General features: G+C 74.4%; 66 protein-coding genes and 1 tRNA gene (1 of these 67 running past the window's edge). 28 read left to right on the top strand and 39 right to left on the bottom strand.

Features of this window, described 5'->3' with window-relative positions; translation table 11 throughout:
* The 9 genes from K1Y72_RS15545 to K1Y72_RS15585 form a co-directional block, all read right to left on the bottom strand.
* A protein-coding gene (locus tag K1Y72_RS15545; RefSeq protein ID WP_220167040.1) for a DUF6286 domain-containing protein crosses the window boundary here: on the bottom strand, positions 1-136 show its beginning. It extends 500 nt beyond the left edge of the window; 136 of the gene's 636 nt are visible here — the first part of the coding sequence; the start codon lies at positions 134-136; the stop codon falls past the left edge of the window.
* The gene (locus tag K1Y72_RS15550) at positions 136-522 is read right to left on the bottom strand and encodes an Asp23/Gls24 family envelope stress response protein (RefSeq protein ID WP_220167041.1); all 387 of its coding nucleotides are present in this window, start codon (positions 520-522) and stop codon (positions 136-138) included. The genes K1Y72_RS15545 and K1Y72_RS15550 overlap by 1 nt, the downstream gene beginning before the upstream one ends.
* Positions 519-716: a hypothetical protein gene (locus K1Y72_RS15555; protein ID WP_220167042.1), complete on the bottom strand. Its 198-nt coding sequence runs from the start codon at positions 714-716 to the stop codon at positions 519-521. Before K1Y72_RS15555 ends, K1Y72_RS15550 begins: the two co-directional genes overlap by 4 nt.
* A gap of 54 nt (positions 717-770) precedes the next feature.
* The gene (locus tag K1Y72_RS15560; protein ID WP_220167043.1) at positions 771-1,019 is read right to left on the bottom strand and encodes a hypothetical protein; all 249 of its coding nucleotides are present in this window, start codon (positions 1,017-1,019) and stop codon (positions 771-773) included.
* Positions 1,000-1,380: a hypothetical protein gene (locus K1Y72_RS15565; RefSeq protein ID WP_258572500.1), complete on the bottom strand. Its 381-nt coding sequence runs from the start codon at positions 1,378-1,380 to the stop codon at positions 1,000-1,002. Before K1Y72_RS15565 ends, K1Y72_RS15560 begins: the two co-directional genes overlap by 20 nt.
* A 4-nt stretch (positions 1,381-1,384) precedes the next feature.
* Complete coding sequence (locus K1Y72_RS15570) at positions 1,385-1,909, bottom strand: Asp23/Gls24 family envelope stress response protein (protein ID WP_372452905.1); 525 nt, start codon at positions 1,907-1,909, stop codon at positions 1,385-1,387.
* A 238-nt stretch (positions 1,910-2,147) separates the two neighbouring features.
* Positions 2,148-2,372 carry a CsbD family protein gene (locus K1Y72_RS15575; protein WP_220167045.1) on the bottom strand — a complete coding sequence of 75 codons (225 nt, stop codon included), beginning with the start codon at positions 2,370-2,372 and terminating at the stop codon, positions 2,148-2,150.
* Positions 2,373-2,478: 106 nt separating this feature from the next.
* Positions 2,479-3,003: a hypothetical protein gene (locus K1Y72_RS15580; RefSeq protein WP_220167046.1), complete on the bottom strand. Its 525-nt coding sequence runs from the start codon at positions 3,001-3,003 to the stop codon at positions 2,479-2,481.
* 2 nt (positions 3,004-3,005) lie between these two features.
* Positions 3,006-3,617 carry a DUF6286 domain-containing protein gene (locus K1Y72_RS15585; protein ID WP_220167047.1) on the bottom strand — a complete coding sequence of 204 codons (612 nt, stop codon included), beginning with the start codon at positions 3,615-3,617 and terminating at the stop codon, positions 3,006-3,008.
* Positions 3,618-3,782: 165 nt separating this feature from the next.
* Between K1Y72_RS15585 and K1Y72_RS15590 the strand changes: the two genes are divergently transcribed.
* A complete protein-coding gene (locus K1Y72_RS15590; protein WP_220167048.1) occupies positions 3,783-4,070 on the top strand; it encodes a hypothetical protein in 288 nt (95 codons plus the stop codon).
* 244 nt (positions 4,071-4,314) lie between these two features.
* Here K1Y72_RS15590 and purU read toward each other — a convergent pair whose 3' ends face one another.
* Positions 4,315-5,163: a formyltetrahydrofolate deformylase gene (gene purU / locus K1Y72_RS15595; protein WP_308287098.1), complete on the bottom strand. Its 849-nt coding sequence runs from the start codon at positions 5,161-5,163 to the stop codon at positions 4,315-4,317.
* Positions 5,164-5,384: 221 nt separating this feature from the next.
* On the opposite strand from purU, the gene K1Y72_RS15600 reads away from it, so the two are divergent.
* Both K1Y72_RS15600 and K1Y72_RS15605 read left to right on the top strand, forming a co-directional pair.
* Positions 5,385-6,140 (top strand): ZIP family metal transporter, encoded by a 756-nt coding sequence (locus tag K1Y72_RS15600; RefSeq protein WP_220167050.1) that lies wholly within the window; start codon positions 5,385-5,387, stop codon positions 6,138-6,140.
* A gap of 172 nt (positions 6,141-6,312) precedes the next feature.
* Positions 6,313-7,179, top strand: a complete 867-nt coding sequence (locus K1Y72_RS15605) for a hypothetical protein (RefSeq protein WP_220167051.1) — start codon at positions 6,313-6,315, stop codon at positions 7,177-7,179.
* A 59-nt stretch (positions 7,180-7,238) separates the two neighbouring features.
* Here K1Y72_RS15605 and K1Y72_RS15610 read toward each other — a convergent pair whose 3' ends face one another.
* Positions 7,239-7,826: a TetR/AcrR family transcriptional regulator gene (locus K1Y72_RS15610; protein WP_220167052.1), complete on the bottom strand. Its 588-nt coding sequence runs from the start codon at positions 7,824-7,826 to the stop codon at positions 7,239-7,241.
* Positions 7,827-7,914: 88 nt separating this feature from the next.
* Between K1Y72_RS15610 and K1Y72_RS15615 the strand changes: the two genes are divergently transcribed.
* Positions 7,915-8,235 (top strand): DMT family transporter, encoded by a 321-nt coding sequence (locus K1Y72_RS15615; protein WP_220167053.1) that lies wholly within the window; start codon positions 7,915-7,917, stop codon positions 8,233-8,235.
* Here the strand turns inward: K1Y72_RS15615 and K1Y72_RS15620 are convergent.
* Complete coding sequence (locus tag K1Y72_RS15620) at positions 8,219-9,646, bottom strand: DHA2 family efflux MFS transporter permease subunit (RefSeq protein ID WP_220167054.1); 1,428 nt, start codon at positions 9,644-9,646, stop codon at positions 8,219-8,221. The two genes, K1Y72_RS15615 and K1Y72_RS15620, sit on opposite strands and share 17 nt — an antisense overlap.
* 134 nt (positions 9,647-9,780) lie before the next feature.
* Here K1Y72_RS15620 and K1Y72_RS15625 point away from each other — a divergent pair, with 134 nt between their 5' ends.
* The 7 genes from K1Y72_RS15625 to K1Y72_RS15655 all read left to right on the top strand — a co-directional run bounded on the left by K1Y72_RS15625 (position 9,781) and on the right by K1Y72_RS15655 (position 16,066).
* A complete protein-coding gene (locus K1Y72_RS15625; RefSeq protein ID WP_220167055.1) occupies positions 9,781-10,422 on the top strand; it encodes a TetR/AcrR family transcriptional regulator in 642 nt (213 codons plus the stop codon).
* Positions 10,423-10,471: 49 nt separating this feature from the next.
* A complete protein-coding gene (locus K1Y72_RS15630; protein ID WP_220167056.1) occupies positions 10,472-11,425 on the top strand; it encodes a CE1 family esterase in 954 nt (317 codons plus the stop codon).
* 60 nt (positions 11,426-11,485) lie between these two features.
* Positions 11,486-12,670, top strand: coding sequence for an amino acid deaminase/aldolase (locus K1Y72_RS15635; protein ID WP_220167057.1), 1,185 nt, complete (start codon positions 11,486-11,488; stop codon positions 12,668-12,670).
* Between the two features lie 66 nt (positions 12,671-12,736).
* Entirely contained in the window at positions 12,737-13,405 is a 669-nt protein-coding gene (locus K1Y72_RS15640) for an SIMPL domain-containing protein (RefSeq protein ID WP_220167058.1), read from the top strand.
* Positions 13,402-14,475, top strand: a complete 1,074-nt coding sequence (locus K1Y72_RS15645) for a carbohydrate kinase family protein (protein WP_308287099.1) — start codon at positions 13,402-13,404, stop codon at positions 14,473-14,475. Before K1Y72_RS15640 ends, K1Y72_RS15645 begins: the two co-directional genes overlap by 4 nt.
* Positions 14,476-14,509: 34 nt before the next feature.
* Positions 14,510-15,778 (top strand): family 4 glycosyl hydrolase, encoded by a 1,269-nt coding sequence (locus K1Y72_RS15650; RefSeq protein WP_220167059.1) that lies wholly within the window; start codon positions 14,510-14,512, stop codon positions 15,776-15,778.
* Positions 15,779-15,811: 33 nt separating this feature from the next.
* Positions 15,812-16,066, top strand: a complete 255-nt coding sequence (locus tag K1Y72_RS15655) for an anti-sigma factor family protein (RefSeq protein ID WP_308287100.1) — start codon at positions 15,812-15,814, stop codon at positions 16,064-16,066.
* Here K1Y72_RS15655 and K1Y72_RS15660 read toward each other — a convergent pair.
* Positions 16,020-16,322: a DUF3618 domain-containing protein gene (locus K1Y72_RS15660; protein ID WP_220167060.1), complete on the bottom strand. Its 303-nt coding sequence runs from the start codon at positions 16,320-16,322 to the stop codon at positions 16,020-16,022. The two genes, K1Y72_RS15655 and K1Y72_RS15660, sit on opposite strands and share 47 nt — an antisense overlap.
* Positions 16,323-16,443: 121 nt before the next feature.
* On the opposite strand from K1Y72_RS15660, the gene bcp reads away from it, so the two are divergent.
* Both bcp and K1Y72_RS15670 read left to right on the top strand, forming a co-directional pair.
* A complete protein-coding gene (bcp, locus tag K1Y72_RS15665) occupies positions 16,444-16,911 on the top strand; it encodes a thioredoxin-dependent thiol peroxidase (protein WP_220167061.1) in 468 nt (155 codons plus the stop codon).
* Positions 16,912-16,953: 42 nt separating this feature from the next.
* Positions 16,954-17,036: transfer RNA gene (locus K1Y72_RS15670), tRNA-Leu, on the top strand.
* Positions 17,037-17,055: 19 nt separating this feature from the next.
* Here the strand turns inward: K1Y72_RS15670 and K1Y72_RS15675 are convergent.
* Both K1Y72_RS15675 and K1Y72_RS15680 read right to left on the bottom strand, forming a co-directional pair.
* Positions 17,056-17,292, bottom strand: a complete 237-nt coding sequence (locus K1Y72_RS15675; RefSeq protein WP_220167062.1) for a helix-turn-helix domain-containing protein — start codon at positions 17,290-17,292, stop codon at positions 17,056-17,058.
* Positions 17,292-17,960: a DUF2975 domain-containing protein gene (locus tag K1Y72_RS15680; protein WP_220167063.1), complete on the bottom strand. Its 669-nt coding sequence runs from the start codon at positions 17,958-17,960 to the stop codon at positions 17,292-17,294. Before K1Y72_RS15680 ends, K1Y72_RS15675 begins: the two co-directional genes overlap by 1 nt.
* 202 nt (positions 17,961-18,162) lie before the next feature.
* On the opposite strand from K1Y72_RS15680, the gene K1Y72_RS15685 reads away from it, so the two are divergent.
* The 4 genes from K1Y72_RS15685 to K1Y72_RS15700 all read left to right on the top strand — a co-directional run bounded on the left by K1Y72_RS15685 (position 18,163) and on the right by K1Y72_RS15700 (position 22,051).
* Complete coding sequence (locus K1Y72_RS15685) at positions 18,163-19,167, top strand: anti-sigma factor RsbA family regulatory protein (protein WP_220167064.1); 1,005 nt, start codon at positions 18,163-18,165, stop codon at positions 19,165-19,167.
* A gap of 81 nt (positions 19,168-19,248) precedes the next feature.
* On the top strand, positions 19,249-20,157 hold the full coding sequence (locus K1Y72_RS15690) for an MEDS domain-containing protein (protein WP_220167065.1): 909 nt from the start codon (positions 19,249-19,251) through the stop codon (positions 20,155-20,157).
* Entirely contained in the window at positions 20,157-21,080 is a 924-nt protein-coding gene (locus K1Y72_RS15695) for an anti-sigma factor RsbA family regulatory protein (protein ID WP_220167066.1), read from the top strand. The genes K1Y72_RS15690 and K1Y72_RS15695 overlap by 1 nt, the downstream gene beginning before the upstream one ends.
* 110 nt (positions 21,081-21,190) lie before the next feature.
* Positions 21,191-22,051, top strand: coding sequence for an MEDS and STAS domain-containing protein (locus K1Y72_RS15700; RefSeq protein ID WP_220167067.1), 861 nt, complete (start codon positions 21,191-21,193; stop codon positions 22,049-22,051).
* 27 nt (positions 22,052-22,078) lie between these two features.
* Here K1Y72_RS15700 and rdgB read toward each other — a convergent pair whose 3' ends face one another.
* The 13 genes from rdgB to clpS all read right to left on the bottom strand — a co-directional run bounded on the left by rdgB (position 22,079) and on the right by clpS (position 31,089).
* Entirely contained in the window at positions 22,079-22,690 is a 612-nt protein-coding gene (gene rdgB / locus K1Y72_RS15705) for an RdgB/HAM1 family non-canonical purine NTP pyrophosphatase (protein ID WP_220167068.1), read from the bottom strand.
* On the bottom strand, positions 22,687-23,406 hold the full coding sequence (gene rph, locus K1Y72_RS15710) for a ribonuclease PH (protein ID WP_220167069.1): 720 nt from the start codon (positions 23,404-23,406) through the stop codon (positions 22,687-22,689). The genes rdgB and rph overlap by 4 nt, the downstream gene beginning before the upstream one ends.
* Positions 23,407-23,447: 41 nt before the next feature.
* Positions 23,448-24,194: an MBL fold metallo-hydrolase gene (locus tag K1Y72_RS15715; protein WP_220167070.1), complete on the bottom strand. Its 747-nt coding sequence runs from the start codon at positions 24,192-24,194 to the stop codon at positions 23,448-23,450.
* A gap of 34 nt (positions 24,195-24,228) precedes the next feature.
* Complete coding sequence (gene murI / locus K1Y72_RS15720; protein WP_220167071.1) at positions 24,229-25,098, bottom strand: glutamate racemase; 870 nt, start codon at positions 25,096-25,098, stop codon at positions 24,229-24,231.
* Between the two features lie 111 nt (positions 25,099-25,209).
* Positions 25,210-26,001: a thioesterase family protein gene (locus K1Y72_RS15725; RefSeq protein ID WP_220167072.1), complete on the bottom strand. Its 792-nt coding sequence runs from the start codon at positions 25,999-26,001 to the stop codon at positions 25,210-25,212.
* Between the two features lie 210 nt (positions 26,002-26,211).
* Positions 26,212-27,159 carry a PLP-dependent cysteine synthase family protein gene (locus K1Y72_RS15730; RefSeq protein ID WP_220167073.1) on the bottom strand — a complete coding sequence of 316 codons (948 nt, stop codon included), beginning with the start codon at positions 27,157-27,159 and terminating at the stop codon, positions 26,212-26,214.
* 16 nt (positions 27,160-27,175) lie between these two features.
* Positions 27,176-27,448, bottom strand: coding sequence for a MoaD/ThiS family protein (locus tag K1Y72_RS15735; RefSeq protein WP_220167278.1), 273 nt, complete (start codon positions 27,446-27,448; stop codon positions 27,176-27,178).
* Positions 27,449-27,546: 98 nt separating this feature from the next.
* The gene (locus K1Y72_RS15740) at positions 27,547-27,684 is read right to left on the bottom strand and encodes a hypothetical protein (protein ID WP_220167074.1); all 138 of its coding nucleotides are present in this window, start codon (positions 27,682-27,684) and stop codon (positions 27,547-27,549) included.
* Positions 27,685-27,727: 43 nt separating this feature from the next.
* The gene (locus tag K1Y72_RS15745) at positions 27,728-28,144 is read right to left on the bottom strand and encodes a M67 family metallopeptidase (protein WP_220167075.1); all 417 of its coding nucleotides are present in this window, start codon (positions 28,142-28,144) and stop codon (positions 27,728-27,730) included.
* 31 nt (positions 28,145-28,175) lie between these two features.
* Positions 28,176-29,129, bottom strand: a complete 954-nt coding sequence (locus K1Y72_RS15750; protein ID WP_220167076.1) for an anti-sigma factor RsbA family regulatory protein — start codon at positions 29,127-29,129, stop codon at positions 28,176-28,178.
* The gene (locus tag K1Y72_RS15755) at positions 29,126-30,085 is read right to left on the bottom strand and encodes an MEDS domain-containing protein (RefSeq protein WP_220167077.1); all 960 of its coding nucleotides are present in this window, start codon (positions 30,083-30,085) and stop codon (positions 29,126-29,128) included. Before K1Y72_RS15755 ends, K1Y72_RS15750 begins: the two co-directional genes overlap by 4 nt.
* Before the next feature lie 119 nt (positions 30,086-30,204).
* The gene (locus tag K1Y72_RS15760; RefSeq protein WP_220167078.1) at positions 30,205-30,741 is read right to left on the bottom strand and encodes a DUF2017 domain-containing protein; all 537 of its coding nucleotides are present in this window, start codon (positions 30,739-30,741) and stop codon (positions 30,205-30,207) included.
* 51 nt (positions 30,742-30,792) lie between these two features.
* A complete protein-coding gene (gene clpS / locus K1Y72_RS15765) occupies positions 30,793-31,089 on the bottom strand; it encodes an ATP-dependent Clp protease adapter ClpS (protein ID WP_220167079.1) in 297 nt (98 codons plus the stop codon).
* A gap of 126 nt (positions 31,090-31,215) precedes the next feature.
* On the opposite strand from clpS, the gene K1Y72_RS15770 reads away from it, so the two are divergent.
* The 3 genes from K1Y72_RS15770 (at position 31,216) to K1Y72_RS15780 (ending at position 33,719) form a co-directional block, all read left to right on the top strand.
* Positions 31,216-32,535, top strand: a complete 1,320-nt coding sequence (locus tag K1Y72_RS15770) for a nicotinate phosphoribosyltransferase (protein WP_308287102.1) — start codon at positions 31,216-31,218, stop codon at positions 32,533-32,535.
* 84 nt (positions 32,536-32,619) lie between these two features.
* Positions 32,620-33,198: an isochorismatase family protein gene (locus K1Y72_RS15775; RefSeq protein WP_220167080.1), complete on the top strand. Its 579-nt coding sequence runs from the start codon at positions 32,620-32,622 to the stop codon at positions 33,196-33,198.
* Positions 33,198-33,719 carry a gluconokinase gene (locus K1Y72_RS15780; protein WP_220167081.1) on the top strand — a complete coding sequence of 174 codons (522 nt, stop codon included), beginning with the start codon at positions 33,198-33,200 and terminating at the stop codon, positions 33,717-33,719. The genes K1Y72_RS15775 and K1Y72_RS15780 overlap by 1 nt, the downstream gene beginning before the upstream one ends.
* Here the strand turns inward: K1Y72_RS15780 and K1Y72_RS15785 are convergent.
* The 6 genes from K1Y72_RS15785 to K1Y72_RS15810 form a co-directional block, all read right to left on the bottom strand.
* Entirely contained in the window at positions 33,706-34,548 is an 843-nt protein-coding gene (locus K1Y72_RS15785; RefSeq protein WP_258572501.1) for an alpha/beta fold hydrolase, read from the bottom strand. The two genes, K1Y72_RS15780 and K1Y72_RS15785, sit on opposite strands and share 14 nt — an antisense overlap.
* Complete coding sequence (locus tag K1Y72_RS15790) at positions 34,545-35,132, bottom strand: TetR/AcrR family transcriptional regulator (protein WP_220167082.1); 588 nt, start codon at positions 35,130-35,132, stop codon at positions 34,545-34,547. The genes K1Y72_RS15785 and K1Y72_RS15790 overlap by 4 nt, the downstream gene beginning before the upstream one ends.
* A gap of 113 nt (positions 35,133-35,245) precedes the next feature.
* The gene (locus tag K1Y72_RS15795) at positions 35,246-37,000 is read right to left on the bottom strand and encodes a DEAD/DEAH box helicase (RefSeq protein ID WP_220167281.1); all 1,755 of its coding nucleotides are present in this window, start codon (positions 36,998-37,000) and stop codon (positions 35,246-35,248) included.
* A gap of 36 nt (positions 37,001-37,036) precedes the next feature.
* A complete protein-coding gene (locus K1Y72_RS15800) occupies positions 37,037-38,041 on the bottom strand; it encodes a zinc metalloprotease (protein ID WP_258572502.1) in 1,005 nt (334 codons plus the stop codon).
* Between the two features lie 124 nt (positions 38,042-38,165).
* Complete coding sequence (locus K1Y72_RS15805; protein ID WP_220167083.1) at positions 38,166-38,429, bottom strand: DUF3039 domain-containing protein; 264 nt, start codon at positions 38,427-38,429, stop codon at positions 38,166-38,168.
* Between the two features lie 10 nt (positions 38,430-38,439).
* A complete protein-coding gene (locus K1Y72_RS15810) occupies positions 38,440-39,027 on the bottom strand; it encodes a YqgE/AlgH family protein (RefSeq protein WP_220167084.1) in 588 nt (195 codons plus the stop codon).
* Between the two features lie 183 nt (positions 39,028-39,210).
* On the opposite strand from K1Y72_RS15810, the gene K1Y72_RS15815 reads away from it, so the two are divergent.
* On the top strand, positions 39,211-39,945 hold the full coding sequence (locus K1Y72_RS15815) for a hypothetical protein (protein WP_220167085.1): 735 nt from the start codon (positions 39,211-39,213) through the stop codon (positions 39,943-39,945).
* A gap of 13 nt (positions 39,946-39,958) precedes the next feature.
* On the opposite strand, the gene K1Y72_RS15820 is transcribed toward K1Y72_RS15815, so the two are convergent.
* Complete coding sequence (locus K1Y72_RS15820) at positions 39,959-41,191, bottom strand: RNA-guided endonuclease InsQ/TnpB family protein (RefSeq protein WP_220167086.1); 1,233 nt, start codon at positions 41,189-41,191, stop codon at positions 39,959-39,961.
* A gap of 170 nt (positions 41,192-41,361) precedes the next feature.
* Between K1Y72_RS15820 and K1Y72_RS15825 the strand changes: the two genes are divergently transcribed.
* Complete coding sequence (locus K1Y72_RS15825; RefSeq protein ID WP_220167087.1) at positions 41,362-41,880, top strand: hypothetical protein; 519 nt, start codon at positions 41,362-41,364, stop codon at positions 41,878-41,880.
* A gap of 12 nt (positions 41,881-41,892) precedes the next feature.
* Here the strand turns inward: K1Y72_RS15825 and K1Y72_RS15830 are convergent, their stop codons facing one another.
* A complete protein-coding gene (locus K1Y72_RS15830; RefSeq protein ID WP_220167088.1) occupies positions 41,893-43,296 on the bottom strand; it encodes an NAD-dependent malic enzyme in 1,404 nt (467 codons plus the stop codon).
* A gap of 257 nt (positions 43,297-43,553) precedes the next feature.
* Positions 43,554-44,510 (bottom strand): tetratricopeptide repeat protein, encoded by a 957-nt coding sequence (locus K1Y72_RS15835; RefSeq protein ID WP_258572503.1) that lies wholly within the window; start codon positions 44,508-44,510, stop codon positions 43,554-43,556.
* A 463-nt stretch (positions 44,511-44,973) separates the two neighbouring features.
* Here K1Y72_RS15835 and K1Y72_RS15840 point away from each other — a divergent pair, with 463 nt between their 5' ends.
* Entirely contained in the window at positions 44,974-45,795 is an 822-nt protein-coding gene (locus tag K1Y72_RS15840) for an ATP-binding cassette domain-containing protein (protein WP_258572504.1), read from the top strand.
* Positions 45,788-47,137, top strand: coding sequence for a hypothetical protein (locus K1Y72_RS15845; RefSeq protein WP_220167090.1), 1,350 nt, complete (start codon positions 45,788-45,790; stop codon positions 47,135-47,137). Before K1Y72_RS15840 ends, K1Y72_RS15845 begins: the two co-directional genes overlap by 8 nt.
* 30 nt (positions 47,138-47,167) lie before the next feature.
* Here K1Y72_RS15845 and K1Y72_RS15850 read toward each other — a convergent pair whose 3' ends face one another.
* On the bottom strand, positions 47,168-47,494 hold the full coding sequence (locus K1Y72_RS15850; RefSeq protein ID WP_220167091.1) for a DUF3817 domain-containing protein: 327 nt from the start codon (positions 47,492-47,494) through the stop codon (positions 47,168-47,170).
* Positions 47,495-47,584: 90 nt separating this feature from the next.
* Between K1Y72_RS15850 and K1Y72_RS15855 the strand changes: the two genes are divergently transcribed.
* Both K1Y72_RS15855 and K1Y72_RS15860 read left to right on the top strand, forming a co-directional pair.
* Entirely contained in the window at positions 47,585-48,394 is an 810-nt protein-coding gene (locus tag K1Y72_RS15855) for a DUF2127 domain-containing protein (RefSeq protein ID WP_220167092.1), read from the top strand.
* 34 nt (positions 48,395-48,428) lie between these two features.
* Positions 48,429-49,175: a DUF4230 domain-containing protein gene (locus K1Y72_RS15860; RefSeq protein ID WP_220167093.1), complete on the top strand. Its 747-nt coding sequence runs from the start codon at positions 48,429-48,431 to the stop codon at positions 49,173-49,175.
* Between the two features lie 58 nt (positions 49,176-49,233).
* Here K1Y72_RS15860 and K1Y72_RS15865 read toward each other — a convergent pair whose 3' ends face one another.
* Positions 49,234-50,427, bottom strand: a complete 1,194-nt coding sequence (locus tag K1Y72_RS15865; RefSeq protein ID WP_220167094.1) for an acetyl-CoA C-acetyltransferase — start codon at positions 50,425-50,427, stop codon at positions 49,234-49,236.
* A gap of 129 nt (positions 50,428-50,556) precedes the next feature.
* Between K1Y72_RS15865 and mce the strand changes: the two genes are divergently transcribed.
* Entirely contained in the window at positions 50,557-50,979 is a 423-nt protein-coding gene (gene mce / locus K1Y72_RS15870) for a methylmalonyl-CoA epimerase (RefSeq protein WP_220167095.1), read from the top strand.
* Between the two features lie 311 nt (positions 50,980-51,290).
* A complete protein-coding gene (locus tag K1Y72_RS15875) occupies positions 51,291-52,604 on the top strand; it encodes a DivIVA domain-containing protein (RefSeq protein ID WP_220167096.1) in 1,314 nt (437 codons plus the stop codon).
* The last annotated feature ends 106 nt before the right edge of the window (positions 52,605-52,710 follow it).

Genomic DNA, 52,710 nt, shown 5'->3' on the forward strand with positions numbered 1-52,710 from the left:
TCAGCGACATCACGATGCGGCGCGGCCGGAACACCCGGCGGGCGCGCCGGTCGGCGGCGCCGCCTCCGCTGGGCGCCGCGTGCGCGGGCGCCGGCGCGGCGGGCGCCTGCGGGAGCCGCTCGGTCTGCGTCGCCATCACCGCACCCCCGCCGGTTCGCGCGCGGTGCGCTGCGCCGGGACGGCGCGCTCCAGCGCGGCGACCTCGACGTCCACCTGCCGGACGGTGAGGCCGGTCTGCCGCTCGATCTGCCGGCGGACGCGCTCGCGCACCTCGCGGGCGACGGCCCGCACCGGCGCCGGGTAGGCGACCGTCAGCTCGACGCGCGCGGTGACGATGTCGCCGCGCACGTGCACGTCGGTGTTGGCGGTGCCGGAGCCGCCCATCGGGACGCCGAGCACGCGGCGCTGCGCGCCCCCGGTCTCCTCGCACGTCCCGGCGGCGTACGCGGCGATCCGCGCGACCACCCGGTCGGCGATCGTCGTCGTGCCGCGGCCCGGACCGCTCAGCTCCGCCCCGCTCATGACTTCCTGTTCCCGCCGAAGGACGCGAACACCTCGCCCATGTCCAGCTCGCCGTCGACGACCCGGCCGACCAGGAAGCCGAGCGCGCCGAGCAGCAGCACGATCAGGAAGGCCCCGAACCCGCCGAACGCCCCGGCGAAGCCGACCGCCAGGCCGTACGCGAGCCCCACCAGGGACCACGTCTTTCCGCTCATCTCTGTCCCCCCTCTTCGGGCGCTCTCATTACCGGCGCCCTCGACGCGGGCGCCCTACTGCAGGCGCTTCGCCCTCCGGCGCCGCTCCCGCCACCGCTTCAGCCGCGCCCCCGGACCGCGGTGGCGCCGCACCCCGACGACGTCCGCCGCCGGGCGGGCGCCGCCGGGCGCGCCGCGCCCGCCGTCCTCGTTCCAGCGCCGCATCCCGGCGGCGAACTCCGCCGGATCGCCGCCGGCGTCCGGATGGTGGGCGCGCGCCCAGGCGCGGAACGCCGCCTTCTCCTCAGCCGTCCGCCGCGCCATCCGCCCCGTCATCGTCCGCCGGGCCGGCGATGTCGCCGATCAGCACGTCCACCTCGCGGCCCTCCGCGAGCGGGGCGGCCGCGGTGCGCACGGCGTCGCCGATCTCGGCGAGCGGCCGCCCGAACCGGGCGACCACGCCGACCTCGACCCGGCCGTCCCGGACCGCGACGCCGGTGACCGGCGCGCCCACCCGGTAGGTGACCACGCGGCCGCGCGGGCCGGCGGTGAGGCCGGCCACGTCGGGCAGCGCCGCCACCGCGGCCGCGATCCGCTCGGCGAGGTCCGCGGACGCGGTGCGCCCCCCGGCGCCCGCCGTCCCCGTTCCGGTGCCCGTGGTCGCCGTCCCCGTGGTCGCCGCCATCGCGTCACTGCACCCGCGGCTTGGCCTGCTCGGCCTCGTCCTTGGCCTTGGCCTGCTCGGCCTTGGCGTCGTCGCCGTCGTCCTCGTCGGGCAGGTGGATGTCGTCCACGGTGATGTTCACCTCGACGACCTCCAGCCCGGTCATGTGCTCGACCTCGCTGATCACGTTGTCGCGGACCGCGGTCGCCAGGTCGGGGATGGACACCCCGTACTCGACGACCAGGTCGATGTCCACGGCCGCCTGGCGCTCGCCGACCTGCACCGCGACGCCCTGCGTCACGTTGGTCTTCTGCCCGGGCAGCCGCTCCTTGACGGAGCCGAACGTGCGGGCCATGCCCGCGCCCATCGCGTGCACGCCGCCGATCTCGCGGGCCGCCATGCCGGCGACCTTCGCGACGACCCCGTCGGCGATCTTGGTCTTGCCCTGCTCGGTGACCAGCTCGCTGCTCTGGTCGCCGCCGGCCTTCTGCAGGCCGTTGCCGGGCCGCGCGCTCTTGTCGGCGCCGGGCCGCGGAGCCTGGTTCGGCAGCGTGCCGACCGACGACTCCCGGGTCGCTTGACCGTTCTCCTGGCTCACGTCGTTCCCCCCTGCTGAGTCCGTGATGATGCGATCATGCTCACGGAGCGCGACACCAAAACCACGTTTGCCGACAATATGCAGGTCAATGGGGTTCCGGCGGGGCGGCGGGCGGGAGACGGCGGAGGGCGGCGCGGGTGTCGCCGCGCCGCCCTCCGCTCGTCCACGCGCCGCTCGCGCGGCGCCGCGCCTACCGGCCGCCGTCGTCGTGCTTGCCGCCGCGGAACATGCCCTTGGCCTTGTCCACCGCGTCGCCGGCCTTGTCGCGGGCGTTGCCCATGGCCTCGGTGGCCTGGCCCTTCATCTGCTGGCCCTTGCCCTCGCCCTGCATCTCCGAGTCGCCGGTCACCTTGCCGGCGGCCTCCTTGAGCTTGCCCTTGGCCTGGTCCATCTTGCCGCTCATCTTGTCGCCCATCACAGCCCCCTCGTTGCCGTCCGTCGCGGATCGCTACCGAGAGTGCACTACCCGGCCTTTCCGCGAGGCAACCAAACCATCACCATGACGGCATTCCGCTCGGCGGCTAGAGGAGCTTCGCCTGCTGGTACTCCAGGGTGAAGCGGAGGACGACGACGAGGCCGTCCAGGCCGACGGCCTCCCGGTACCGCGCGACGGGGCCCTCCCGGAGGGCCGCGCACACCTCGGCGAGGGGCGCGTCCGTCGGGCAGGTGACCGTCATGACGAGGCGGGGCCGCGCGCGGGTGCCGGTGAAGCGGAGCCGCGCGTCCCGCACGCCCGGCACCTTCAGCGCGCGCCGCCGCAGGTCGCGGCCGGCGGCGCGGGTGAGCATCCGGGTGGGGCCGTCGACGGCGGGCAGCCGGCGGTGCGCGGCGTCGCGGACCTGGGCGAGGAGCGACGCGGTGGCGGCGAGCCCGGCGAGCTCCAGCAGGGCCGCGACGACGGGCCAGAACCCGTGGTGCCCGGCCGGGTAGCGGACCAGCGCGGGCCACAGCACGGGGCCGCCGCCGAGCGGGCCGGCGGCGACGGCGAGGACGGCGGCGCCGGCGGCCGCGAGGACGGCGCCGGTCACGGCGGTGAGGGTGCGCACGCTCAGTCCCTCCGCCAGCTCAGCTGGACCTCGACGGTGCGGCTCTGCAGCAGGCCGAGCCGCTCCATCCGCTCGCCGACGGCGGCGCGGATCAGCTCGGGCAGGTTCCCGGCGTTGCGGAACCCGGTGTGCGCCCGCACCTCCACGCGGCGGTGCACCAGGCCCCGCAGCCGCACCCGGGAGCGTTCCACGCCGGGGACCGCCCGCACGGCCTCGTCGAGGACCCGGACGACGGCGGCGCGGCTCAGCCCGGCGGCCAGGTCGCCGTCGCCGCCGCGCAGCGGCACCATCCGGAGCCGGCCGGGCAGCGCCGCCGCGGCGAGCGCCACGCCGGCGGCGAGCATCAGCCCGCCGGCCGCGACGACCCGCCGGTCGTGCCAGGCGGTGGCGCGGAGGCCCGCGGCGATCCGGTGGACCGGCAGCAGGCCGGCGGGCCAGCCGGCCATCCGCGACAGGATCTCCAGCGCCGCCGTCCCGGTCGCGCCCGCGACCAGCAGCGCGACCGCGATCCCGAGCGCCGTGCGGCGCGCCCGGAACTCGCCCAGCGCGAGCCGGCCGGCCCGCTGCCGCGCCTCGACGTCCTCGATCAGCTCCGTGACCAGCGTCTCGCCCATCACCATCCCCGTCGCGCCCGGACGCCCCAGCCGGCGCCGTCACCCATGGTGGTGCACGGCCCACCGGAGGTCACGCCCATCCGCCCCGTGGCGCCGCCCGCTGCTCTAGGGAGTCTTGACCAGCTCATCCCCATCCGGGGAAGGACGGCCGGGTATGCCGGGATCATGATCCATCATCGACTCGGCCGGGCCGCGGCCACCGCGGCCGCCGCCCTGGCGCTGGCGGTCGTGCCGCCGGCCGCCGCGTCCGCGCGGGCCGCCGAACCGCTGCCCGCCTCGTCGCCGTCGGCCGGGATGCAGGACGCGCCGGCGCCGCGGCCGACGCTGGACGGCATGACCCGCCTGCGGACCGGCGTCGAGAGCCTCAGGCAGGCTCTGGAGAAGAAGCTCGCCGAGCTCCAGAACTCGGCGTTCGCCGACAAGCTGCGGGGCATCCAGCGCAACGCCGACTAGGGCGTGCCTTGCGGGTCTTGTTCGTCGTGAGCGGTGTCCAGGTGGTCCCTGGCAAGGCGGAGGAGGGAGGCGGCCCGGTGTTGGCCGTCGACCGACGACAACGCCGCCGGGGGCCGCCTGGGCGCCGCGTAACAGAACGTAGACCCGCAAGGTACGCCCTGGGGCGCTGGAGGGTCCCGGACCCGCGGGCCGCGACGTTCACGGGAGGGCCGTCGCGGCCCGCCGCGTCCTGGCGGAGGACGGTCTAGCGGAAGACGACGGTGCGCGCGCCGTTCAGCAGCACCCGGTGCTCGGTGTGCCAGCGGACGGCGCGGGCCAGCGCGAGGCACTCGACGTCGCGCCCGACGGCGACGAGGTCGTCGGCGCTGTGGGCGTGGTCGACGCGGGCGACCTCCTGCTCGATGATCGGCCCCTCGTCCAGGTCGGCGGTGACGTAGTGCGCGGTCGCGCCGATCACCTTGACGCCGCGCGCGTGCGCCTGGTGGTAGGGGCGGGCGCCCTTGAAGCTCGGCAGGAACGAGTGGTGGATGTTGATGATCCGGCCGGGCAATTTGGCGCACAGGTCGTCGGACAGGATCTGCATGTAGCGGGCCAGCACCACCAGGTCGGCGCGGTAGTGCCCGACCAGGGTGAGGATCTCGGCCTCCTGGGCCTCCTTGCCGCCCGGCCCGACCGGCAGGTGGTGGTAGTCGATCCCGTAGGACTGGGTGAGCGGCCGCAGGTCGGGGTGGTTGGAGGCGACGGCGACGACGTCGATGCCGAGCAGGCCCGAGCGCTGCCGGTAGAGCAGGTCGTTCAGGCAGTGGCCGCCCTTGGAGACCATGATGAGGACGCGGGGCCGCTCGGCGGTGGCGTGCAGCCGCCAGTCCAGGCCGAGGTCGGTGCCGAGGGCGGCGAGCGCGCCGTCGAGGGCGTCGCGGCCGGCGCCCTCGGGGGCCGCGAACTGGACGCGCATGAAGAAGGTGCCGGTGTCGCGGTCGCCGAACTGCTGGCTCTCCAGGATGTTGCAGCCGCGCGCGGCGAGCAGCCCGGAGACCGCGGAGACGATCCCGGGGCGGTCCGGGCAGGAGAGCGTCAGCACGTATTCGGTCACGGTCCCACTTCCACTTGGTCGCTCGCGGCGCGCCGGCCCGGAGAACGCCCAGGCCAGGACACCAGAGCTTACGCCGCGGGCCCGCGGCGCGCGGCCATGTCGCCCCTTCCGGCGGACGGCGGCGCGCGCCGGCGCGCCGGTCGCGCCCGGCGCCCGGCGAGGGCCGATCATGACGATCCGCTGGTATGCGTCAGAACCGGCGGGCGGGTAGGAACACGATCATGGCCGTGCTGCTGGCGCTCGTGTCGTCCCTGATGATCCTGTTCGGGGGCGTGGTCGCGGCGCGCGCGCACGACCATCGCCACCTGGTGCTCGGCCTCGCCGGCGGCATCGTGCTCGGCGTGGTGTCGTTCGACCTGCTGCCCGAGTCGCTGGCGGAGTCGGGCGGCGAGCTGCTGCACGTGCCGCTGCCGATGGTCGGGTTCGCGATCGGCTTCGCGCTGCTGCACGTCGTCGAGCAGGCGACCGCGATGCACGCCGCGCACGAGCACGAGTACGCGCCGCACGACCATCCCGGCGGCGAGGCGTCGGGGCGGATCGCCGCCCTCGCGGTGATCACCCACACCTTCCTGGACGGCCTCAGCATCGGCCTCGCGCTGGAGGCGCCCGGCGCGACCGGGCTGCTGGTGGCGCTCGCGGTGTTCGCGCACAACTTCGCCGACGGCTTCAACACCGTGACCTTCGCCGCGTTCCGCGACCGCGACAAGCGCCCGGCGCGGCCGTTCCTGGCCGCCGCGATGCTGGCGCCGGTGGCGGGCGCGGCGCTCACCCAGGTCGTCGACATCCCGCACGCGGTGCTCGGCCCCTACCTCGGGTTCATCTCCGGCGTGCTGCTGTACCTGGCCGCGGCCGACATCCTGCCCGAGGCGCACGCCAACCATCCGCGCGTCGCGACGCTGCTCATGACGGGGCTCGGCGTCGCCGGCATCCTGCTGATCGTCGGCACGGCCAGCAGCGGCGGCGGCCACGCGCACTGAGAACCCTTACCGGCAGGGGCCTCCTGCAACTGACCGGGCGGTCATTGAGATCATTCCGTGATCGAATTTCCTTGATCCTCTTCGCCGCGGCGGCCTACCGTCCCAGTCGTCACTGGAGCCGTCGTACCCGGTCGGGGAGCGCCCGGGCGACCTCCGGGAAAGGCGCTGAGTCATGACGAACCCCACCCCACGCCCGGCCCGCCGGCTGCGGCGTTCCCTCACCTCCAAGGCCCTGGCGGCCGCGCTCGTCGCGCCGCTCGCGCCCGCCGCCGTCGCCGCCGCGGCGACCCCGGCGCTCGCCGACCCCTCCGGCGTGGCCTTCGACTACGCCGACTGCCCGGACATGCTGCCGGTCGGCGCGGACCCCGGCCAGTGGATCTGCGAGAACATCGTGATCCCCGAGGGCTCGATGAAGATCGGCTCGATCGACCAGCCGCTCACCGCGGCGACCGCGATGCGGATCACCGCGATCTCCGGCACCGATCCGCGCACCGGCGACACCCGCACCATCGTCGAGTCGGTGAAGTCGGCGCCGATGACGGTCGCCGGCGGCGCGCTCGGCATCCCCGGCAGCGACGACCTGCTGCCGCTGCTGAAGCTCCAGGTGCAGCCGGTCTACGCCGGGAACTTCACCATGCGGTTCACCGAGGACGGCATGGGCATCAATTCCACCATCGATCTGCGCATCAAGGTCATCAACGCGCTGATGGACAAGAACTGCTCCGTCGGCACGGCCGCCGCGCCCGTCAAGCTGAACCTGAACGCCGACATGGACACCTTCACCTGGTACGACGACGCGCTCGGCGTGACGGTCCACGACAACGCCTTCAGCGCCCCGGCGACGAGCGGCTGCGGCCTGCTCGCCCCGATCGCGGACCTGCGGTCCGGGCTGCCGTCGGCGTCGGGCAAGAACAGCGCCACGTTCCGCCTGTACCTGGCGAGCAAGTCCTACACCGAGCTGTTCCCGACCCTGAAGTCGCAGGTCAAGACCTACAAGAAGGTCGCCCCGCTGGGCGAGCCGAAGCTGCTGCGCAAGTAGCCGCGCCCGCGCAGGCCCCCGCGTCCCGTCCCGGACGCGGGGGCCTGCCGCGTTCCCGGTCAGCCGCGGGTGACGCGGCGGGCCAGCTCGGCGAGCGCGGCGGTGACGGCGGCGGGCGTGTCGCCGCGCGCCCGCTGGTGGGCGTAGAGCTCGGGCGCGAGGGGGGCGAGCAGCGCGTCGGGCAGCGCGCCGGTCTGCGGGACGCCCGCCTCGGCGAGCAGGGCCCGGACGTGCGCGCGCCAGAAGCCGTAGGCGCCCGCCGCGAAGCGGGCGCCGCCCGCCTCGGCGCCGAGCGCGAGGCCGATGTGGGCCTCCAGCAGCTCGACCATCGCGGCGTAGAAGGCGGCCAGCCGCTCCCCCGGCGGGGCGCCCGGCCCGAGCGGCGGCGGCCCGCCGAGCAGCCGCTCCTGGAGGGCCCGCTCGTGCTCGTCCAGCAGGGCGAGCGCGATCGAGGCGACGTCGGGGTAGCGGCGGTAGAGGGTGCCGCGGCCGACGCCCGCGGCCTTGGCGACGTCGTCCATGGTGACGGTGCGCGGGTCGCGCGCGGCGAACAGGGCGGCGGCGGCGTCCAGCACCCGCGCCCGGTTGCGGGCGGCGTCGGCGCGCTCGCGCGGGCGGGCGGGACGCGCGGCGAGCGGGTCGTCCATGCGGGCACTCTAGCCGACCCCCTGGACAAGTGGACACCGCGTCCGCTTCAATAAACGGACACGATGTCCACTTGTGATGGAGGCCGCCATGGCCTGGCTCATGCTGCTGCTCGCGGGCGCGGTCGAGATCGCGTTCTCGCAGAGCATCCGGCCGACCGAGAACTTCACCCGGCCGCTGCCCACCCTGCTCTGCCTGCTGCTCGCGGCCGCGTCGGTCTACCTGCTCACCTTCGCGATGCGCGCGCTGCCCGTCGGCACCGCCTACGCAGCCTTCACCGGCATCGGCGCGATCGGCGCGATCACGCTCGGGCTGGTGGTGCAGAAGGACCCGCTGAGCGCTGGCCGGCTCGCCGCCCTCGCGCTGATCGTCACCGGAGTGCTGCTCGCCCGCCTCACCGACCCGGGCTGAGCACCCCGTCCGCCGCGGGCGCGGGCTCGGGCTCGGGCGCGGGACGGCCGGGCAGCAGCGCCGATCCCGCGAGGACGACGGCCAGCGCCGCGGCCGTGAGCCAGGCGACGTGCCGGAACCCGGCGACGCCGGGCCCGGCCGACTCCACGACCAGCGCGACCGCGGCGATCCCGAGGGCCGCGCCGAGCTGGTTCAGCATGTAGAGCACCGCGCTGCCCTGCGGCACCAGCGCCGGGGGCAGCGTCCGGTAGACGCCGCCGATGACCGGCGCGCCGACGCACCCGAGCGCGAGGCCGAGGCCGAGGCTCGCCGCCACGGTCCAGGCCGCCGCGCTGTCCGGTGACAGGCGGGTGAAGGCGAGCGCGCAGAGCACCGCGAGGATCCCGCCGCCGCGCACCAGGGCGCGGGTGCCGACGCGGTCCGACAGGCGTCCGGTGAGCGGCATCGCGAGCGCCGACGCCAGCCCGAGCGGCGCGATGAGCAGCCCCGTCGCCGCCGCGCCGTGCCCGCCCTCCTGCCGGTAGTAGAGCGGCAGCATGAACAGCGCGGCGTAGGTGGCGAGGCCGTTGACGGCCGCGATGGCGACGCTCGCGGTGAAGCCGCCGCTCGCGAACAGCCGCGGCTCGATCAGCGGCGGGGTGCGGCGCGCCCGGAACGCGTGCGGCGCGTAGGCGGCGAGCAGGACGGCCGCGGCGGCGAGCGGCGCGAGGACCTGCCAGGACGCCGCGCCGTGGCCCGCGACGCGCGACAGCGCGAGCACGAGGGCCGCCGCGCCCGGCCCGACGAGGGCGAGGCCGACCAGGTCCAGCCGCGCCCGCTCCCCCTCCGGCGGATCCGCCGGGAGGGTGCGGAGCGCGGCGGCGAAGGCGGCGAGCCCGACCGGCAGGTTGATCAGGAACATCCAGCGCCAGCCCGCCGCGTCCACCACCAGCCCGCCGAGGACGGGCCCGAACACCGGCCCGAGCGACAGGACCATCCCCATCAGGCCCATCACCCGGCCGGCGCGGGCCGGGCCGGCGCCGCGCGCGAGCAGCGTCAGCATCAGCGGGTCGAGGAGGCCCGCGCCGGCGCCCTGCACGACGCGGAACGCCACCAGCGAGGGGACGTTCCAGGCGAGGGCGGCGGCGAGGGAGCCGGCCAGGAAGAGCGCGAGGCCGCCGAGCCAGAGGCGGCGGCCGCCGAGGCGCGCCAGCGCCCAGCCCGACACCGGGACGGTGAGGGTGAGCGCGAGCAGGTAGGCGGTGGACACCCAGCCGACCGCCGTCAGCGTCCCGTGCAGGCCGGTGACCAGCGACTCCGCCGCGGCGGCGGTCATCGTGCCGTCCAGGATGCTCATGATCCCGCCGAGCAGGACCACCGCGACGAGGCGCCGCAGGGCGGGATCGAACCGTTCGGACGCGGTGGGGGGCATGGCCGTCACTCCTGAAAGGTCTCATTAACAAGACTGGTGAGTATAAATTAGGAGACCATAGCGTTCTATACAAGAGCTATCAGGAAACTGGACCGGTGAGTCCATTCCGGCGGGCCGGTGCGTAGGATGCGGCCATGGGCGAAGCGGGCACGGCGCTGACGCGCGGGCGGATCGACAAGCGGCGGGCGATCCTGGACGCGGCGCTCCGCGTGTTCGATCGCGAGGGCTACGACCGGGCCGGCGTCGACGTCATCGCCGCCGAGGCGGGCGTCGCCAAGGCGACCGTCTACAACCACTTCGGCGACAAGGAGACGCTGCTCCGCCAGGCGTTCGCGGCGCTCTCCGAGGAGGCGCTCGCGCGCAACCTGGCGGCCGTCGCGCCGCTCGCCGACCGCGATGGCGACCTGCGGGCGCTGCTGGAGGACGCCGGCCTCCGCCTCGTCCGCTGCTACTGCGCGCCGCACTCCTGGACGCTGCGGCGGCTGCTGGCGGCCGAGGCCGGCCGCTTCCCCGACCTGCTCGGGCTCGTCCAGGACGGGGTGGCGGACCGGGTGAACGAGGCGCTCGCCGACCGGCTCGCGCGGCTCGTCCTCGCCGGGCGGCTGCGCGCCGCCGATCCCGCGCTCGCCGCCGAGCAGTTCGGCGGCCTGCTCTGCGGCTCGCTCGACCGCCGCACGCGCCTCGGCACCCGCGAGGTGCCCGAGGAGGAGATGCGCGAGGTGGCGCGCGCCGCCGCCGACACCTTCCTGCGCGCGTTCGGCACCGGCGAACTTTGAGCTACTTGGCAGTAGTTTCAGGCGGTCCGCTGGGGTTAGATCTGCTGGCATGCGTCGACTCGTGCTGCTGGTGATGGCGGTCTCCCTCCTGCTCACCGCCTGCCAGAAGACCGACGAGGGCGGGAGCGGGGGCGGCGGGAAGAGCACCGGCAAGAGCGGGAGGGCGCCGGCGACCGTGGACGGGATGCCGACCGCCGCCGGCACCCACAAGCAGAAGATCGACGTCGGGACGCCGGGGCACCGCGAGTTCCTGCTGCACGTCCCGCCGCAGCTCAGGAAGGCGAAGTGGGACGGCGGCAAGCCGGCCGAGCCGCTGCCCGTCGTGATCGCGCTGCACGGCGGCCTCGCCAACATGAGCCAGATGGAGAAGCTGACGAACTTCGACGCGCTCGCCGACGAGAAGGGGTTCCTCGCCGTCTACCCCGACGGCGTCGCGACCACCTGGAACGCCGGGGACTGCTGCGGCATCGCCAAGATGACGAAGATCGACGACGTCTCCTTCCTGTCCAAGCTGATCGACAAGCTCACCGGCTCCGGGCTCGCCGACGACCGCCGCGTCTACGTCACCGGCTTCTCCAACGGCGCCGGGATGGCCTACCGGATGGCCTGCGAGGCCCCGGACAAGGTCGCCGCGATCGGCGTGGTGGAGGGGTCGCTCGTCACGCACTGCGACCCGGACCGCCCCGTCTCGGCGATGATCTTCCACGGGACCGCCGACACCAACGTCCCGATCAACGGCGGCGGGCGGCGCGACGTCAACGACGGCCGGCCGTTCCCGCCGGTCCGCGACGCGGTGGAGTTCTGGCGCAAGCTCGCCGGGCTGCCCGCGCCGGACGAGCGGGTCGAGGCGCTGACGGCGAACACCGGCTGCGACTCGACCGGCAAGGGCAAGGACGGCGTGGCGGTCACCTACTGCAAGATCGACGGCGGGAAGCACCAGTGGCCGAAGGGCGCGAGCACCATGCTGTGGAGCTTCTTCGCCGCCCACCCCGCGCAGAAGTGACGCGCCCGCACCATACGTGAACGCTTTTCATGTTCTCTGGTTCTGTGGCACCCTGGCAGCATGAACCTGCGCGACCGCTACGACGCCGCCACCGCCGCCTTCGAGGCGCCGTTCGCCGCCGTCGACATGACGGCGCTGCGCGCCAACGCCGCGGCCATGGTGGAGCGCGCCGCGGGCAAGCCGATCCGGGTCGCCAGCAAGTCCGTGCGCTGCCGGGCCGTGCTGGAGGAGGTCCTGGCCATGGACGGCTTCGCCGGGGTCATGGGCTTCACCCTCCCCGAGGCGCTCTGGCTGTTCCGCGAGGGCGTCAGCGACGACATCCTCGTCGCCTACCCGACCGCGGACCGCACCGCGATCGCCGAGCTGGCCGCCGACCCGGCCGCAGCCGCCGCGATCACCCTGATGGTGGACTCCCCCGCGCACCTGGACCTCATCGAGGCCGCCGCGGGCGGCGCCCGCGTCCGCGTCTGCATCGACATCGACGCCTCCTACCGGCCGCTCGGCGGCCGCGTCCGGATCGGCGCGCTGCGCTCCCCGCTGCGCACCCCCGAGGAGGTCGCCGGGCTCGCCGAGCTGATCGTCAAGCGCCCCGGGCTGCACCTGGCCGGCCTCATGGCCTACGAGTCGCAGATCGCCGGCGTCGGCGACGCCCCGCCCGGACGCGCCGCCCGCGGCAAGGTCATCTCCGCCATGCAGCGCCGCTCGCGGATCGAGCTGGTGCGCCGCCGCGGCCTCATCGTGCAGGCCGTCCGGCGGGTCGCCGACCTGGAGTTCGTCAACGGCGGAGGCACCGGCAGCATCGAGAAGACCGTCGCGGAGAAGGCCGTCACCGAGGTCGCCGCCGGGTCCGGGCTCTACCAGCCGCACCTGTTCGACCACTACTCCAACTTCCGCGGCCGCCCCGCCGCCCTGTTCGCGCTCCCGGTCGTGCGGCGCCCCGGCCCCGGCGTCGCCACCGTCCTCGGCGGCGGCTACCTGGCGTCCGGGCCCGCCGACGCCGTCCGCCTCCCCCAGCCCTACCTGCCGACCGGCCTGTCCTACGACTCCAACGAGGGCGCCGGCGAGGTGCAGACGCCGCTGCTCGGCCACGCCGCCGACCTGCTCGCGATCGGCGACCGCGTCTGGTTCCGGCACACCAAGGCGGGCGAGCTGTGCGAGCGGTTCGCCGCGCTGCACCTGATCGAGGGCGACCGCGTCACCGCCACCGTCCCCACCTACCGCGGCGAGGGGCGGACCTTCCTCTGACCACCGGCCTCCGACGGACCGTCCGGCGGCCGCCGAGCGGTCCGCCGAGCGGCTAGGTTGGCCGGTATGACCGACGCCCCGGTGATCAGCGTTCGCGGCGAGGCCGTGCTGGAGGTCGAGCCGGAGATCGCGCACGTGACCGTCCGCGTCCAGGCCCAGGACGCCGACCGGCGGGCCGCCCTGGACGCGCTCGCCGCGCGCAACGGGCGGGCCCTGGAGCTCGTCCGCTCCTACGGCGAGGCCGTGGAGAGGGCGGAGACCGGCGGGCTCTGGGTGACGCCGCTGGTGCGGCACGGGCGCCGCGAGGGCGGCGTCCGCGCCTACCAGGGCACCGCCTGGATCGAGCTCGCCGTCACCGACTTCACCGTCCTCGGCGAGCTCGTCGCCCGCCTCGGCGACCTGGAGCGCACCGCCGTGCACGGCCCCCGGTGGGCGCTCCGCCCCGGCAGCGAGGTGCACGCCCGCGCCGCCCGGCAGGCCGTCCAGGAGGCCGTCGCCCGCGCCCGCGGCTACGCCGACGCGCTCGGCTGCACCCTCACCGGCCTGATCGAGCTGTCCGACGAGGGCCTGGCGTCCCCGCCGCAGCCCTACATGGAGACCTTCGCCACCCGCGCCGCGCCCGGCGCCGCCCCCGGCGGCGAGCCCGAGCCGATCGAGATCGCGCCCGAGGCGCAGACCGTCCGCGCGGCCGTCACCGCCCGGTTCACCGCCACCGCCCCGGACCTCGGCGCGTGACCGCGGTGTTCACCGACCCCTGCGACGGCGCCCGCCCGCACCTCGGCGGCCCCGAGCGCGGCCTCGACGTGTTCCTCACCGGCCAGGTCTTCATGGACATGATCTTCACGGGGCTGCCCGGGCTGCCGCCGCCCGGCACCGAGCTGGTCACCGACGGCCTCGGCTCGGCGCCCGGCGGCGTCGCCAACATCGCCGTCGCGATGAGCCGCCTCGGCCTGCGCACCGGCCTCGCCGCCCCCTTCGGCGACGACCTGTTCGGCTCCTACCTCTGGCGCACCCTCACCGAGCAGGAGGACGTCGACCTGCGCTGGTCGCGGCGCGTCCCGTCCTGGTCCACCCCGGTCACCGTCTCGCTCGCCTACGCCAGCGACCGCAGCATGGTCACCTACGCCCGGCCCGCGCCGCTCACCGCCGACGAGCTCGTCGCCGTCCCGCCGCGCGCCGCGTCCTGCTTCGTCGACATCGACCGGCCCGTCCCGCACTGGGCGCGCACCGTCCGCGAGGCGGGCGGCCTGGTCTTCGCCGACCTCGGCTGGGACCCCACCGAGACCTGGTCGTCGGACGTGCTGGACCGCCTCGCGCACGTCGACGTGTTCCTGCCGAACGCCGTCGAGGCGATGGCCTACACCCGCACCGCCACCGCCGAGGAGGCCCTGGAGGCGCTCGCCGCGCGGGTGCCCGCCGTCGTCGTCAAGCAGGGCGCGCGCGGCGCCATCGCGATCGACTCGGCCACCGGCGAGCGCGCCGCGGCGCCCGCGCTGCCCGTCGAGGCGCTCGACCCGACGGGCGCGGGCGACGTGTTCGCCGCCGGGTTCGTCTACGGGACGCTCGCCGGCTGGCCGCTCGCCGAGCGGCTGCGCTTCGCCAACCTCTGCGCGGGCCTGTCGGTCCGCCACCACAGCGGCTCGCTCGGCGCGCCCTGCTGGGGCGAGATCGCCGAGTTCGGCGAGTCCGCCGAGGTCCCGGCGGAGGTGCTGGCCGAGTACGCCTTCGTCGTCCCGCACATCCCCGACGCCGAGATCGGCCGGGGCGCCGACTCGGTCACCCGGGCCGCGCCGACGCTGCGCTGACACCCGAACCACCGCGAGGACTGGAGCTCCACCGTTGAAGATCGCCATCGTGGGGGCGGGCAGCGGCTACCTGCCCGGAGTGATCCGGGGGCTGCTGCACCGCGCCGCCGACCTGGCGGGCACCGAGATCGCCTGCCACGACACCGACGCCGCGCACCTGGAGGTCATGGCGCGGCTCGCCCGCCGCATGTTCGCGGCGCGCGGCGCCGACCTCACCGTCACCGTCCACCCCGAGCTGAAGCCCGCCCTCGACGGCGCGAGCTACATCTTCACCACCTTCCGTCCCGGGGGTCTGGCGGCCCGGCACCTGGACGAGTCGATCCCGCTGCGGCACGGCGTCGTCGGGCAGGAGACGGCCGGGCCCGGCGGGCTGCTGATGGCGCTGCGCTCCGTCCCGGTCCTGCTGGACATCGCCGAGCACGCCGGCGACGCCTGGATCGTCAACTACACCAACCCGACCAACATCGTCACCGACGCCGTCGCCCGCTACAGCGGCGCCCGCGTTCTCGGCCTCTGCGACCAGAACATCGGCGACACCGAGATGTGGGCCGAGCTCCTCGGCCTGCCCTTCGACCGCCTGGAGGCCGACTGGATCGGCCTGAACCACGCCACCTGGGCCGAGCGGCTGCGCCTCGACGGCGCCGAGCTCGACCTGCCCGCGCTGCTCGCCGGCCTGGAGGTCCCCGGCGGCGGCGCCACGCCGTGGCGCGACCCGGCCCGCATGGCCGAGCTCGCCAAGGCCCTCGGCTTCCTGCCGAACTCCTACGCCAAGTACTACTTCTTCCACGACGAGGTCGTGGAAGAGCTGCGCGCCAAGGGCACCACCCGCGCCGAGGACGTCCTCGCGATGCTGCCCGCCTACTACGCGCAGGTCGAGGCCGAGTCGCGCAAGGACGACCCCGACCCGTCCCGCGAGCGCGGCGGCGGCGAGCACGGCGAGTTCGCCGTCGACACCATCTGCGCGATCGAGCGCGACGAGCGCCGCCGGATGATCGTCAACGTGCGGAACAACGGCGCGGTCTCCTCGCTGGAGCCCGACGCGATCGTCGAGGTCCCCGCGCTCGTCGGCCGCTCCGGCGCCGTCCCGCTCACCATGGGCGCCCTGCCCCGCGCCGTCCGCGGCCTCACCCAGGCCATCCACGAGTACGAGGTGCTCGCCGCCGACGCCGCCGCCACCGGCGACCGGCGGCTCGCGCTCCAGGCCCTCATGGCGCACCCGTTCGTCCGCAGCAAGCACACCGCCGAGCGCATCCTGGACGAGGGCCTCGCCGCGCACCGCGACCACCTGCCGCAGTTCCGCTGAACGGCCCCGCGCCCGGGCGCCGTACTCAAGGGCGTGGACTGCGAGCAGCGGCTTGAACTGGGCGCCTACGCCCTCGGGCGGATGGACGCCGTCGAGGCGGCGGCACTGCGCGCGCACCTGCGGCGCTGCCCGCCCTGCCGCGACGAGCTCGCCGCCTTCCAGCGCGTCGCCGCGCTGCTCCCCCGCCCCCGGCGACGCCGAGGCGCCGGCCCCAGCGGGACCGGCGCCTCGCGCGCTCGGGTCAACGGCGCCTGCGCCGCCGCCAGAGGACGATCGCCGTCAGGGTGACCGCCGCGACCGCGCCGGCCACGATGACGCGCTGGTCGACGCGGCCGGGCTCGCCGTCCTCGCCGGGCGGCGCCACCGTCGCCTTGACGGTGCGGACGACCTGGTCGGCCTCTTCTCTCAGCCGGGCGGCGCCCCGGTGCGCGACGTTGCGCGGGTTGACCCGGTCCGCCAGCTCGTCGATCGTGCGGGCGAGATCCTCGCGGGCGCGCACGATCTCCCGCTCCAGCGCCTCCGGGTCGCGGGACCTGTCAGCCATGCCTGTTCCTTATCGCTCAGCGACGCATGATCCGATCAGTGTGTCAGGTTCCGCCCGCGACCGCTGGCGGCACCCCCGGACGGTACGGTTGGACCCCACGACTCTGCGAAAGGCGGAACAGGTGTCCGAGCGGCTGCAGCCGGGCGACGTCGCCCCCGGGTTCGAGCTCCCCGACGCGGACGGCGCCCCCGTCTCGCTGGAGTCCCTGCGCGGCCGGCGGGTGATCCTGTACTTCTACCCGGCGGCGATGACCCCGGGCTGCACCAAGGAGTCCGTCGACTTCCAGGGCGCCCTCGGCGACCTGGACGCCGCGAACGTCACCGTCGTCGGCATCTCCCCCGACCCGCCCGCCAAGCTCGCCAAGTTCCGCGAGAAGGAGGGCCTCACCTTCCCGCTGCTGTCGGACGCCGACAAGAAGGTGCTGGAGTCCTACGCCGCCTACGGCGAGAAGAAGAGCTACGGCCGGGTCGTCGTCGGCGTCATCCGCTCCACCTTCCTCATCGACGCCGACGGCAAGGTCGAGAAGGCGTACTACAACGTGAAGGCCACCGGCCACGTCGAGCGCCTCCGCCGGGACCTCGGCCTGTGACACCGCCCGCCCGCTAGACTGCCCGGCGTCGCGACACACCAGGCGGGCGTGGCGAAACGGCATACGCGGCAGGTTTAGGTCCTGTTGGTGGCAACACCGTGGGGGTTCGAATCCCCCCGCCCGCACCCGTCCCGCCTGCGGCGGTCAGGGTTCGCCGTCCGGCGGGTCGACGGTCATCAGGTCGCCGGGCTGGCATCGGAGGGCCTCGCAGAGGCGGGTGAGGGTGCTGAAGCGGATCGCCTTGGCCCGGTCGTTCTTCAGGATCGACAGGTTGACCGTGGTGATGCCGACGCGGTCGGCGAGCTCGGCGAGGGTCATGCCGCGGTCGGCCAGCAGCCGGTCCAGGTGCAGGCGGACGCGGTGCTCGGGTTCGGCGGCCATCAGATCGTCGCGGCCAGCTCGTCGTGCATGCGGGCTCCGACCTTCAAGATGCGGGCGATGGTGAGCAGCCCCAGGCCCGCCAGCAGCGTCCACAGGGGGAAGGTGACCACTCCGCCGAGCACGATATCGCCGGTGGTGTGGAAGAAGACGTCGCCCCGGACGGCGAAGGTGTTCTCCAGGGCGCCCCCGGCGGTGTCCTGGACGGCGTGCGCGAGGTAGCCGCCGACGAGCAGGGTCCAGCCGGCGGCGCGGAGGAGCCCGGCGACGCGCGGGGTGAACGGGCCGTCCGCCTCGGCGGCCCGCACGGTGCGCGCGAACAGGAAGAACACCGCCAGGTAGAGCAGCGACACCGGCAGCTGGGCGAGGGCCGACAGCGCGCGCTGGGCCATGGTGGGCGCGGCGGCGCACATCGAGATGCGGGCGTTGGGAGAGGTGTGGCCCAGCTTGAGCGCGTGCTGGAGCAGCGGCATGTCCTCCAGCCCGGTCCCGGCCACTTGCAGGTCGGGGGAGATGCAGACGGTGCCGCCCCGGCCGAGTCCCGCGATGTCGGCGTGGTCGCTGAACAGGAGGAGGCCGATCGCGGCGAGCGCGCAGGCGGCGAGGAGGAAGAAGCCGAAGCGGGCGACGAAGCTGAACGGGCGGAGGGAACTGCGTGCGGTGAGGGCCATGGGGGGCACGTCCTGACGTATCGTTTCTCGTTGGGGTATCGATATTCGATACCAACGAAGATCGTTGTGTCAAGGGGCCGTGGCCGGGGCCGGTCGTGGGCATGTGAAAAGTTCGGCTCGGCGGGCGGGCGCGGGCGGATTAGGCTGGTCTGGACCTGCCGTCGAGGGAGGCAGGCGTCCCCCCGACCCTCCAGACCTGCGGATGGTGGCCGTGAGCGAGGGCTTCTCCCACCGCGTGCTCCCCTACGCGGGAGCCGAGGAACTGCTGGCCGGCGCGGTGCCGTTCCTGCGCCGGGGCGTCGCCGACGGCGACCGCGTGATGGCGGTGACCTGCCTCGGCACCGAGGTGCTGCTGCGCGACGCGCTCGGCGGCGACGCCGCGGGCGTCGAGTTCGTCCGCGCCGACTCCTGGTACGCGCACCCGTCCCGGACGATGGCCGACTGCCTCGGCGACGCCGAGGACGCGGCCGGCGGCGGGCGGCGGCTCCGGCTGCTCGGCGAGCCCGCCTGGACCCACCGCGACCCCCTGGAGGTCCGGGAGTGGCAGCGGGCCGAGGCGATGACGAACGTCGCGTTCGCGCGGACGGGCGCGGCCCTGCTCTGCCCCTACCCCGTGCGCGCGCTGCCCGCGGCGATCGTCGCGGGCGCCCGCAAGACCCACCCCGAGACCGTCCGGGGCGAGACGGCGCTGCCGAACCCCGGCTACCTCGACCCGTGGACCTACAACGCCGCCTGCGACACCGAGCCGCTCCCGCCGCCGCCGCCGGACGCCGAGGAACTCCTCATCGACGTCGTGGACCTGTACTGGCTGCGGATGCTCGTCGGCGACTACGCGCGCACCGCGCTGCTGCCGGACGACGACGTGCAGCGGCTGCTCGTCGCCGTCACCGAGGTGATGACCAACGCGATCCGGCACGGCGAGGGCCCGATCGCGCTGCGGCTCTGGACGGACCCCGGCGCCCTCGTCTGCGAGGTCGCCGACCGCGGCCGCTGGCGCGCCGGCACCGGCTTCGGCCTGATCCCGCCGCGCATCGGCGAGCCGGACGACGCGGCCGGCCCGGACGGCGGCGGCCGGTTCGGCCTGTGGGCGGTGCGGATGCTCTGCGCGCTCGTCCAGATCCGGACGGGCGAGGCGGGGACGGTGGTGCGCCTGCGCCTCAAGCTGCCGCTCCGCGTCGACGGCCGGCTCTCCACCCACTCTGGGTGATGGACTCCTCGCTTTGGGCTTCCAAAAGCCCCGCGTCGGCGTAGGCTGGACGAATCCGCTTCGACCTCGGGTGGGCTGACCATGGACGAGACCTGGCACACCAAACGGGCCGTCAGCGGGGTGCGCCCCGGTGACCACGCCCTGCTCCCCTACGGGGACCTGGAGGAGCGCGACCGGGTCATGGGCACCTACGTGGACGACGCCCTCACCGGCAACGAGAAGGTCGTCTACGTGACCGACGCCCCCGCCGACCGGCTCCCCGGCCTCCGCCCCCGCACCCGCGCGCGCCTCGACCGCTACACCCGCAGCCGCCAGCTGGTGGTGCTGTCCCGCGCGGACGCCTGCCTGGACGCGCGCGGCCGCTTCGCGCCCGGCCGGCTGCTGGACACCCTCGGCCGCGAGGTGGGCAGCACCGACGCCGAGGGTTTCCGCGCGACGCGCTGGACGACCGACTTCAGCTGGATGCTGGACGGCCGCCCCCTCGACGTCGCCGCGATGCTCGGCTGCGAGCACCGGCTCGGCGACACCGTCGGGCCGAGCGCCGTCGCGATGGCGATCTGCCAGATCGACCGGCGCGTCTGCCCGCCCGCGCAGTACGCCGCGCTCCGCGACACCCACGAGGTGCTCGTCGAGGTCGACCCGCGCTTCGACGACGGCAACCTGAAGATCGTGCAGACGTTCCGGCCGGCCGGGCTGCGGCTGGAGGGCGAGCTCGACCACGCCCGCCACCACGTCTTCGAGGACGAGCTCGCCCGCGTCGCCCGGCTGCCCGGCGCGGTGCACCTGGACCTCGCCCGCCTCGCCTTCCTCGACCTCGGCTCGCTGCACCTCATGGCCGGCCTCGCCGCGGACCGCACCGCGGACGCGCCGCTGGTCCTGGACGACCTGCCGCCGGGCGTCCTCAACATCATCGAGATGGTCGGCTGGCACCGGCTGCCGGGGCTCGTCCAGGGACGGACGGCCGGTTTCCCGAACGGAGGCACCCGCTGATGGCGGCGGAACTGGAGCACCGGGCGTTCCTCTACTCCGGCGACGATGACTTCCTGCGCACGGCCGTCCCCTTCCTGGAGGAGGGCGTCGCCGCCGAGCGCGCCGTCGTCGTCGTCGCGCGCGCGGCGAACGTCGCGCTGCTCCGCGAGGCGGCCGCCGGCCTCGGCAGCGCCGTGGAGTTCTTCGAGTCCGAGAGCTTCTACCGGCATCCGGTGCGGACGCTGAACCAGTACCAGCACCTGGTCGTCGGCCAGGCGCCGCGGCGCGTGTACGCGCTCGCCGAGCCGGTGTGGACGGGCCACGAGCCGCGCGGGCTGCTGGAGTGGATGCGCTACGAGTCGCTCATCAACGCGGTGTTCGCGGACTCGGGCGCGACGGCGCTCTGCCCCTACGACCGCGACCGCCTGCCGCCGCAGATCGTCGAGCAGGCCCGCCGCACCCACCCCGACCTGCTGGTGGACGGCGTCGCCGCACCGAGCCCGCACTACGAGGAGCCGCTCCGCTACGGCGCGGGCTGCGACCGCCAGCGCACCTTCGACCGGCCCCGCCTCGCCGAGTACCTGCCGTTCCACACCGAGGACCTGCGCGACGTCCGCGCCTTCGTCGCCGAACGGGCGGCGCTGTTCGACCTCGACGAGATGACCGCGCAGAACCTGGTGACGGCGGTCAACGAGGTCGCGGCGAACGCCCTGCAGCACGGGGTGCCGCCGATGGGCGTGTGGATGTGGGAGAGCGGCCCGGAGGTCGTCTGCGAGATCGGCGACAACGGCTTCTGGCAGCCCGACGCGCTGACCGGCTTCCTGCCGCCGCGGTCGGCGCTCCAGCGCGGCTTCGGCCTGTGGACGGTGCGGCTGCTGGTCGACCTGATGGAGGTGCGGGCCGGCTGGGACGGCACGTTCGTGCGGCTGCGCATGCGCCGCTGACTTTCCCGACCGTCCGGAAATACCCCGGAAAAGTGTGAGGGTACTGCTACTCGCCGTGTCCCCGGCGTCGTAGTCTGGACTCGCCCGGTGACGCTGCGGTGGAAGGCGCTATGGAGACGCTCTGGTCCGTCCGGCGATCGGTCCGCGATCTGCGGCCCGGCGATCACGCGTGGCTGGCCTACGTCAACCAGGAGGAGCGCCGGCACGTCGCCGGCGCCTTCGTGCGCGACGGCCTGCTGGCCCGCGAGAAGGTCGTCTACCTGGCCGCGCCCGGCGAGCTGATCCCCGGCGTGGTGGGGCTGCCGTCCGCCGACCTGCTGACGGTCGTGACGATGGAGCACCTGCGCACCGAAGCCGGTGCCTGCGGGGACGCCGACGCCGCCGCCGCGATGCGGGCGCTCGCCGCGGAGATCGTCGCCGCCGAGCGGCTCGGCTGCCGCGCGATCCGGGTGACCGCCGACATGACGTGGGCGGTCCGCGGCCCCGGCGGCCTGGACCGGCTGATGGCGTGCGAGCGGCACATCGAGCGGGCCGTCGGGCCGAGCACCACGGTCACGGCCGTCTGCCAGTTCGACCAGGCGGGCCTCACCGCGGACGAGCTCGCCTCGGTCGGCGCCACGCACAGCGTGCTGGTGACGCCCGACCCCGAGTTCGAAGACTCGGTGCTGCGGATCGTGCGGACCTTCGCGCCGCGCGGGCTCGCGCTGAGCGGCGAGCTGGACGCCTCCCGGCACATGGTGCTGAGCCAGGCCCTCGCGATGGTGATGGCGGCCGGCCCCGCCCACGAGGTGCACCTGGACCTGAAGAACCTGACCTTCATCGACCTCGGCGCGCTCAACATGCTCGCCGAGGTCGCGGCGGCCCGCGCGTCCGGCGGCCTCATCCTCGACCGGATGCCCGCGCAGCTGCGCACCGTCGTCGACACCGTCGGGTGGACGACGCTGCCGGGCCTCCGCATCGGCGAGGACTAGCCCGGCGCGGGGTCAGGCCGGCGCGGGTCAGGCCAGCGCGGCCGGGATGATCTCGGCGAGGGCGCGGAACGCCTTGCCGCGGTGGCTGATGGCGTTCTTCTCCGCCGCGGGCATCTCGGCGGTGGTGCGGGTCTCGCCGTCGGGGACGAACAGCGGGTCGTAGCCGAAGCCGCCGTCGCCGCGCGGCGCGCGCAGCAGCCGCCCGTACATGCGGCCCTCGACGGCGTGCTCGGCGCCGCCCGGCACGACCAGCACCGCCGAGCACAGGAAGTACGCGCCGCGCCGCTCGTCGGGGGCGTCGGCGATCTGGTCGAGGAGCAGGTCGAGGTTCGCGCGGTCCTTGCCGCCGGGCGCGGCGTCCCCGAACCGGCCCGACCAGCGGGCCGACAGGACGCCCGGCATGCCGTTCAGCTCGTCGACGCAGAGGCCCGAGTCGTCGGCGACGGCGGGCAGGCCGGTGTGCGCGGCGATCGCGCGGGCCTTCAGCAGCGCGTTGCCCTCGAACGTCGGCTCGGTCTCGGGGACCTCGGGCGCGTCGTCCGGCAGCCCGGCGACGTCGAGGCCGGCGAGGATGGCGCGCAGCTCGTCGACCTTGCCCCGGTTGCGGGTCGCGAGCACGATGCGGGGCGCGCCGCTCATGACGCGAGCGCCTCGGCCTGGAGGCGGGCGAGGTCGGCGCAGCCGCCGGCGGCGAGGTCCAGGAGCGCGTCCAGCTCGGCCCGGTCGAAGGGGGCGCCCTCGGCGGTGCCCTGCACCTCGATGAAGCGGCCGTCGCCGGTGCAGACGACGTTCATGTCGGTGCCGGCGGCGGCGTCCTCCAGGTAGCACAGGTCGAGGCGCGGCTCGCCGTCGACGACGCCGACGCTGATCGCCGACACCGAGGTGGTGAACGGGTCCTGCTTGACCAGGCCGCGGCCGCGCATCCAGGAGACGGCGTCGGCGAGCGCGATGTAGGCGCCGGTGATCGCGGCGGTGCGGGTGCCGCCGTCGGCCTGGAGCACGTCGCAGTCGAGCTGCACGGTGTTCTCGCCGAGCTTGCGCAGGTCCAGGCAGCCGCGGACGGACCGGCCGATCAGCCGGGAGATCTCGTGGGTGCGGCCGCCGACGCGGCCCTTCACCGCCTCCCGGTCGTTGCGGGTGTTGGTGGCGCGCGGCAGCATCGCGTACTCGGCGGTGACCCAGCCGAGCCCGCTGTCGCGGCGCCAGCGCGGCACCGAGTCCTGCACGGAGGCCGCGCAGAGCACCCGGGTGCGGCCGAACTCGATCAGCACCGAGCCCTCGGCGTGATCGAGCCAGCCGCGCTGGATGCGGACGGGCCGGAGCTGGTCGGGTGCGCGATCGTCAGGGCGTGCCATGCGCCCAACCCTAGTGCCCGCGCACCGCCCGGCGGGGACCTCTACAGGTCGTAGACGGCTCCGACGCGGGCGAGGTCGATCTCGCCCTCGTAGCCGCTGCCCTTGGCCTCCTTCAGGGTGGCCTCGTTGTCGTTCCAGGGCACCAGGTGGGTGAGGACGAGCCGCGCCGCGCCCGCGCGGGCGGCGTGGTCGCCGGCCTCGCGGGCCGACAGGTGCAGGTCGTCCGGGTTGTCGCCGTCCAGGAAGGACGCCTCGCAGAGGAACAGGTCGGCGTCCCGGGCCATGTCGACCAGGGTGTCGCAGACGCCGGTGTCGCCGGAGTAGGCGAGGACCTTGCCGGCGTGCTCGATGCGGAAGGAGTACGCCTCGATCGGGTGCGGCATCAGCGCGGTCGTCACGCGGAACGGGCCGATCTCGTAGGGGCCGCGCTCCAGCTCGCGGAACTCGAAGGTGCCCGTCATGCCCGGCTCGGGGTCGAGGTCGTAGGCGCGGGCCATGTGCAGGGCCGTCCCGGCGGGGCCGTGCACCGGGATCCGGGGCAGCGGGCCGTGCGGGCAGTAGGTGCGCGCGACCCAGTACCCGCAGAGGTCCAGGCAGTGGTCGGCGTGCAGGTGGGAGATGCAGACGGCGTCGATGTCGTAGAGCGGATGGAACCGCTGCAGCGTCCCGAGCGCGCCGCTGCCGAGGTCCAGCAGCAGGCTGAAGCCGTCGGCCTGGACCAGGTAGCTCGACGCGGGGCTCTCCGGTCCGGGGTAGCTGCCGGAGCAGCCGATCACAGTGACCCGCACGCTCACTCCTCCTCGCTTCGTTCGTCCCCGAGGATCAGATGGTCACGGCCGTGCCGGCGGTGGTCTCCACCGCGCCGATCTCCGGCCCCAGGAAGCGGCGGCCGAGGGCGGCGAAGACGGCGGGGTCGCCCGTCACCCGGAACCGGTGCAGCGGCGGCCGGGTCCCCTCCGGCCGCGCCAGTCCCCGGTCCTGCAGCACGCGGTACACGTCCTTGGCGGTCTCGTCGGCACTCGACACCAGTGTGACCCCGTCGCCGACGACATACGAGATGACGCCGGTCAGCAATGGGTAATGCGTGCAGCCGAGGACGAGGGTGTCGCACCCGGCCGCGACGATCGGCCGCAGGTAGCCGCGCGCCGCGTCGAGCAGCTCCGCGCCCGCGGTGGTGCCCGCCTCCACGAACTCCACGAAGCGCGGGCAGGCCGCGCTCGTCAGCTCGATGTGCGGCGCCGCGGCGAACGCGTCCTCGTAGGACCGGCTGTTCACCGTGGCCGCGGTCGCGATCAGCCCGACCCGGCCGTTGCGGGTCGCGCTGGCGGCGCGCCGCGCCGCGGGGTTGATCACTTCGACGACCGGGACGTCGTAGCGCTCCCGGGCGTCGCGGAGCATCGCCGAGCTGGCGCTGTTGCAGGCGATCACCAGCAGCTTGACGCCCCGCGCCACCAGGTCGTCCAGCATCTCCAGGGCGAACGCCCTGACCTGCGCGATCGGGCGCGGGCCGTAGGGCTGGCGGGCCGAGTCGCCGAGGTAGGCGATCGGCTCGTTCGGCAGCTGGTCGAGGATGGCGCGGGCCACCGTGAGACCGCCGAATCCGCTGTCGAACACGCCGATCGGCGCCTCGCGCGGGTCGCCGGGCGGGCGCCGGGCCGCCCGGGGGCCCGCCCCGGGAAGCTGGGCTGACATGGTCCCCAAGGCTAAGCGACAACGCCCGTGGGGACCGCGTCATGCGGTCGACATCACACGGTCACGTGGGTGAAACCGGCCACTTTCCCGGCGGCGCGTCCAACCGCGCGTCTAGCCGCGCCCGAGACGAGCGATCTGGCGGCTCTGCGCGACGAGCCGGCCGGCGGAGTCCCACACCTCGACCTCCTCGTCGAACCAGCCGCCGGTGACGAGCCGGCCGCTGCCGTGCAGGGCGAGCCAGCCGGGCGCGGGGATCGCGCGCATGTGCCAGGTGAGCTCGACGGTCGGGGACCAGCCGCGGGCGCCGGCGTTCAGCGCGACGGGCGGCAGCGCGTCCACGGCGAGGGCGAGCGCGGCGGCGTCGTTGCCGTGCGGGTCGCGCAGCCGGAACCAGGCGCGCAGCTCGGGGACGCCGGTCGGGCGGCCCTCCAGCCAGCGCATGGTGGCGGGGTCGTAGCGCAGGTCCATCTGGGCGGCGAAGCCGGTGAGGCCCTCCGGCGGGACGAACTCGGTGCACTCCTCGATCGGCGGCAGCCACGGCGCGGGCCGCTCGCCGGTGTAGGTCGGCTCGGCGGACGCGTCGAGGGTGCCGGTGGTGATCAGCGCCTCGGTGGCGGTCCGGCCGCCCTGGGCGAGGGAGACGCGGGCGGTCGCGGCGGTGCGGCCCGCCTTGAGGGTGTCCACGGTGATCTCGGCGCGGCCGGGCGCGGCGGCGCGCAGGAAGGTCGTCGCGGTCGCGACGGGGTGCTCGTGCGGCGACGACGCCACCGCGGCGCGGCCGAGGACGGCCATCAGGTAGCCGCCGTTGACCGCCTCGGCCATCCCGAAGTCGCCGTCGAGCTCGACCTCGAACCGGCCCTCGTCCACCTGCTTGATGGTGGTGGCGTCCCCGAACCTGCTCATTCGGCCCTCTCCCGCACGTTTCTAGAATGACGTTCGAGTCGGAGCGTACCCGCCCCCCGCCACCCCCGGCGCGACCCCCCGACCCCCTGACCACCCGGTCACCGAAAGTCGAGATGCGGCGTGTTGGGCACTTCGACGATCGAAAATGCCCAACACGCCGCATCTCGACGGGCGGTGACCGGGTGGTCAGGGGTGGCGGGGCGGTGCGGGTCAGGCCCAGAGCTGGCCTTCGAGGGCGGCCTCGGCCTCCTCCAGGGTGCCCCCGTAGGCGCCGGTGGACAGGTACTTCCAGCCGCCGTCGGCGACGACGAAGGCGATGTCGGCGCGCTCGCCCGCCTTGACGGCCTTGGCCGCCATGCCGAGCGCGGCGTGCAGGGCGCCGCCGGTCGAGACGCCGGCGAAGATGCCCTCCTCCTCCAGCAGCTCGCGGGTGCGGCGCAGGGCGTCGCGCGAGCCGACGGAGAAGCGGGTGGTCAGCACCGAGTCGTCGTACAGCTCGGGGATGAACCCCTCGTCGATGTTGCGCAGCCCGTACACCAGCTCGCCGTAGCGCGGCTCGGCGGCGACGATCCGGATGCCGGGGACGTGCTCGCGCAGGTACCGGCCGGTGCCCATGAGGGTGCCGGTGGTGCCGAGGCCGGCCACGAAGTGCGTGATCGTCGGCAGGTCCTCCAGCAGCTCGGGGCCGGTCGTCTCGTAGTGCGCGAGCGCGTTGGCCTCGTTGCCGTACTGGTAGAGCATCACCCAGTCGGGGTGCTCGGCGGCGAGCCGCTTGGCCACCCGGACCGCCTCGTTGGAGCCGCCCGCGGCGGGCGAGGAGATGATCTCCGCGCCCCACATCCGGAGCAGCTGGCGCCGCTCGGCGGAGGTGTTCTCCGGCATCACGCACACCATCCGGTAGCCGCGCAGCTTGGCGGCCATGGCGAGGGAGATGCCGGTGTTGCCGGAGGTCGGCTCCAGGATGGTGCGGCCGGGCCGCAGCAGGCCCTCCTTCTCCGCCTTCTGGATCATGTAGAGGGCGGGCCGGTCCTTGACCGAGCCGGTCGGGTTGCGGTCCTCCAGCTTCGCCCAGAGCCGCACGTCGTCGCTCGGCGAGAGCCGGGGCAGCCCGACGAGCGGCGTGCGGCCGAGCGAGTCCAGCAGGGAGTCGAAACGCATGGCGCGGGCCCCGGGCTCAGCCGCCGGCGACGGCGGGCAGGATGGTGACGTTGTCGCCGTCGGCCACCGGGGTGTCCAGGCCGCCGAGGAAGCGCACGTCCTCGTCGTTCAGGTAGACGTTGACGAACTTGCGCAGGCCCTTGTCGTCCACCAGGCGGGCGCGGAGGCCCGGGTGCCGGGCGTCCAGGTCGGTGAACAGCTCGGCGAGGGTGCCGCCCTTGCCCTCGACGGCCTTGTCGCCGCCGGTGAGGTTGCGCAGGATCGTGGGGATCCGGACCTCGATCGCCATCGCGGTGCTCTCCTTGCTCGGTTGTCGTCGCATGGGTCGTACGGGAACCCCGTCCACCAGGCACAACAGCGGGTGGTACGGGGGGAATTCCGGGCCGGTCAGCGCGCCCGGCGACAGTCGTAGACGACCTCGGCCCGCGAGTGCCCGAACAGGAACCCCTGGACGGGCGGCACGGCGGGGGGCACCACGGCGGACGGGCGGCGCCGCGCGCCGCCGGACACTCCGCTCGTCCCCATGACCGCCAGTTTACCGACCCCGCGCCCGCCGTCCCCCGGCGCCTCAGGCACCGGCCTCGACGACGGTGACCTCCTCCTCGGTCACCTCGCCGTCCACGATCCGGTACGAGCGGAACTCGGTCTCGTCCTCGGCGCGGGTGGAGACCAGCACGTAGTGCGCGTTCGGCTCGGCCGCGTAGGAGACGTCGGTGCGCGAGGGGTAGGCCTCGGTGGCGGTGTGCGAGTGGTAGATCACGACGGGCTCCTCGTCGCGGTCGTCCATCTCGCGCCAGACCTTCAGCTGCTCCTGCGAGTCGAAGCGGTAGAAGGTCGGGGACCGCTCGGCGTTGACCATGGCGATGAACCGGACGGGCCGGTCCGAGCCGATCGGGCCGGCGATGACGCCGCACGCCTCGTCGGGGTGGTCGGCGCGCGCGTGCGCGATGATCTGGTCGACCAGGGCTCGCTCGATCGTCAGCATGGCCCGAAGATTACCCGGCGCGCCGGCGGCCTCAGGCGGGGAGGCGCAGGTGGAGGCGGACGCGGGTGCCCATCGAGTTGGAGCGGACCTCCACGATGTGGCAGAGCCGCCGCACCGCCCACATCGCGGCGTCGGCCTGGTGCGGCGGGCGGGGCGGGAGCTGGCCGAGGAACCGGTCGGGCATGCCGCGGTTCGGGTCGGTGACGTCGGCGACGAGCTCGCCGTCGGCGGCCCACACCCAGAGCGCGCCGTGCCCGCCGCCGTCCCGGATGACCATGGTGGCGACCTCGTTGACGGCGAGCACGAACGGCAGCGTGTCGGCGGCGGGCAGGCCGTGCCGGGCCGCCTCGCGGGTGAGGAAGGCGCGCAGGCCGGGCAGCTCGCCGGCGCCGAAGATGCGCCGGGCCGCGGTGATCGGCGGCGGGGCGAGCGGCTCGGCGTTGCACTCGGCGTAGAAGTCGGCGGGCTCGACGTAGCCGTGGCTCGGCCGGATCCCGTCCTCGTCGACCAGCTCGGGGTGGGTGCGGGCGGCGTGCGCGAGCAGCGCGGGCGGCAGGTCCGCGGCGTCGTAGGCGCACAGCAGGGTGGTCGGGCTGCCGGCGAGCGCGACGTTCAGCAGCGCCTCGTGGCGCAGCCACTCGCGGACCTCCAGCGCGCTGCGGCCCGCCCAGACCGGCTCGGCGAGCAGCCGGAGCCGCCCGCGCGGCCACCAGTCCTGGCGGGCCCGCTCGTCGTAGGAGGCGAGCGCGGCGACGGGCGTGGTGAACCAGCCGGCGGCGGCGATGAACTCCACGCCGTGCGCGGCCGCGCCGAGGCCCTCGTGGATCAGCTCGGTGGCGTCCGGCCCGGCGATCACGACGGCGACCTCGCCGGCGCCGACGCCCTCGGCGAGGTAGGGCACGGCGGCGCGGGCGAACTCGGCCGGCGTGGAGTGCAGCAACGCGCGGTGCGGCAGCGCGAGCGCGGCGCGGGTGCCGGTGGTCATGGGGCCGCCCTCTCCAGGTGGACGCCCGGCATGGACTCCCAGCCGGCGATCCGCATCATCAGCGCCAGGTAGTCGGGCAGCCCCCGCAGCACGATCTGGCGGTGCGGCAGGGCGGCGGGCCCCTCCGCCCGCCCGTCCGGCAGCGCGCCGAGCAGCACGCCGAGGCCGGTGAGGTCGCAGAACTCCAGGTCGCCGAGGTCGAGGCAGAAGTGCCCGCTGCGGGCGCCGGACGCCGCGAGCGCCCGGCGGACGGCGGGCAGCGTCGACTCGTCCAGCGCCCCGGTCAGCCGGAGGCCGGGCGGGGTGAAGATCGGGGTGATCCGCAGCACCCCGTCGTCGTGCAGGTCGTCCACCCGCACCTGGGCGCCGTGGCAGCCCTCCAGCTCGCGGAGCTGGGCCGCGTCGAACCAGCGCCGGTCGTACTGGCAGATCACCATGGCGCGGCTGCCGGGCGCGCCGATCGCCTCGCCGCACAGGTGCTCGAAGGCGCCGAAGTCCTCGGTGCCGGGCCAGCCGCGCAGCGAGAACGACGTCTCGCCGGTGATCCGGACGCCGTCGTAGCCCTGCACGAGCGCCACGTCGATCTCGGTGCGCAGCAGGTTCACCGTCTCGGCCGGGTCGAACCGGCCGGTGGCGAGGAACGCCTCGATGATCGGGCGGACCACCAGGTGCCCGGCCCGCACCGCCTCGGCCAGGGCGGCGGGGGCCGTGCCGGGGGCGCGGGCGAGCCGGTTCAGCACGGCCGCCGGGTCGTCCTCGTCGGCCAGGTAGATGATCTTGTGGGAGGCGCGCAGCCCGTCCCGGATGTAGGCGGCGAGGATCGCCCGGCGCTCGTCCTCGTTGTCGTAGGTGAGGCAGAGATGGTCGCCGAACCGCATCGCCCCGACCGCCACGGCGTCCGCCGGCACGCCGGCCGGCGCGGCCGGGCGGGCGTCGTCGCCGATACCGGGGGGCAAGGGGGCTCCTGGAAGGGGTGCGGTCGCGGCCTGCCCGGCCAATTTATCAACCGTTGCCCCGAAACGCCCGGACATCCGCAGGCCGGGAGCGGACGGCCCCGCTCCGGTCGCCGGACCGCTCACCAGACGGCGTGGACGAGGTCCTCCTGGACGGCGGTCAGCCAGTCGTAGGCGGCGAACATCGGCAGCCGCGGGTCGTCCCGGTCCAGCGCGCCGACCTGCTCGTACCAGTCCTCGCCGATGTCCAGCCGGGTGCCGAGGGCGAGGCGCAGGTCGTTCAGCGCCTTCAGCCACGCCCGCGCCTGCCCCTCGTCCAGCAGCGCGTCCACCCGGGCCGCCTCGTCGTCGCCGAGGGTGGCGAGGACGACGTCGGCCGCCTCGCGCTTGCCGTCGCGCAGGCCGAGCTCGGTGTAGCGGCGGAACTCCCCCGCCGCCTCGCCGTCGTCGCGGTAGGCGTCGGGGAACAGCCGGGCGATCACCGGGTCGTCCGAGAGCGCCGCGTCCTCGGCGATGCCGAGCGCGGCGAGGCCCTCGCCGGTCTCGGGCGGGTCGCCGAGCATCTCCAGGAGCTGCCCGAGGAGCCCCCGCACGAGCGCCGCCTCCGCCGGTTCCAGGCGCATCTGGACGCCGCCGCGCTTCTTCTTGATGTGAGCCATGGGTGTGCCGTCGCGTCCCGGGTCGAGGTGGTTCGGAGTGGGCCGGAGCCGTCAGTCGTCGCGCTTCACGGTGGCCCAGAGGCCGTAGGAGTGCAGGATCTCCACGTCCCGCTCCATCTCCTCGCGGGTGCCGTTCGCGACGACCGCGCGGCCCTTGTGGTGCACGTCCATCATCAGCTTCTCGGCCTTGGCCTTGGGATAGTTGAAGACCGTCTGGAACACGTAGGTCACATACGACATGAGGTTGACCGGGTCGTTCCAGACGATCGCCACCCAGGGGCGGTCGGCGCCCTGCTCCTCCCGGGCCTCCGGTCGTTCCAGCTCCACAGGTGCCGGTGCGGTGCTCATGGTTCCGCCGTTCCCCTCCGTGTCCCCTCGTGGTCCGCCGCTCCCCCGATGCTATGCGGACCGCCCCCGCCCGCGCGGGGCGGGCCGCCGCGCGGCAGGTCGGGAGCCGGGTCATAAGGTGCGAGGGTGGATTTCAGTGACGGCACCGCCCTGCTGACCGACCGGTACGAGCTGACCATGCTGCAGGCCGCCCTGCGCAGCGGGACGGCCGGGCGCCGCGCGGTGTTCGAGGTGTTCGCGCGCAGCCTGCCCGCCGGGCGCCGCTACGGCGTGGTGGCCGGGACCGGACGGCTGCTCGACGCCATCGAGGCGTTCACGTTCGGCCCCGCCGAGCTGGAGTTCCTCACCGGCAACGGCATCGTGGACGGGCCGACCGCCGAATGGCTCGGGACGTACCGCTTCACCGGGGAGGTGCGCGGCTACGCCGAGGGCGAGTGCTACTTCCCCGGCTCGCCGATCCTCACCGTCGAGGGCACCTTCGCCGAGGCCGTCCTGCTGGAGACGCTGGTGCTGTCGATCCTGAACCACGACTGCGCCATCGCGGGCGCGGCGTCGCGGATGGTGCACGCCGCCGGGGACCGGCCGCTGATCGAGATGGGCTCGCGCCGCACCCACGAGCGGGCCGCCGTCGCCGCGTCCCGCGCCGCCCACGTCGCCGGGTTCACCACCACCTCCAACCTGGAGGCCGGCCGCCGCTACGGCGTGCCGACCGCCGGCACCGCCGCGCACGCCTTCACGCTGCTGCACGACAGCGAGCGGCACGCCTTCGAGGCGCAGCTCGCCTCGCTCGGCGACGGCACCACGCTGCTGGTCGACACCTACGACGTCGAGCGCGCGGTGCGGACCGCCGTGGACCTCGCCGGCCCGGCGCTCGGCGCCGTCCGCATCGACAGCGGCGACCTCGGCGCCGTCGCCCGCGACGTCCGCGGGCTGCTGGACGGGCTCGGCGCCCCCGACACCCGCATCGTGGTCACCGGCGACCTCGACGAGTACGGCATCGCCGCGCTCGCCGCCGCCCCCGTCGACGGCTACGGCGTCGGCACCTCCCTGGTGACCGGGTCGGGCGCGCCGACGGCGTCCCTGGTCTACAAGCTGGTGGCGCGCGCCGACGGCACCGATCCCGGCGCCCCGCTCCGGCCGGTCGCCAAGAAGTCCACCGGCAAGCCCAGCCGGGGCGGCCGCAAGACCGCCGTCCGCCGCCTGGACGCGCGCGGCACCGCCGCCGCCGAGGTCGTCAGCGTCGGCGAGCCGGCGCCCGCCGGCCACGACCGGCCGCTCCAGGTGCCGCTGGTGCGCGGCGGCGAGGTCGTCGGCCGGGAGGACCTGGCGGCCGCCCGCGCGCGGCACCTCGCCTCCGTCGCCGAGCTGCCCGCGACGGCGCTCCAGCTGTCCAAGGGCGACCCGGCGCTCCCCACCGAGTTCGCCGAGGGCGGGCCGCGCCGCTGACGGCGCCCGCCCGGGGCATGCCGGGCGCGCGATTGACGTTCCCCTCCAAGGGGACATAACGGGGAACCGGAGCGAGGAGAGATCATGGCGAAGGCGCTCGTCATCGTCGACGTGCAGAACGACTTCTGCGAGGGCGGCTCGCTGGCCGTCGGCGGCGGCGCCGACGTGGCGGCCGCGATCTCGCGGTACGTGGGCGAGCGCGGCGGCGACTACGCCCACGTCGTGGCCACCCGCGACTTCCACCACGACCCCGGCGCGCACTTCTCGGCCACGCCCGACTACACCGACACCTGGCCGCCGCACTGCGTCATCGGCACGGCCGGCGCCGACTTCCACCCGAACCTGGCGCTCGCCCCGATCGAGACGGTGTTCAGCAAGGGCCGCGAGTCCGCCGCCTACAGCGGCTTCGAGGGCGCCACCGACGACGACGTCCCGCTCGGCGACTGGCTGCGCGAGCGCGCCGTCACCGGCGTCGACGTCGTCGGCATCGCCACCGACCACTGCGTGCGCGCCACCGCCCTCGACGCCGCCCGCGCCGGCCTCCGCACCACCGTGCTGCTCGACCTCACCGCCGGGGTCGCCAAGGAGACCACCGACCGGGCCCTGGAGGAGCTGCGCGCCGCCGGCGTGGAGCTCACCGGCGAGCCGGTGGTGCGGGCCTGATGGCCGGGACGCGCCCCTCCGAGCGTCCCCGGGTCGTCCTCGTCATGGGCGTGTCCGGCAGCGGCAAGACCACGATCGGCCGGATGCTCGCCGAGCGCCTCGGCTGGGACTACGCCGAGGCCGACGCGTTCCACCCGCGCGCCAACATCGAGAAGATGAGCGAGGGCATCCCGCTCGGCGACGCCGACCGGATGCCCTGGCTCGGCGACATCGCCGAGTGGATCGAGGGCCGCGACGCCCCGGGCGTCGTCTCGTGCTCGGCGCTGAAGCGCGCGTACCGCGAGATGCTGCCGCCCGTCACCCTCGTCTACCTGGACGGCTCCCACGAGCTGATCGAGGGGCGGATGCGCAGCCGCATCGGCCACTTCTTCAAGCCCGCCATGCTCGACGGCCAGTTCCGCGACCTGGAGCCCCCGCACGCCGACGAGCACCCCGTCACCGTGTCCATCGAGGGCACCCCCGAGGACATCATCGACCGCATCCTGGCGGGCCTGAAGGAGCGCGGCATCACCCCAGCGTGAGCAGCAGCCGCTCGCCGAACTCCCGCGGCCGCTCCACGGCGCCGAGGTGGCCGCCGGGGAACTCGACGACGTCCCGGTCGAGCAGCTCGGCGAGCCGCGCGACCGGCCCGTAGAGGGGCGTGACGCCGCGCGAATCGCGGCCGGCGGCCGGCACCAGCCGGTCCGCGACGGCGCCGAGGGCGTCCAGGTCGGGGACGGACGAGGAGAACGGCACCAGCATCCGTTCCAGGAAGACCGGCATGTTGGCCGCCATCCGCGGCGCCATCTCCCGGATCTCGGGCGGGACGTCCGCGGGCGCGTCCCTGCCGCCGTCCCCGCCGTCGCCGCCGCCGAGCCCTTCGGCGAACAGCGCCGTCGCCGCGGCGACGCCGTCGGCGATGTACGCGTCGCGGACGGCGGCGAACAGCGCCCGGTGGGGCGCCGGATCGTGCAGCAGCTCCAGCAGCGGCGGCTCGTGCGCGACGACGCGGCGGACGCCGTCCGGGCGGCGGGCCAGCAGGTGCAGCGCGACGATCGCGCCCGAGCTGCTGCCGAAGACCGACGCGCCGCCCTCCGGCGCGTGCAGGTCCAGCAGGCGCCGCGCGTCGTCGGCCCACACCTCCGGCCGCTGGTCGCCGGCCGGGCCGTCCAGGGGGCTGCGCGACAGGCCGCGCGGATCGTAGGTGACGACGGTGCGGCGGGCCGCCAGCGCGTCCGCCATGCCCGCGTACAGGCCCGCGTCGGCGGCGCCGCCGGGGATCATCAGCAGGACGGGGCCCGCGCCGCGCCGCTCGTGGTGCAGGACGGCGCCGGGCACCCGCAGCGCACCGGTCGTGATCGTCGTCGTCATCGGGGGGTCCTCTCCGGCCGCGACGGCCAGTTCTCCAGCAGGACGTGGAGCGCGGCGAGGCCGCGGTCCCAGGACTCCTGGACGGCGCGCGGATGCGCGAACCCGCCGCCGAGCTCCAGGTGGACGTAGCCGTGGAAGGCCGCGCGGAGCAGCCGCCCCGCGTCGGTGAGGTCGGGCTCGGCGAGGCCGTAGGCGCGCAGCATCCCGTGGGTGAGGTCGACGCTGCGGCGCAGCGCGACGGCGTCCCCGACCTCTTCGGGCGCCATCCGCATCTGCGTCGCGGCGTAGCGGCCCGGGTGCTCCAGCGCGTACGCGCGGTAGGCGCCGGCGAAGCCCACGAGGGCGTCCTCCCCCGCCCGGCCCGCGACGGCGTCGGCGATCCGCGCCGTCATCTCCGCGCCGCTGTGCAGCGCGACCCGTACCAGCAGGTCGCGCCGGTTCCGGACGTGCGAGTACAGGCTCGCGTCCTTGACGCCGAAGCGCCGCGCGAGCGCCGCGACGGTGACGCCGTCGAGGCCCGCCTCGTCGGCCAGCTCGGCGGCGGCCTCGGTCAGGCGGGCGGCGGTGAGGCCGGCACGCGGCATGGGGCACCTCCCCTTCCTAGGTATCCAAGGCGAAAACCTAACATATCTAGGTTCGGTGGCGAAACGAAAGGCCGCGCGCCCCGTCGGGACGCGCGGCCTTCGGAAGGAACGCCTCAGCTCCGGCGCTTGGCGGCCCAGTCGCGGATCTTGGCGATGCGGGCCTTGACCTCCTCGGCGGACGCCTGCGCGAGGGGCGGGCCGCCGCAGGCGCGGCGCAGATCGTTGTGGATCACGCCGTGCGGCTGGCCGGTGCGGTGGTTCCACGCGCCGACCAGGTTGTTCAGCTCGCCGCGGAGGGCGTGCAGGTCCTCGGCGGCGGTGCGGTCGGCGCGGTCCTCGCGCGGGTCGCCGGTCTTGCGCTTGCGCTCGCTGGCGAGCTGCGCCGCCTGCCGCTTGCGGAGCAGCTGCGACACCTGCTCGGGCTCCAGCAGCCCCGGGATGCCGAGGAACTCCTCCTCCTCGGCCGACCCCGGCGCGGCCTGCATGCCGAACTCGCCGCCGTCGTAGAGCACCCGGTCGAACGTCGCCGACGCCTCGACGGTCTCGAAGGCGAACTCCTCGCCGAGGTCGTCGGGGGTGTCGCGGGACCGGTTCGCCTCGGCGAGCAGGTCGTCGTCCAGGCCGTCCTCGCGGACCGGGCGGTCCAGGACGTGGTCGCGCTCGGTCTCCATCTCGGCGGCGTGCCCCATCAGCGTCGGCACCGACGGCAGGAACACCGACGCCGTCTCGCCGCGCTTGCGGGCCCGCACGAAACGGCCGATGGCCTGCGCGAAGAACAGCGGCGTGCTGGTGGACGTCGCGTAGACGCCGACCGCGAGGCGCGGGATGTCGACGCCCTCGGACACCATCCGGACCGCGACCATCCAGCGGTCCGTCGACTCGGCGAACTGCTTGATCTTCTTGGACGCGCCCGGGTCGTCCGACAGCACGATCGCCGCGCCCTCCCCGCAGACCGCGCGGATCATCCTGGCGTAGGCGCGGGCCGCCTCGTGGTCGGTGGCGATGACCAGGCCGCCCGCGTCGGGGATCGCGCGGCGCAGCTCGGTGAGCCGCCGGTCGGCCGCCGCGATCACCTGCTGGATCCAGTCGCCCTTCGGGTCGAGCGCCGCCCGCCACGCCTGCGACATCTGGTCCTGGGTGAGCGGCTCGCCGAGCGTCGCGGTGATCTCGTCGCCGGCCCGGGTGCGCCAGCGCATCTCCCCCGCGTACGCCAGGAAGATGACCGGCCGGACGACGCCGTCGGCGAGCGCCGGACCGTACCCGTAGGTGTAGTCGGCGCTGCTGCGGCGGATCCCGTCGGGCCCCTCCTCGTACTGCACGAACGGGATCGGGTTGATGTCGGTGCGGAACGGCGTGCCCGACAGCGACAGCCGGCGCGCGGCCGGCTCGAACGCCTCGCGCACCGCGTCGCCCCACGACAGGCCGTCGCCCGCGTGGTGCACCTCGTCGAAGATGACCAGCGTCTTGCGCGCCTCGGTGCGGTTGCGGTGCAGCGCGGGCCGGGCGGCGACCGTGGCGTAGGTGACGGCGATGCCGTCGAAGTCCTTGCCGGCCTTGCCCTGCGCGTTCTGGAACTCCGGATCGATCTTGATGCCGACGCGGGCCGCCGACTCGGCCCACTGCCGCTTCAGGTGCTCGGTCGGGCAGATGATCGTGATGGCCGCCACGATGCGGCGCTCCAGCAGCTCGCGGGCGAGCCGCAGCGCGAACGTGGTCTTGCCCGCGCCGGGCGTGGCGACCGTCAGGAAGTCGCGCGGCCCCGGCTGCCGCCCGTCGGAGCCGAAGTAGGTCTCCAACGCCTGCTGCTGCCAGGCGCGCAGGGACGACGCGGTGCCCCAGGCGGCCCGTTCGGGGAACGCGGGGGGCATGTCGGGTGCGGCGAAAGTGCTCACGGTCATCGAAGGCTACCGATTCCCTCTGACAGGACGCACCCCGCGCCCGCCGTGGGAGGCCGCCAGGGCGGACTTGGGGGCCCGGAAGGCCGCCCAGGCGGCGCGGATGCGCACGCCCTGGTCAGGGGTGAACTCCTGCATGCATTCGTCCCATCCGTAGTCCATGAAGTTGTGCACCGGGTCGGCGCCGGCCTGCGCGCAGCTGTCGCGCCCCTCCGGGCAGCCCTCGGCCGGCCCCGCCTCGTAGGGGGTGTCGGCGATCCCGTCGCCCGGGGTCCGGCAGCCGTTCTCGAACGTGTGGAACAGCCCGAGCCAGTGCCCCGTCTCGTGCACCGCGGTGAACCCCCGGTCGAAGTGCCGGTAGGGGCCGCCCGGCAGGGTCCGGTAGTCCACGACCACGCCGTCGGCCTTCGGCGCCGACGCGTACCACTGCGGGAACGTCGAGAAGCCGAGCACGTCCGCGCCGACCGCCGCGGTGTAGAGGTTGAGGGTACCGGGGCCGCCCTTGCGCAGGGCGCCCTTCATCGCCTTCTCGTACCGTTCGGGCTCGCGGAACCAGGCCGCGTTGTCGGTGGTGTCGGTCCCGGCGAGGCGGAACGAGACCCCGGTGTCGACGCCGCCGAACCGGCCGCCGTAGGCGGCGTCCAGCGTGGCGATCTGCTCCTCGACGGCGCCCGCGGCGGCCCGTCCGGCCGCGCCGGCGGTGAGGACGTGCACCTGGACCGGGACGACGGTGCGCTCGTCCCGGCGGGCGGCGGCCACCTTCGTCTCGTCGGCCGTCCCGAACCGGCCGAGCAGCGCCCGCTTCAGCCCGGCGAGCAGCGGCTCGGACGCGCCGCCCATGCGGTGCTCGTCACGCGCGGGGCCGCGGGCGCCGGTCGCGCGCGCGGCGATCGGGTCCGGCCCGCAGGACGAGCGGGACGCCGCCTCCTGCGGGAGCGCCCGCCCGCCGGCCCCGGCCGCGCCCGGACCGGCGGTGGCGGTCGCGGGCAGCGCGCAGAGCGAAAGCAGGCACAACGGAACGGCGAAACCGCGCCTCATGGATCCCCCGATGCAGAAAGACATGATCTCCGCTTCGATCATGCCCGCCGGGCGGCGCCTTCACCGCCCGCTGCACCGCATCCGGGAACGCTGCTGAGGACTACTTGTCGCCGTCGTTGCCGCCCGACTGCATGGACTCGTAGATCTCCTTGCACTGCGGGCAGACCGGGAACTTCTTCGGGTCGCGGTTCGGCACCCAGACCTTGCCGCAGAGCGCGATCACCGGCGTGCCGGACACCGCGCTCTCGGTGATCTTCTGCTTCTTCACATAGTGGGCGAACCGCTCGTGGTCGCCGTCGCCGTGCGACAGGTCGGGGACCTGGTCGGTCCGGACGTCGCCCTCGGGCAGGATCTTGGTACTCACGGCCCCCACCTTAGTTGAGCGTCGGGTCCTCGGGGAAAGTCGAGACGAGCGCCAGGTCGCCGCCCTGGCGGCGGAGCACCTCCTGCCAGAGCCGTCCCGGGTCGGCGTTGAACGCGTCGCCCGCCTCGGCCGGCACCAGGTACCACGAGCCGTCCTCGACCTCGGCGCGCAGCTGCCCCTCCGACCAGCCCGCGTACCCGGCGAACACCCGGAGCTGCAGCAGCTCGGCGGCGAGCAGGCCGGGCGGGGCGTCCAGGTCCACCAGGCCGACCCGGGCGACCGCGGCGTCGCCGTCCAGGGCGCGCCAGCCGAGCGGCTCGCCGTCGCCGGGCAGGCGGGCGAGGGCGAGCGCGTTGTCCAGCGCGACCGGGCCGCCCTGGAAGACCACCGGCGGGCCGGTGACGAGCCCCGCCCACGGCGGCAGCACCCGGTCCACCGGGATCTCGGTCGGCCGGTTGAGGACGACGCCGAGCGTCCCGCCGTCGTGGTCGTGCTCGACGATGAGCACGACGCCGCGCCGGAAGTTCGGATCCTCCAGCTGGGGGGTCGCGACCAGCAGGGAGCCCACCGTGATGCCGTCGTCCGCGCCGTCGTCCATGGGGACCATCATGCGTTGCGCCGACCTCCGGCGGCACGTCCCCCCGCGCGTTAACCTGTTAGCTCTTCCCATCGCCGGGGAACTGGGCAGAATACGGCCTAGGTAAAGGATCGATCTAGATTGATCTAGGTTCGACGAACGGCCACCCGTCGGCCCCCAACGGCGGGGCGGGGAGGACGCGCGATGCAGTTGCCCAGGGTCGTGATCGCCGCGGTGTTCTTCGTGATCGGAGTGCTGATCGCCGTTCCACCGCTGATCGACTGGACCACCAAGTCCAAGGCCGAGTCGCCGCTCGCGCAGCGGACGTCGCCGACGCCCGCCGACAGCGGCAGCGGCGCGAGCCCGACGCCGCACAGCCCGACGCCGCGGCGGACGGTGACGGCGTCCGGCTCGGCGTCGGCCACCACCAGCCCGACGCGGACGACCAAGCCCCCGACGACGCGCCCGCCGGTGCAGCCGCTCTCGGTCACCATCGCCTCGGCGACCTGCCCGGGCCGGACCGTCGAGGTCACGGTCCGCAACGCCGGTTCGCAGAGCGAGAGCTACGGCATCACCCGCGACGACAACAGCCCCACCATCCCCGGGCTGCTGCTGCCCCGGGCATCGCACACGACCAGGCTGACGCTGCGCGAGGACCGCCGCACCCGCATCCAGGTCACCTGGAAGAACGAGCCGGTGTACGCGCGGTCGCTGACGGCGAACTGCGCCAAGGCGAGCGCCGTCCCGACGCACAAGAAGAGCCGCAAGCCGTCGCCGACGCCGACGGCGCTGCCGCACACCGGCCCCGACAACGCGGTCCTGTGGGCGCGCGGCGCGACCGGCGCCGCCGCCATGGTCACCGGCTTGATCATCTTCTGGTACGGCGGCATCTGGCCGCGCCGCCGCGACCAGGTCTTCGCCCGGAAGGACTCCAATTGACATCCTCTCCGCGCTAAGGGGCGGAGATTCCCTCCACGCCGCGCGGGGCCCGCGCGGCGTCGGGACGGGTTACCGCTTCACCGCGCGGCGCCGGCACGGGTGCCGGTCCTACCCGCGCTCGACGGTCGTTTCGACTCTCCGCCTGCCCGGCGGCGAGAATGTTGATCGCGGCGTTCACGTCCCGGTCATGAACCGCCCCGCAAGGGCAGGTCCACGCCCGGACGCTCAAAGCCATCTTGTCGGCGATATGGCCGCAGGTCGAGCACATGCGGGTGGAGGGGAAGAACCGGCCCACCCGGCCGAAGGTACGCCCGTAGCGGGCGGCCTTGTACTCCAGCATGGCCGTGAACGACGCCCAGCCCGCATCGTGCACTGACTTGGCGAGCCGGGTCCGGCCGAGACCGGCCACGCACAGGTCTTCGACGTACACCGCTTGATTGTCGCGGATGATCTGTGTCGAGAGCTTGTGGTGCCAGTCCCGCCGCGCGTCGGCCACTTGGGCGTGCGCCCGCGCGACCTTGACGGCGGCCTTGCGCCGGTTGGCCGAACCCTTCTGTTTACGTGACAGTGATTGCTGCAATCGCTTGAGCTTGCGGGCCGCCCGCCGCAGGAACTTCGGCGAGACGACCTTGGTGCCGTCCGACAGCACCGCGAAGTGCGTCAGCCCCAGATCGATCCCGACCTCGGGCTCCGCCGGTGGCAGCGTCTCGTGGGCGGTCCGCACCACGAACGAGGCGAAGTACCGGCCCGCCGCGTCCTTGATGATCGCCACCGACGAGGGATCCGCGGGCAGCGGCCGGGACCAGTGCACATTCACGTCCCCGACCTTCGGGAGCCGTAGTCGACCGTTGTCCAGAATCTTGAAATTGGCATTGCGCGTGAAGCGGATGGCCTGGCGGTTGTCCTTACGTGACCGGAATCGAGGCGGGGCGGCCTTGCGGCCCTTGCGCTCGCCTGTAAGGGAGGTGAAGAAGTTGCGGTAGGCGGCGTTGAGATCGGCCAGGGCTTGTTGCAGCACCACCGCCGACACCTCTCCCAGCCAGGCTCGCTGCGGCGTGCCCTTCGCCTGGGTAATGACCTGCTTGGACAGCTCGCCATCGGTCGGATACGGCAGACCCTGCTCGTGTGCGGTCCGCCGGGCGCGCAGCCCGTCGTTGAACACCACCCGCGCGCATCCGAACGCCCTCGCCAGCGCTATCCGCTGGCCAGGCGACGGATACACCCGGTAGTTGTACCGCAACAGCACGGCACCACTGTACCGATCGAATGGCACAACCGCCCGACGCGGACGGATCGGGCAACGGCTGGAACCTGACGGTCCAGCCAGAAGGACAGGTCCGCATTCTGATGACCGAGGGCGGGTAGACCCCCCGTAGACGCCATGTGCGCATGCGGATACTTCTGGGGGGAAAGTCCGTGCTGCTACCTGTTCTGGCGGCCGCGGCGTTCGCGCTGCCGCCGTCGCCGCTCGGCCTGCCGGCGCGGGCGCCGGCGCTGACCGCCTCGATCGGGCGGGTGTCCTGCCCGTCGCGGCAGGTGCCGGTGGTCGTGGTGAACGGCACCGACCGGGCGCTCGGCTACGACCTGTACAGCGGGTACGACCTCGTCCGCACCGAGCAGGTGCCGTCGAACCGGACGATCGACGGCCGGGTCCAGCTCGCCGAGGACGAGCCGACGATGCTGACGGTGAGGTCGGGCGGCGCCACGATCGCCTCGGCGCGCCGCACCGCGAACTGCCGGGCGGGCTCGGGCGGTGCGGGCGGGGCGAGGGCCGAGGGGCCGTCGTCGCGGCTCCCGCACACCGGGCCCGGCCTGAACGCGGGCGTGCTGACCGCGCTCGGCGGGCTCGCGGCGGGCGGCGTGCTGCTGTTCTGGGGCCGCCTGTGGCCCGGCAGCGGCCGCGGCGACTGGGCGGCGCCCACCCGCCGCGGCTAGCGGCTCAGCGGGTCACGCCTCCGTGCGGGGGCGGCCGCCGGCGGCCTCGCGGACGGCGCCGGCGACGCGGGCGCTCACGTCGGGGTGGAAGACGCTCGGCACGATGTAGTTCGGGCCGAGCTCCTCGGGGGCGACGACCTCGGCGAGCGCCTTGGCGGCGGCGAGCAGCATCGGCTGGGTGACGATGCTCGCCTGGGCGTCCAGCAGGCCGCGGAAGACGCCGGGGAACGCCAGCACGTTGTTGATCTGGTTGGGGTAGTCGCTGCGGCCGGTGGCGACGACGGCGGCGTGCTCGCGGGCCTCGTCCGGCGACACCTCGGGCTCGGGGTTGGCGAGCGCGAACACGATCGCGTCCTTCGCCATGGTGGCGATGTCGTCGCCGGTGAGGATGCCGGGGGCGCTCACGCCGACGAACACGTCGGCGTCCTTGACGGCGCCGCGCAGGTCGCCGTCGTAGCCGCCGGCGTTGGTGTGCTCGGCGATCCAGCGGAGCGAGTCGTCCAGGTCGTCGCGGCCGAGGTGGACGGCGCCGCGGAAGTCGCAGACGACGACGTCGCGGGCGCCGGCGTGCATGAGCAGCTTCAGGATGGCGGTGCCGGCGGCGCCCGCGCCCGCCATCGCGATGCGCACATCGGCGATGTCCTTGCCGACGACGCGGAGCGCGTTGGTGAGGGCGGCGAGGACGCAGATCGCGGTGCCGTGCTGGTCGTCGTGGAAGACCGGGATGTCGAGCAGCTCGCGCAGCCGGGCCTCGACCTCGAAGCAGCGCGGCGCGGAGATGTCCTCCAGGTTGATGCCGCCGAAGGCGGGCGCGAGGATCTGCACGGTCCGCACGATCTCGTCGGTGTCCTGGGTGTCCAGGCAGATCGGCCAGGCGTCGATGCCGGCGAACCGCTTGAACAGCGCGGCCTTGCCCTCCATCACCGGCAGCGCGGCCTCGGGGCCGATGTTGCCGAGGCCGAGGACGGCCGAGCCGTCGGTGACGACGGCGACGCTGTTGCGCTTGATGGTGAGGCGGCGGACGTCCTCGGGGTTGCGGGCGATGGCGAGGGAGACCCGGGCGACGCCGGGGGTGTAGGCCATCGACAGCTCGTCGCGGGTGCGCAGCGGCACCTTCGACTTCATCTCGATCTTGCCGCCGAGGTGCATGAGGAAGGTCCGGTCGGAGACCTTGTGGATCTTGATGTCGGCGAGCGTCTCCAGCGCGGCCGCGATCGCCTCGGCGTGGTCGGTGTCGCGGGTGGCGATGGTGACGTCGATGCGCAGCGTCTCGTGCCCGGCGGTGTTGACGTCCAGGGCGGTCACGATGCCGCCGGCGTTCTCGACCACGTGCGTGATCTGGCTGACGGCGCGGCCGCCGGCCGGGACCTCCAGGCGGACGGTGATCGAGTACGAAACGCTGGGCACGCTGGCCACGGAAGGCTCCCTCGGGCTGACGGGGACGGCCGGGGAGGCGGGCTCGGGCCGGGCCACGGGCGGCGGAGGCCGCGGGTCGGCGGGAGCCACGGGTCGGCGGAACGGCCCCGTGGACATGCTGTTCACCGGCCGCGGCGGGCGGCGGCCGTACCCGTCGAGCATACGCTTCCCGCCGCCCCGACGTGCCCCGATCACCCCGCGCCGCCCCTGCCGGGAGCGTCCGCGGCGCCCCGGGGAGGCGCCGCGGACCGCGGCGGCTAGAAGAGCGCCGACTGGAGCTTGCGGCGGGCCCTGGCGATGCGGGGGTCGTCGGCCGGGAGGATGTCGAACAGGCCGAGCAGGTGCTTGCGGACGGCGTCGCGGTCGTCGCCCGCGGTGCGCTTCACGGCCGCGATCAGTCGGTCGAAGGCGGCGTCCACGCGGCCCGACGACATCTCCACGTCGGCGGCGCGGGTCTGCGCCTGCGGGTCGGCTGGGGCGGCGTCGGCGGCGGCGAGGACGCCGGCGGGGTCGGTGACGGCGCCGGCGCGGCGGCTGAGCTCGACGAGCGCGAGGCCGCTCCGCGCGGCGGTGTCGCCGGGATCGCGGGCGAGCAGCTCGCCGAAGGACGCGGCGGCGGTGTCGAGGTCGCCGGTCTGCAGCGCCTCCTCGGCGCGGGCGAGGACCGGGTCGACGGCGGGCTCGGCGAGGCCGCCGGGGTCGCCGGGGCCGGGCGGCGGGCCGTCGGGCAGGATGCCCTCCTTCTGGAGGGCGTCGAACAGCTGCGCGATCGCCTCGCGGACCTGCGGCTCGGGCGCGGCGCCGTTCAGGAACGGCAGCAGCTGCCCGGCGACGACGGCCGCCACGAAGGGGATGCCGCGCACGCCCATCTGCTGCATGTAGGAGGCGAGCTGCGGGTTGGCGTCGATGTCGACCTTGGCGAGGATCCACTGGCCGGCCGCCTCGGTGGCGAGCTTCTCCAGGATCGGGCCGAGCTGCTTGCAGGGGCCGCACCATTCGGCCCAGAAGTCCACCAGCACCGGCACGCTCTTGGACCGCTCGACGACCTCGGCGTTGAAGGTCTGGTCGGTGACGTCCACGACGAACGGGCCGCCGGGCGCGCCCGCGCCGGGCGCCGAGGCGGCCTGCGCCTGGCGCTCCTGCTGCTTCTTGGCGGCGGCCTGGCGCGCCCCCAGGTCCACGGCGCCGTGCAACGAAAAGTCCCGAGAAGGCATGGGTCCATCCTGCCTCATGACCCGGCGGTGCCGTGCGCGCGTCCGCTCCCAGCGGAGAGACGGCCCGCCGGGGCCGCGCGGGGGCGGCCGGCGGACAGAGCGGAACTACGGCTCTTATTCGCATCAATTCGCGGAAGGCAAAGATTCCGGGGCCGATCGTTCAACCGCCAAAGCGGGCTGACAGCAAACACCAAGCCTCGTTATAGTTCCCAGGTCGAAGCCCGGATGCACCGGCCGGACAGGCCCGCCGCGGGCGCCCCGAAGGGGCGGTGCGCGGTAGCCGGAACCGGATTCGCGATGGCGGGGGGAAATGCCGTCGCGCGTCCCTTCCGCGGAGCCGCGGCGTGCACCGGGCGATTATCGGGGGGTAGGAAAAATGATCGCGGACTTCTCCGCGATCGTGGCCAGAGGCATGGGGGTCCGCCGCGGGGGGCGGTGGCTCCTGCGCCCGGCGGCCTTCGGCATGTCCGAGGGAGTGATCGGCATCGCCGGTCCACCGGGCGCGGGGAAATCCGCGCTGCTGGCCACGTTCGCGACTTTGCGCCGGCCGAATTCCGGCGCGCTTGAGATTCTCGGGCACGACACCGGGAATTCCGCCGGCCTGCGCGCGATACGCGCGCGGATCGGCTTTCTGCCGGGCCGTTTCTCGTGGGCGGCCACGATGACGGCGGCGGAGTTCACCGGATACTCCGCCTACTACAAAGGGATGCGCACGCCGGACGTCCGGCAGGTGCTGAAAAGGCTCGACCTCACCGAGGCCGCCGACACCCCGCTGTCGCTGCTCCCGCCGGACGTGCGGATGCGCGCGGGTCTCGCGGCCACGTGCGTGCACGAGCCCGACCTCGTGCTGCTGAACGAGCCGCTGCACGGGCTCGACGGCGGCGGCCGCGACCTGGTGCCGGTGCTGCGCTCGCTGGCGCCGACGGTGGTCGCCACCGCCGAGTCCGCGGCGGACCTGGCGCCCTGGTGCGACCGCGTGTTCACGCTGGACCGCGGCCGCCTGGACGAGCTGCCGCCGCGCGCCGCCGGGGTGCCCGCGCCGCGCGCGGCCGCTCCCCGGGCGTCGCGCGCCGGGTCCGGCGGTACGGAGGACGGTTCCCGCGCGTGCCCCGACGGGGCACGCGCGGCCCGTCCGTGCACGTCCCCGGCGGCCGGCGGCGCCGCGCACGACGGCCGCGCCGCGGGGCCGGACCGGCCGGGGGGCCGGCCGTCCCTGCGGACGCCGCCCCCGCACCTGCCGCCGTCGCCGGTCCTCGTGCCCGCCGGGAGCGGCGCCGGTGTCTGAGCTCGGGCGGGTCCTCCGGCTGGAGGCCCGCCGCACGGCGCTGCTCGTCGCGGTCCCGGCGCTCGCCGGGGCCGGGGTGGTCGCCGCCTGGCTCTCGCTGCCGCCGGGCGTGGCCTACTGGGACAACTCGGTGGTCGCGCTGATGAACTCCGTCCTGCTGCTCGGCCCGGTGGGGGCCGGGCTGGCGTGCTGGACGGCGGTCCGCAAGCGGCATCTCGACTACCTGCGGGACCTGACGACGCGCTCGCCCTCGACGGCGGCGCTGCTGGACCTGCTGCTGCTGACGGCGGGCGCGCTGGTCGCCTACACCGCCGTCACGGTGGTGGTGGCGACGCAGGCGCTGGTGCGGGCGCAGGCCGGGCCGGTGCATCCCCTCGGAGTACCGGCCGGCGCGTCCGCGCTGGTGCTGTTCGTGGTGGCGGGCTACTTCGCGGGGCGGGCGCTGCCGCGGGCGGTCACGCCCGTCCTGGTGCTGGCGCTGGCGTGGCCGTGGGCGATGCTGCGCGCGCCGGACGGCTCGCGGCTCAGCCTGCTGCCGCCCGCCGCGTTCGGCCGCATCGAGCTGTTCACGGGCCTCCGCCCCCAGGTGCTGCTGGACCAGACGCTCTGCGCGGCCGGTCTCGCGCTGACGCTGACGCTCGGCTACGTCGGCTGGACGAACCGGCGCCTGCTCACCGTGCTGCCGCTGTCGCTGGCGCTCGCCGCCGCCGTGTACGGCACCGTCCGGCTCGTCGGGGCGGACGACCCGGCGGTGCAGCCAGCGCCGGTCCGGCCGGCCTGCCGCGAGTGGCCGCTGACGGTGTGCGTGCATCCGGCGCTGCGCGGCGCGCTGCCGTCGCTGAGCGCGGCCGCGGTGCCGCTGGCGGCGCGGCTGAACGGCACGCCGGGCGCGTTCACGCGCGTGGAGCAGCGGCCGCCGGGCGAGGCGCCGCGCGTGCTGGACGGCGTCGCGACCGTGCATCTGGACGACGTCCTCGCGCCCGGCTTCGAGTCCCGCGCCGTCCGGCAGATCCGCGACGGCCTCGTCGGCGGGCGGATGTGCCCGACGACGGCGGCGGCGCAGTACCGGGGGCTGGTGGACGCCTGGCTGCTCGGCGAGAACCCCCCGGCCGTCGCCGACGCCCGCACGGCGCGCCGGTTCACCGGCTGGAGCGAGGACCGGCGGCGCGGCTGGCTGCGCGCGCACTTCGCCTCCTACCGCGACTGCGCGCTGCGGCCCGGCACGTTCGCCGACCCGGCCGCGAAGGCGGCGGGCAAGACGGAGAACACGGCGAAGAAGCCGGTCAAGAAGGCCGCCAGGAAGGGCAAGCACAAGCGGCCGGCGCGGAGCTCCTCTGCATGACCGCGGCGGGACCCCCCAGGCCCGCCGCGGTCATGCAGAAGTCGTGACGCGCTCGCGGCCGGGCGTCTCCTGCCCGGCGGGCGCGATCCAGTAACGCTCGACGAGGAACGGCGCGACCGGCAGCACCGAGGCCGCCAGCGCCGCCGCCGTGCGGCCGAGCGTCCAGTTCAGCTGGGACTTCGCCGCGATCGCCAGGCCCACGTAGGCCAGGAACAGCATCCCGTGCAGGGCGCCGACGACGCTCACCGCCGCCGGGAAGCCGGCCAGGTACTTCAGCGGCATGGCGATCAGCAGCAGCACCAGGAACGACGTCGCCTCGGCGAGCGAGACGAGCTTGAAGGATCGAACGAAGTCCACGACCGGTCCAACGCCCCGGACCCGCCGGGGGTTTCCGCGCCCGCCATGACGCCGATCACACCGGCCCCGTGGCCGGTCTATGGTTACGCCGTGGACTGGAGTTTGCTCACCTGCGCACGCAAGGGCCATGTCACCTACGCCCCCGACGAGGCCGCGCTGCGGGACCGGCTGCACACCGCGTCCCCGGTCGGCGAGGCGTGGCGCTGCCTGCGCTGCGGCACCTACGTGCTCGGCGCGCCGCACCGGACGGGCCCGGCCGGCGAGGCGCCGCTCGTCCCCCGGGGCCGCGCGCTGCGCGACGCGTTCATCATGCGGTTCTTCGCCGTGGAGCGCGCGATCCGCGGGCTGCTGGTGCTCGCCGCCGCCTACGGCGTCTGGCGGTTCGCCGAGAGCCGCGGGTCGATCCAGCGCGTCTTCGAGGACGAGATCCCGCTGCTGCGGCCGATCGCCAGGCAGGTCGGCTGGGACCTGGACCACTCGAAGATCATCGAGTCGGCGCGGCACGTGTTCGACATGCGGGCGAGCACGCTGCGCTGGCTCGCGGTCGCGCTGGTGGTGTACGCCGCCATCGAGATCATCGAGGCGGTGGGGCTCTGGCTGCTCAAGCGCTGGGGCGAGTACTTCGCGGTCGTGGCGACCTGCTTCGGGCTGCCGGTGGAGATCTACGAGCTGGCCGAGCGGGTCACCGTGCTGCGCGTCGGGGCGCTGCTGCTGAACGTCGGCCTGGTCGTCTACATCGTCGTCACCAAGCGGCTCTTCGGGGTCCGCGGCGGCCGCGCGGCGCACGAGGCGCACCTGCGGAGCGAGTCCCTGCTGGAGGTCGAGCACGCCACGCACGACGCCGACCTGCGGCATCACCGGGACGCCCCGCGGGAACCGCAGACCGATCCCGCGAGGTGAGGTGAAAGCGCGTTCTGCCGGGAATGCACCGGGCATGGCACGTTCGGAATCGAAGAAGGACGCATCCCTGAGCGGGGAGGCGAAGCGGGCGGAGCCGGACCCGCCGGCCGCGTCCGCGCCCCCCGCGCGGGCCCCCCGCCGCGGCGGTCTCGGCACCGCGCTGGTGCTCGTCGTCGCCACCATCGCCGTGGTGCTGCTGGCGCAGCAGACGCTGCACATGCTGCCCCACTGGCTGAACCCCTTCGCCACCGAGACCAAGGACCGCAGCGGTCCCGCGGTCCTGCAGTCGATCCAGAACATGAGCCGGTACGAGGCCGCGAGCGGCCAGTACCAGGTCATCGTGGACCTGGAGAAGGACGCCAAGTACCTGCCGAGCACCGTCCAGGGCAAGCGCACCCTGTTCGTCGGCTACGGCACCGTCGACGCCTACGTCGACTTCGGCAAGCTGCCGAAGGGCGCGGTCACCGTGAACAAGGACCGCACCACGGCGACCATCAAGCTGCCGAAGGCGCAGCTGGAGGCGACCAACGTCGACCCGAAGCGCAGCTACGTCTACTCGGCGCAGCGCGGCCTGTTCAACCGGATCGGGGACGCCTTCAGCAACAACCCCAACGACCAGCAGCAGCTGTACGTGCTGGCGAGCCAGAAGATCCAGGCCGCCGCGAACGAGAGCGGCCTGCGCGACCGCGCCGACCAGAACACCAGGACGATGCTGGTCAACCTGCTGAAGTCGCTCGGCTTCAAGACCGTGACGGTGCAGCAGGAGGCCGCCGGCCAGTGACGGCCGGTACGGCGGGCGGGAACGGGCCGGCCGCCCCGTTCCCGCCCGTGGACGCGGTTCAGGACGCGGACGGCACCCGGATGATGAGCGCGTCGCCCTGGCCGCCGCCGCCGCAGAGGCCGGCGGCGCCGGTGCCGCCGCCGCGGCGCTTCAGCTCGTGCGCCAGGTGCAGGACGATGCGGGCGCCCGACATGCCGACGGGGTGGCCGAGGGCGATGGCGCCGCCGTTGACGTTGACCTTCTCGGGGCCGACGCCGAGGTCGCGCATGGACTGGACGCCGACGGAGGCGAACGCCTCGTTGATCTCGATGAGGTCCAGGTCGTCGACGCCGATGCCCTCCTTGGACAGGGCGTGCTCGATGGCGTTGGACGGCTGCGACTGCAGCGAGTTGTCCGGCCCGGCGACGTTGCCGTGCGCGCCGATCTCGGCGAGCCAGGTGAGGCCGAGCTCCTCGGCCTTGGCCCTGGACATGACGACGACGGCGGCGGCGCCGTCGGAGATCTGCGAGGCCGAGCCCGCGGTGATCGTGCCGTCCCTGGTGAAGGAGGGGCGGAGCCGGGCCAGCGACTCGGCGGTGGTGTCGCCGCGCACGCCCTCGTCGGCGCTGAAGACGACGGGCTCGCCGCGGCGCTGCGGGATCTCCACCGGCGCGATCTCGTCGTCGAAGACGCCGTTCTTGATCGCCTCGGCGGCGCGCTGGTGGGAGCGGGCGGAGAAGGCGTCCTGCTCCTCGCGGGTGATGCCGAGCCGCGCGTTGTGGTGCTCGGTGGACTCGCCCATGGAAACGCCGTCGAAGGCGTCGGTGAGGGCGTCGTGCGCCATGTGGTCGAGGACCTCGACGGAGCCGTACTTGTAGCCGCCGCGCGACTTCGGCAGCACGTGCGGCGCCTGCGTCATCGACTCCATGCCGCCGGCGACGACGATGTCGAACTCGCCGGCGCGGATGAGCTGGTCGGCGAGCGCGATGGCGTCCAGGCCCGACAGGCAGACCTTGTTGATGTTGATCGACGGGACGCTCATCGGGATGCCGGCCTTGACCGCGGCCTGGCGGGCCGGGATCTGCCCGGCGCCGGCCTGCAGCACCTGGCCGAGGATGACGTACTGGACCTGCTCGCCGGTGATCCCGGCGCGCTCCAGCGCCGCCTTGATCGCGTGGGCGCCGAGGTCGGCCGCCGAGAAGTCCTTCAGCGATCCGAGCAGCCGGCCGATCGGGGTGCGCGCACCGGCGACGATCACGGATTTCGCGGGCATGAGGGGGCCTCCATCAGGGTTGCGCGGCGACGTTTGCCACCATACCCAGCAGGACGGGAGGCCCCGTCCGCCGCCCTGGCCGGGGCCGGAACGAGCGCCGGCGCCGGGCCGACCGAGAGGAGCACGGCCATGCTGACCCGCATCGACCACATCGGGATCGCCTGCCACGACCTGGAGGCGACCGTGGAGTTCTACCGCGCCACCTACGGCTTCTCCGACGTCCACTACGAGACCAACGAGGAGCAGGGCGTGCGGGAGGCCATGCTCAAGATCAACGAGACCGGGGACGGGGCCGCCAGCTACCTCCAGCTGCTCACCCCGATCCGGGACGACTCGACGGTCGCCAAGTGGCTGGCCAAGAACGGCGAGGGCGTCCACCACATCGCCTTCGGCACCGACGGCGACGTCCAGGAGGAGGCCGACGGGATCGCGGCCAAGGGCGTGCGCGTCCTTTACGACGCGCCCCGGCGCGGGTCCATGGGGTCACGCATCACCTTCCTGCACCCCAAGGACGCGCACGGGGTGCTCACCGAACTGGTAGAGAAGGCGTGACGGCGGGGGCCGGCGGAATCGTGACGTGATCGATATCACAGAGGGTGAGGGGCGTCCGCCGGCTGATTCTCTGTAGCGGTTCGGACACCTCTGGTGCTTTTGGACGGAGGTCGCCGGGGCCCCGGGACCGGTTGCCCGCTTGCGACAAACCCGACAAAATGCGCAGTGCGTTCAGATGAGCCCCCAACACGGCAGCTCCCGGAGTACGCTTCTGTCGCCGGAAGAGGTCTGGGGCCGTGCGCCCAATTCAGCCAGGCGATCAACCGGTCCCCGGAACCACCCGTCGCCCCGTCACATCAGGATTGAGCCACATGCAGTCCGACATCGACGCCCAGCTCAGCAACTTCTTCGAGGACACGCCCCCGCGCGAGTTCGACGTGGTGCTTCGCGGCTACGACCGGCACCAGGTCGACGAGCAGATCAAGTCGCTCGAGTCCGAGGTCCGCAAGACCCGCGACGACACCCAGGCGCTGCAGCGTGAGCTCTCCGACGCCCACCGCCAGCTCCAGGAGCAGGAGCGCCCGACCTACTCCGGTCTCGGCGCCCGCATCGAGCAGCTGCTCCGCCTCGCCGAGGAGCAGGCGACCGAGCTCGTCCAGGCCGCGCGCAGCGAGGCCAACGAGATCAAGGCCGCGGCCAAGGTGGACGCCGCCGAGCTGCGCGCCAACGCCGAGAGCGAGGCCGCCGAGCTGCGCGCCACCGCCCAGCGCGAGGGCGACGACATGCGCAACGCCGCCGAGCGGGAGGCGGAGGAGGTGCGCACCTCGGCCCACCGCGAGGCCGACGAGCTGACCTCCACCACCGAGCGCGAGGTCGCCAAGCTGCGCGCCACCGCCGACCACGAGGTCGCCGAGAAGCGGGCCGCCGCCGAGCGCGAGATCGCCAAGCTGCGCACCACCACCGAGCGCGAGGTCGCGCAGCTGCGCGCGTCCACCAAGCGCGAGCGCGACGAGATCCTCACCACCGCCAAGCGGCAGGCCGACGAGATGCGCGCGCAGGCCCAGCGCATCCTGGAGGAGAGCGAGGCGCAGCGGGCGCAGGCCGAGGCCGAGTTCGAGATCCAGCTCGCGGCCCGCCGCGAGGAGGCCGACCGCCAGGACGCCGAGCGCCACGCCAACGCCCAGGCCGCGACGCAGAAGCTCGTCGCCGAGGCCGAGCAGCGCGCCGCGTCCGCCGAGCAGCGGGCGGCCAAGGCCACCCAGCAGGCCGAGCAGACCCGCCGCGAGGCCGACTCGCACGCCAAGCAGCTGATGGCGAACGCGCGCAAGAACTCCGACAACGTCATCGCCGAGGCCAAGGCGCAGGCCGAGCAGCTGCTCGCCGAGACCAAGGCCGAGGCCGACCGCGTCCGCACCTCCGCGCAGCGCCAGGTGGACGAGCTGACCCGCCAGCGCGACAGCATCACCAGCCACCTGAACCAGCTCCGCCAGCTCATCGGCGGCGTCGCCCCGGCGATGGGCGGCCCGGCCGACGAGCCGCCGGCCGAGAAGCCCGCCGCCATCCAGGTGGCCGAGCCGAAGCCGGCCCCGCCGCAGCAGCAGGCCAAGCCGGCCCCCAAGCCGCAGCAGCAGGCCAAGCCGCAGGCCAAGAAGGACGAGGACGACGAGGACTGGTGGCAGGAGTAACCCGCCGCATTTCTCAACAGATCGCCTGAAAAGCCTAGAGGTGGGCAACTACCTCTAGGCTTTTCGGCATCTCACCGATCGGCGGGCCGCCCCCCTTCGCGGCCGC

The organism is Actinomadura parmotrematis, assembly GCF_019458805.1.
GTDB classification, from domain to species: domain Bacteria; phylum Actinomycetota; class Actinomycetes; order Streptosporangiales; family Streptosporangiaceae; genus Spirillospora; species Spirillospora parmotrematis.

Coding starts and splice junctions, on each gene's coding strand:
- K1Y72_RS15550 (WP_220167041.1), bottom strand. CDS start 522: ATGAGCGGGGCGGAGCTGAGCGGTCCGGGCCGCGGCACGACGACGATC.
- K1Y72_RS15555 (WP_220167042.1), bottom strand. CDS start 716: ATGAGCGGAAAGACGTGGTCCCTGGTGGGGCTCGCGTACGGCCTGGCG.
- K1Y72_RS15560 (WP_220167043.1), bottom strand. CDS start 1,019: ATGGCGCGGCGGACGGCTGAGGAGAAGGCGGCGTTCCGCGCCTGGGCG.
- K1Y72_RS15565 (WP_258572500.1), bottom strand. CDS start 1,380: ATGGCGGCGACCACGGGGACGGCGACCACGGGCACCGGAACGGGGACG.
- K1Y72_RS15575 (WP_220167045.1), bottom strand. CDS start 2,372: ATGGGCGACAAGATGAGCGGCAAGATGGACCAGGCCAAGGGCAAGCTC.
- K1Y72_RS15585 (WP_220167047.1), bottom strand. CDS start 3,617: ATGGGCGAGACGCTGGTCACGGAGCTGATCGAGGACGTCGAGGCGCGG.
- K1Y72_RS15590 (WP_220167048.1), top strand. CDS start 3,783: ATGATCCATCATCGACTCGGCCGGGCCGCGGCCACCGCGGCCGCCGCC.
- K1Y72_RS15600 (WP_220167050.1), top strand. CDS start 5,385: ATGGCCGTGCTGCTGGCGCTCGTGTCGTCCCTGATGATCCTGTTCGGG.
- K1Y72_RS15605 (WP_220167051.1), top strand. CDS start 6,313: ATGACGAACCCCACCCCACGCCCGGCCCGCCGGCTGCGGCGTTCCCTC.
- K1Y72_RS15610 (WP_220167052.1), bottom strand. CDS start 7,826: ATGGACGACCCGCTCGCCGCGCGTCCCGCCCGCCCGCGCGAGCGCGCC.
- K1Y72_RS15615 (WP_220167053.1), top strand. CDS start 7,915: ATGGCCTGGCTCATGCTGCTGCTCGCGGGCGCGGTCGAGATCGCGTTC.
- K1Y72_RS15620 (WP_220167054.1), bottom strand. CDS start 9,646: ATGCCCCCCACCGCGTCCGAACGGTTCGATCCCGCCCTGCGGCGCCTC.
- K1Y72_RS15625 (WP_220167055.1), top strand. CDS start 9,781: ATGGGCGAAGCGGGCACGGCGCTGACGCGCGGGCGGATCGACAAGCGG.
- K1Y72_RS15630 (WP_220167056.1), top strand. CDS start 10,472: ATGCGTCGACTCGTGCTGCTGGTGATGGCGGTCTCCCTCCTGCTCACC.
- K1Y72_RS15635 (WP_220167057.1), top strand. CDS start 11,486: ATGAACCTGCGCGACCGCTACGACGCCGCCACCGCCGCCTTCGAGGCG.
- K1Y72_RS15640 (WP_220167058.1), top strand. CDS start 12,737: ATGACCGACGCCCCGGTGATCAGCGTTCGCGGCGAGGCCGTGCTGGAG.
- K1Y72_RS15660 (WP_220167060.1), bottom strand. CDS start 16,322: ATGGCTGACAGGTCCCGCGACCCGGAGGCGCTGGAGCGGGAGATCGTG.
- K1Y72_RS15675 (WP_220167062.1), bottom strand. CDS start 17,292: ATGGCCGCCGAACCCGAGCACCGCGTCCGCCTGCACCTGGACCGGCTG.
- K1Y72_RS15680 (WP_220167063.1), bottom strand. CDS start 17,960: ATGGCCCTCACCGCACGCAGTTCCCTCCGCCCGTTCAGCTTCGTCGCC.
- K1Y72_RS15685 (WP_220167064.1), top strand. CDS start 18,163: ATGGTGGCCGTGAGCGAGGGCTTCTCCCACCGCGTGCTCCCCTACGCG.
- K1Y72_RS15690 (WP_220167065.1), top strand. CDS start 19,249: ATGGACGAGACCTGGCACACCAAACGGGCCGTCAGCGGGGTGCGCCCC.
- K1Y72_RS15695 (WP_220167066.1), top strand. CDS start 20,157: ATGGCGGCGGAACTGGAGCACCGGGCGTTCCTCTACTCCGGCGACGAT.
- K1Y72_RS15700 (WP_220167067.1), top strand. CDS start 21,191: ATGGAGACGCTCTGGTCCGTCCGGCGATCGGTCCGCGATCTGCGGCCC.
- rdgB (WP_220167068.1), bottom strand. CDS start 22,690: ATGAGCGGCGCGCCCCGCATCGTGCTCGCGACCCGCAACCGGGGCAAG.
- rph (WP_220167069.1), bottom strand. CDS start 23,406: ATGGCACGCCCTGACGATCGCGCACCCGACCAGCTCCGGCCCGTCCGC.
- murI (WP_220167071.1), bottom strand. CDS start 25,098: ATGTCAGCCCAGCTTCCCGGGGCGGGCCCCCGGGCGGCCCGGCGCCCG.
- K1Y72_RS15725 (WP_220167072.1), bottom strand. CDS start 26,001: ATGAGCAGGTTCGGGGACGCCACCACCATCAAGCAGGTGGACGAGGGC.
- K1Y72_RS15730 (WP_220167073.1), bottom strand. CDS start 27,159: ATGCGTTTCGACTCCCTGCTGGACTCGCTCGGCCGCACGCCGCTCGTC.
- K1Y72_RS15735 (WP_220167278.1), bottom strand. CDS start 27,448: ATGGCGATCGAGGTCCGGATCCCCACGATCCTGCGCAACCTCACCGGC.
- K1Y72_RS15740 (WP_220167074.1), bottom strand. CDS start 27,684: ATGGGGACGAGCGGAGTGTCCGGCGGCGCGCGGCGCCGCCCGTCCGCC.
- K1Y72_RS15745 (WP_220167075.1), bottom strand. CDS start 28,144: ATGCTGACGATCGAGCGAGCCCTGGTCGACCAGATCATCGCGCACGCG.
- K1Y72_RS15750 (WP_220167076.1), bottom strand. CDS start 29,129: ATGACCACCGGCACCCGCGCCGCGCTCGCGCTGCCGCACCGCGCGTTG.
- K1Y72_RS15760 (WP_220167078.1), bottom strand. CDS start 30,741: ATGGCTCACATCAAGAAGAAGCGCGGCGGCGTCCAGATGCGCCTGGAA.
- clpS (WP_220167079.1), bottom strand. CDS start 31,089: ATGAGCACCGCACCGGCACCTGTGGAGCTGGAACGACCGGAGGCCCGG.
- K1Y72_RS15775 (WP_220167080.1), top strand. CDS start 32,620: ATGGCGAAGGCGCTCGTCATCGTCGACGTGCAGAACGACTTCTGCGAG.
- K1Y72_RS15780 (WP_220167081.1), top strand. CDS start 33,198: ATGGCCGGGACGCGCCCCTCCGAGCGTCCCCGGGTCGTCCTCGTCATG.
- K1Y72_RS15785 (WP_258572501.1), bottom strand. CDS start 34,548: ATGACGACGACGATCACGACCGGTGCGCTGCGGGTGCCCGGCGCCGTC.
- K1Y72_RS15790 (WP_220167082.1), bottom strand. CDS start 35,132: ATGCCGCGTGCCGGCCTCACCGCCGCCCGCCTGACCGAGGCCGCCGCC.
- K1Y72_RS15795 (WP_220167281.1), bottom strand. CDS start 37,000: ATGCCCCCCGCGTTCCCCGAACGGGCCGCCTGGGGCACCGCGTCGTCC.
- K1Y72_RS15810 (WP_220167084.1), bottom strand. CDS start 39,027: ATGGACGACGGCGCGGACGACGGCATCACGGTGGGCTCCCTGCTGGTC.
- K1Y72_RS15815 (WP_220167085.1), top strand. CDS start 39,211: ATGCAGTTGCCCAGGGTCGTGATCGCCGCGGTGTTCTTCGTGATCGGA.
- K1Y72_RS15835 (WP_258572503.1), bottom strand. CDS start 44,510: ATGCCTTCTCGGGACTTTTCGTTGCACGGCGCCGTGGACCTGGGGGCG.
- K1Y72_RS15840 (WP_258572504.1), top strand. CDS start 44,974: ATGTCCGAGGGAGTGATCGGCATCGCCGGTCCACCGGGCGCGGGGAAA.
- K1Y72_RS15860 (WP_220167093.1), top strand. CDS start 48,429: ATGGCACGTTCGGAATCGAAGAAGGACGCATCCCTGAGCGGGGAGGCG.
- K1Y72_RS15865 (WP_220167094.1), bottom strand. CDS start 50,427: ATGCCCGCGAAATCCGTGATCGTCGCCGGTGCGCGCACCCCGATCGGC.
- mce (WP_220167095.1), top strand. CDS start 50,557: ATGCTGACCCGCATCGACCACATCGGGATCGCCTGCCACGACCTGGAG.
- K1Y72_RS15875 (WP_220167096.1), top strand. CDS start 51,291: ATGCAGTCCGACATCGACGCCCAGCTCAGCAACTTCTTCGAGGACACG.